Origin of the sequence: Curtobacterium flaccumfaciens UCD-AKU, assembly GCF_000349565.1 — a bacterium.
Taxonomy (GTDB): Bacteria; Actinomycetota; Actinomycetes; order Actinomycetales; family Microbacteriaceae; genus Curtobacterium; species Curtobacterium poinsettiae.
The window spans coordinates 1-57,671 of the sequence record NZ_KB714620.1 but is presented as its reverse complement, the minus strand read 5'-3'; the positions used below and the strand labels follow the sequence as shown (position 1 = coordinate 57,671).

Annotated in this window: 53 protein-coding genes (1 of these 53 running past the window's edge); 4 read left to right on the top strand and 49 right to left on the bottom strand. The window is 71.5% G+C overall.

Translation table 11 applies throughout. The annotated features are described in order from the left end of the window. The 16 genes from gltB to H489_RS28545 form a co-directional block, all read right to left on the bottom strand. Positions 1 to 1,060, bottom strand: partial view of a glutamate synthase large subunit gene (gltB, locus tag H489_RS28620; protein ID WP_017887205.1) — the beginning only. 3,545 nt of this gene lie to the left of the window's left edge; the window shows 1,060 of its 4,605 coding nt (coding positions 1-1,060); its start codon is at positions 1,058 to 1,060; its stop codon lies off the left edge, out of view. A gap of 160 nt (positions 1,061 to 1,220) precedes the next feature. Next, entirely contained in the window at positions 1,221 to 2,207 is a 987-nt protein-coding gene (gene lgt / locus H489_RS28615; protein WP_017887204.1) for a prolipoprotein diacylglyceryl transferase, read from the bottom strand. 96 nt (positions 2,208 to 2,303) lie between these two features. After that, positions 2,304 to 3,098 carry a tryptophan synthase subunit alpha gene (trpA, locus tag H489_RS28610; protein ID WP_017887203.1) on the bottom strand — a complete coding sequence of 265 codons (795 nt, stop codon included), beginning with the start codon at positions 3,096 to 3,098 and terminating at the stop codon, positions 2,304 to 2,306. Next, positions 3,095 to 4,309 (bottom strand): tryptophan synthase subunit beta, encoded by a 1,215-nt coding sequence (trpB, locus tag H489_RS28605; RefSeq protein ID WP_017887202.1) that lies wholly within the window; start codon positions 4,307 to 4,309, stop codon positions 3,095 to 3,097. Before trpB ends, trpA begins: the two co-directional genes overlap by 4 nt. 127 nt (positions 4,310 to 4,436) lie before the next feature. Then, positions 4,437 to 5,222, bottom strand: coding sequence for an indole-3-glycerol phosphate synthase TrpC (gene trpC / locus H489_RS28600; protein WP_031259757.1), 786 nt, complete (start codon positions 5,220 to 5,222; stop codon positions 4,437 to 4,439). Positions 5,223 to 5,241: 19 nt separating this feature from the next. After that, positions 5,242 to 5,481 carry an HGxxPAAW family protein gene (locus H489_RS28595; protein WP_017887200.1) on the bottom strand — a complete coding sequence of 80 codons (240 nt, stop codon included), beginning with the start codon at positions 5,479 to 5,481 and terminating at the stop codon, positions 5,242 to 5,244. Continuing rightward, positions 5,478 to 6,176, bottom strand: coding sequence for a Trp biosynthesis-associated membrane protein (locus H489_RS28590; RefSeq protein ID WP_017887199.1), 699 nt, complete (start codon positions 6,174 to 6,176; stop codon positions 5,478 to 5,480). Before H489_RS28590 ends, H489_RS28595 begins: the two co-directional genes overlap by 4 nt. Then, on the bottom strand, positions 6,173 to 7,717 hold the full coding sequence (locus H489_RS28585; RefSeq protein WP_017887198.1) for an anthranilate synthase component I: 1,545 nt from the start codon (positions 7,715 to 7,717) through the stop codon (positions 6,173 to 6,175). The genes H489_RS28590 and H489_RS28585 overlap by 4 nt, the downstream gene beginning before the upstream one ends. Then, positions 7,714 to 8,112 (bottom strand): phosphoribosyl-AMP cyclohydrolase, encoded by a 399-nt coding sequence (gene hisI / locus H489_RS28580; RefSeq protein WP_017887197.1) that lies wholly within the window; start codon positions 8,110 to 8,112, stop codon positions 7,714 to 7,716. Before hisI ends, H489_RS28585 begins: the two co-directional genes overlap by 4 nt. A gap of 25 nt (positions 8,113 to 8,137) precedes the next feature. Beyond that, positions 8,138 to 8,908 (bottom strand): imidazole glycerol phosphate synthase subunit HisF, encoded by a 771-nt coding sequence (hisF, locus tag H489_RS28575; protein WP_017887196.1) that lies wholly within the window; start codon positions 8,906 to 8,908, stop codon positions 8,138 to 8,140. Continuing rightward, positions 8,905 to 9,744, bottom strand: a complete 840-nt coding sequence (hisG, locus tag H489_RS28570) for an ATP phosphoribosyltransferase (RefSeq protein WP_017887195.1) — start codon at positions 9,742 to 9,744, stop codon at positions 8,905 to 8,907. Before hisG ends, hisF begins: the two co-directional genes overlap by 4 nt. 69 nt (positions 9,745 to 9,813) lie before the next feature. Beyond that, positions 9,814 to 10,077 (bottom strand): phosphoribosyl-ATP diphosphatase, encoded by a 264-nt coding sequence (locus tag H489_RS28565; RefSeq protein WP_031259753.1) that lies wholly within the window; start codon positions 10,075 to 10,077, stop codon positions 9,814 to 9,816. Positions 10,078 to 10,178: 101 nt separating this feature from the next. Further along, positions 10,179 to 10,838 carry a ribulose-phosphate 3-epimerase gene (gene rpe / locus H489_RS28560; RefSeq protein WP_017887193.1) on the bottom strand — a complete coding sequence of 220 codons (660 nt, stop codon included), beginning with the start codon at positions 10,836 to 10,838 and terminating at the stop codon, positions 10,179 to 10,181. Between the two features lie 35 nt (positions 10,839 to 10,873). Then, the gene (locus H489_RS28555) at positions 10,874 to 12,379 is read right to left on the bottom strand and encodes an RsmB/NOP family class I SAM-dependent RNA methyltransferase (protein ID WP_017887192.1); all 1,506 of its coding nucleotides are present in this window, start codon (positions 12,377 to 12,379) and stop codon (positions 10,874 to 10,876) included. Between the two features lie 59 nt (positions 12,380 to 12,438). Beyond that, positions 12,439 to 13,374, bottom strand: a complete 936-nt coding sequence (gene fmt, locus H489_RS28550; protein ID WP_017887191.1) for a methionyl-tRNA formyltransferase — start codon at positions 13,372 to 13,374, stop codon at positions 12,439 to 12,441. 67 nt (positions 13,375 to 13,441) lie between these two features. Further along, positions 13,442 to 16,396 carry a DEAD/DEAH box helicase family protein gene (locus H489_RS28545; protein ID WP_017887190.1) on the bottom strand — a complete coding sequence of 985 codons (2,955 nt, stop codon included), beginning with the start codon at positions 16,394 to 16,396 and terminating at the stop codon, positions 13,442 to 13,444. A gap of 111 nt (positions 16,397 to 16,507) precedes the next feature. Here H489_RS28545 and H489_RS28540 point away from each other — a divergent pair, with 111 nt between their 5' ends. Next, positions 16,508 to 16,963, top strand: coding sequence for a DUF4383 domain-containing protein (locus tag H489_RS28540; protein WP_017887189.1), 456 nt, complete (start codon positions 16,508 to 16,510; stop codon positions 16,961 to 16,963). Between the two features lie 124 nt (positions 16,964 to 17,087). On the opposite strand, the gene H489_RS28535 is transcribed toward H489_RS28540, so the two are convergent. The 23 genes from H489_RS28535 to H489_RS28440 all read right to left on the bottom strand — a co-directional run bounded on the left by H489_RS28535 (position 17,088) and on the right by H489_RS28440 (position 43,968). Beyond that, complete coding sequence (locus H489_RS28535; protein WP_017887188.1) at positions 17,088 to 19,070, bottom strand: hypothetical protein; 1,983 nt, start codon at positions 19,068 to 19,070, stop codon at positions 17,088 to 17,090. A gap of 8 nt (positions 19,071 to 19,078) precedes the next feature. After that, complete coding sequence (gene metK, locus H489_RS28530; protein ID WP_017887187.1) at positions 19,079 to 20,290, bottom strand: methionine adenosyltransferase; 1,212 nt, start codon at positions 20,288 to 20,290, stop codon at positions 19,079 to 19,081. 5 nt (positions 20,291 to 20,295) lie between these two features. After that, positions 20,296 to 20,559 carry a DNA-directed RNA polymerase subunit omega gene (gene rpoZ, locus H489_RS28525; RefSeq protein WP_017887186.1) on the bottom strand — a complete coding sequence of 88 codons (264 nt, stop codon included), beginning with the start codon at positions 20,557 to 20,559 and terminating at the stop codon, positions 20,296 to 20,298. Positions 20,560 to 20,586: 27 nt separating this feature from the next. Then, the gene (gmk, locus tag H489_RS28520) at positions 20,587 to 21,510 is read right to left on the bottom strand and encodes a guanylate kinase (RefSeq protein ID WP_017887185.1); all 924 of its coding nucleotides are present in this window, start codon (positions 21,508 to 21,510) and stop codon (positions 20,587 to 20,589) included. Then, a complete protein-coding gene (pyrF, locus tag H489_RS28515; RefSeq protein ID WP_152427251.1) occupies positions 21,507 to 22,391 on the bottom strand; it encodes an orotidine-5'-phosphate decarboxylase in 885 nt (294 codons plus the stop codon). Before pyrF ends, gmk begins: the two co-directional genes overlap by 4 nt. An 11-nt stretch (positions 22,392 to 22,402) precedes the next feature. Next, on the bottom strand, positions 22,403 to 25,696 hold the full coding sequence (carB, locus tag H489_RS28510; protein WP_017887182.1) for a carbamoyl-phosphate synthase large subunit: 3,294 nt from the start codon (positions 25,694 to 25,696) through the stop codon (positions 22,403 to 22,405). Continuing rightward, the gene (carA, locus tag H489_RS28505) at positions 25,696 to 26,895 is read right to left on the bottom strand and encodes a glutamine-hydrolyzing carbamoyl-phosphate synthase small subunit (protein ID WP_017887181.1); all 1,200 of its coding nucleotides are present in this window, start codon (positions 26,893 to 26,895) and stop codon (positions 25,696 to 25,698) included. The genes carB and carA overlap by 1 nt, the downstream gene beginning before the upstream one ends. Then, the gene (locus tag H489_RS28500) at positions 26,892 to 27,455 is read right to left on the bottom strand and encodes a hypothetical protein (protein ID WP_017887180.1); all 564 of its coding nucleotides are present in this window, start codon (positions 27,453 to 27,455) and stop codon (positions 26,892 to 26,894) included. Before H489_RS28500 ends, carA begins: the two co-directional genes overlap by 4 nt. Next, complete coding sequence (locus H489_RS28495; RefSeq protein WP_017887179.1) at positions 27,452 to 28,810, bottom strand: dihydroorotase; 1,359 nt, start codon at positions 28,808 to 28,810, stop codon at positions 27,452 to 27,454. Before H489_RS28495 ends, H489_RS28500 begins: the two co-directional genes overlap by 4 nt. After that, complete coding sequence (locus tag H489_RS37370; protein WP_017887178.1) at positions 28,807 to 30,021, bottom strand: aspartate carbamoyltransferase catalytic subunit; 1,215 nt, start codon at positions 30,019 to 30,021, stop codon at positions 28,807 to 28,809. The genes H489_RS28495 and H489_RS37370 overlap by 4 nt, the downstream gene beginning before the upstream one ends. Next, entirely contained in the window at positions 30,021 to 30,620 is a 600-nt protein-coding gene (gene pyrR, locus H489_RS28490; protein ID WP_017887177.1) for a bifunctional pyr operon transcriptional regulator/uracil phosphoribosyltransferase PyrR, read from the bottom strand. Before pyrR ends, H489_RS37370 begins: the two co-directional genes overlap by 1 nt. A 24-nt stretch (positions 30,621 to 30,644) precedes the next feature. Next, positions 30,645 to 31,097, bottom strand: a complete 453-nt coding sequence (nusB, locus tag H489_RS28485; RefSeq protein ID WP_017887176.1) for a transcription antitermination factor NusB — start codon at positions 31,095 to 31,097, stop codon at positions 30,645 to 30,647. An 11-nt stretch (positions 31,098 to 31,108) separates the two neighbouring features. Beyond that, positions 31,109 to 31,672, bottom strand: coding sequence for an elongation factor P (gene efp, locus H489_RS28480; RefSeq protein WP_017887175.1), 564 nt, complete (start codon positions 31,670 to 31,672; stop codon positions 31,109 to 31,111). 110 nt (positions 31,673 to 31,782) lie between these two features. Further along, positions 31,783 to 33,474 (bottom strand): ABC1 kinase family protein, encoded by a 1,692-nt coding sequence (locus H489_RS28475; RefSeq protein WP_017887174.1) that lies wholly within the window; start codon positions 33,472 to 33,474, stop codon positions 31,783 to 31,785. A gap of 178 nt (positions 33,475 to 33,652) precedes the next feature. Beyond that, positions 33,653 to 34,750, bottom strand: coding sequence for a 3-dehydroquinate synthase (aroB, locus tag H489_RS28470; RefSeq protein WP_017887173.1), 1,098 nt, complete (start codon positions 34,748 to 34,750; stop codon positions 33,653 to 33,655). Then, entirely contained in the window at positions 34,747 to 35,328 is a 582-nt protein-coding gene (locus H489_RS28465; RefSeq protein ID WP_017887172.1) for a shikimate kinase, read from the bottom strand. The genes aroB and H489_RS28465 overlap by 4 nt, the downstream gene beginning before the upstream one ends. Beyond that, positions 35,325 to 36,545: a chorismate synthase gene (gene aroC / locus H489_RS28460; RefSeq protein WP_031259741.1), complete on the bottom strand. Its 1,221-nt coding sequence runs from the start codon at positions 36,543 to 36,545 to the stop codon at positions 35,325 to 35,327. The genes H489_RS28465 and aroC overlap by 4 nt, the downstream gene beginning before the upstream one ends. 42 nt (positions 36,546 to 36,587) lie before the next feature. After that, the gene (gene mltG, locus H489_RS37710; RefSeq protein ID WP_167578306.1) at positions 36,588 to 38,054 is read right to left on the bottom strand and encodes an endolytic transglycosylase MltG; all 1,467 of its coding nucleotides are present in this window, start codon (positions 38,052 to 38,054) and stop codon (positions 36,588 to 36,590) included. A gap of 206 nt (positions 38,055 to 38,260) precedes the next feature. Continuing rightward, positions 38,261 to 38,704, bottom strand: a complete 444-nt coding sequence (gene ruvX, locus H489_RS0119030; RefSeq protein WP_031259739.1) for a Holliday junction resolvase RuvX — start codon at positions 38,702 to 38,704, stop codon at positions 38,261 to 38,263. 8 nt (positions 38,705 to 38,712) lie between these two features. Further along, entirely contained in the window at positions 38,713 to 41,370 is a 2,658-nt protein-coding gene (gene alaS, locus H489_RS28455) for an alanine--tRNA ligase (protein ID WP_017887168.1), read from the bottom strand. 60 nt (positions 41,371 to 41,430) lie between these two features. Next, the gene (locus H489_RS28450) at positions 41,431 to 41,613 is read right to left on the bottom strand and encodes a hypothetical protein (RefSeq protein WP_017887167.1); all 183 of its coding nucleotides are present in this window, start codon (positions 41,611 to 41,613) and stop codon (positions 41,431 to 41,433) included. Between the two features lie 123 nt (positions 41,614 to 41,736). After that, positions 41,737 to 42,366 carry a 30S ribosomal protein S4 gene (gene rpsD / locus H489_RS28445; RefSeq protein WP_017887166.1) on the bottom strand — a complete coding sequence of 210 codons (630 nt, stop codon included), beginning with the start codon at positions 42,364 to 42,366 and terminating at the stop codon, positions 41,737 to 41,739. Between the two features lie 249 nt (positions 42,367 to 42,615). Further along, a complete protein-coding gene (locus H489_RS28440) occupies positions 42,616 to 43,968 on the bottom strand; it encodes a replication-associated recombination protein A (protein WP_017887165.1) in 1,353 nt (450 codons plus the stop codon). 129 nt (positions 43,969 to 44,097) lie between these two features. Between H489_RS28440 and H489_RS28435 the strand changes: the two genes are divergently transcribed. Both H489_RS28435 and H489_RS28430 read left to right on the top strand, forming a co-directional pair. Further along, positions 44,098 to 44,910 (top strand): peptidylprolyl isomerase, encoded by an 813-nt coding sequence (locus H489_RS28435; protein ID WP_017887164.1) that lies wholly within the window; start codon positions 44,098 to 44,100, stop codon positions 44,908 to 44,910. A gap of 113 nt (positions 44,911 to 45,023) precedes the next feature. Then, the gene (locus H489_RS28430) at positions 45,024 to 46,256 is read left to right on the top strand and encodes a DUF349 domain-containing protein (protein ID WP_017887163.1); all 1,233 of its coding nucleotides are present in this window, start codon (positions 45,024 to 45,026) and stop codon (positions 46,254 to 46,256) included. Positions 46,257 to 46,408: 152 nt separating this feature from the next. Here H489_RS28430 and H489_RS28425 read toward each other — a convergent pair whose 3' ends face one another. Genes H489_RS28425 through H489_RS36860 form a run of 5 tightly spaced genes read right to left on the bottom strand, consistent with a single transcriptional unit; the run spans position 46,409 to position 49,671 of the window. Then, positions 46,409 to 47,371 carry a bifunctional riboflavin kinase/FAD synthetase gene (locus H489_RS28425; RefSeq protein ID WP_017887162.1) on the bottom strand — a complete coding sequence of 321 codons (963 nt, stop codon included), beginning with the start codon at positions 47,369 to 47,371 and terminating at the stop codon, positions 46,409 to 46,411. 8 nt (positions 47,372 to 47,379) lie between these two features. Next, a complete protein-coding gene (locus tag H489_RS28420; RefSeq protein ID WP_017887161.1) occupies positions 47,380 to 47,832 on the bottom strand; it encodes a hypothetical protein in 453 nt (150 codons plus the stop codon). A 45-nt stretch (positions 47,833 to 47,877) separates the two neighbouring features. Continuing rightward, the gene (locus H489_RS28415) at positions 47,878 to 48,243 is read right to left on the bottom strand and encodes a hypothetical protein (RefSeq protein WP_017887160.1); all 366 of its coding nucleotides are present in this window, start codon (positions 48,241 to 48,243) and stop codon (positions 47,878 to 47,880) included. Beyond that, a complete protein-coding gene (truB, locus tag H489_RS28410) occupies positions 48,240 to 49,202 on the bottom strand; it encodes a tRNA pseudouridine(55) synthase TruB (RefSeq protein ID WP_017887159.1) in 963 nt (320 codons plus the stop codon). Before truB ends, H489_RS28415 begins: the two co-directional genes overlap by 4 nt. 22 nt (positions 49,203 to 49,224) lie before the next feature. After that, on the bottom strand, positions 49,225 to 49,671 hold the full coding sequence (locus H489_RS36860) for a hypothetical protein (protein ID WP_017887158.1): 447 nt from the start codon (positions 49,669 to 49,671) through the stop codon (positions 49,225 to 49,227). Between the two features lie 52 nt (positions 49,672 to 49,723). On the opposite strand from H489_RS36860, the gene H489_RS28405 reads away from it, so the two are divergent. Beyond that, positions 49,724 to 50,650, top strand: coding sequence for an A/G-specific adenine glycosylase (locus H489_RS28405; protein ID WP_413813395.1), 927 nt, complete (start codon positions 49,724 to 49,726; stop codon positions 50,648 to 50,650). Here the strand turns inward: H489_RS28405 and rbfA are convergent. The 5 genes from rbfA to H489_RS28385 all read right to left on the bottom strand — a co-directional run bounded on the left by rbfA (position 50,647) and on the right by H489_RS28385 (position 57,544). Then, complete coding sequence (gene rbfA / locus H489_RS28400; RefSeq protein WP_017887156.1) at positions 50,647 to 51,117, bottom strand: 30S ribosome-binding factor RbfA; 471 nt, start codon at positions 51,115 to 51,117, stop codon at positions 50,647 to 50,649. The two genes, H489_RS28405 and rbfA, sit on opposite strands and share 4 nt — an antisense overlap. 114 nt (positions 51,118 to 51,231) lie before the next feature. Continuing rightward, on the bottom strand, positions 51,232 to 54,084 hold the full coding sequence (infB, locus tag H489_RS28395) for a translation initiation factor IF-2 (RefSeq protein ID WP_017887155.1): 2,853 nt from the start codon (positions 54,082 to 54,084) through the stop codon (positions 51,232 to 51,234). 74 nt (positions 54,085 to 54,158) lie between these two features. Next, positions 54,159 to 54,470 (bottom strand): YlxR family protein, encoded by a 312-nt coding sequence (locus H489_RS0119020; protein WP_031259737.1) that lies wholly within the window; start codon positions 54,468 to 54,470, stop codon positions 54,159 to 54,161. A gap of 68 nt (positions 54,471 to 54,538) precedes the next feature. Next, positions 54,539 to 55,534, bottom strand: a complete 996-nt coding sequence (nusA, locus tag H489_RS28390; protein WP_031259736.1) for a transcription termination factor NusA — start codon at positions 55,532 to 55,534, stop codon at positions 54,539 to 54,541. A gap of 258 nt (positions 55,535 to 55,792) precedes the next feature. Beyond that, complete coding sequence (locus H489_RS28385; RefSeq protein WP_031259735.1) at positions 55,793 to 57,544, bottom strand: proline--tRNA ligase; 1,752 nt, start codon at positions 57,542 to 57,544, stop codon at positions 55,793 to 55,795. Positions 57,545 to 57,671: the final 127 nt, after the last annotated feature.

Here is a 57,671-nt window from a genome sequence, read left to right as displayed (position 1 = left end):
ACTCGTAGAACGCCCGGAGGTCCTGGTCCATCCCGACCTGGTTCTCCCACGCCTCGGGCACCATCATCGACACCGCGTGCGGCAGCGTCCGACCGGTCAGGGTCAGCAGCTCGAGGACCTCGTCGAACGAGGCCGAGTCACTCGCCCCCGGGCTGACGATGGGGAGCAGCGGGGCCATGTCGCCCAGCAGTTCGCTCTCGAGCTGCGACTGGCGCGCCCGCATCCAGTTGCGGTTGCCGCGCACCGTGTTGATCTCACCGTTGTGGGCGATGGTCCGGAACGGCTGGGCGAGTGGCCACGACGGGAACGTGTTGGTGGAGTAGCGCGAGTGCACGATCGCGAGCTTCGACGTGAAGCGCTCGTCGCTCAGGTCCGGGTAGAACGGCTCGAGCTGGAGCGTCGTGACCATGCCCTTGTAGACCATGGTGCGGCTCGACAGCGACATGAAGTACAGGTCGTTGTCGTGCTCGGCGCGCTTCCGGAGCCGGAACGCCTGCCGGTCGAGGGCGATGCCGCTCCACGATGCCCCGTGCACGTCGTGCCGGATCGAGGCGACGAACAGCTGCTCGAACGCCGGCATCGCGGCGCGGGCGAGCGTGCCGAGGACCTCCGGACGCACCGGGACCTCGCGCCACCCCAGGACCTTCAGGCCCTCTTCGCGGGCGAGTCGTTCGACGGCGCCCTTCACCGCGTGCCGGGCGTCGTCGTCCAGCGGCAGGTAGGCGGTCCCGACGGCGTACTCCCCCGCTGCCGGCAGCTCGAACGGTACGACGTCCCGCAGGAACTCGTCCGGCACCTGGCACAGGATGCCGGCGCCGTCACCGGTGCCCGCGTCGGATCCCACGGCACCGCGGTGCTCGAGGTTCCGGAGCGCACCGAGCGCCGCGTCGACGATGTCGTGCCCCGGCGTGCCGCGCAGGGTCGCGACCATCGCCAGTCCGCAGGCGTCCTTCTCGTTCGCCGGGTCGTACATGCCCGTGGCGTCCGGGATCGCGGAGAAGCGGCGGTGCGGCGGCACGAGGCTCGTCGGTGCCGAGGGCTGGGTTGGCTGGAGCGCCATGGGGAACCGTCCTCACGAGGAAGTGGAACAGGGACAGCGGTGGCCCGGTGGTGCGTTCCGCCCGAGCGGGCGGGACTGGTGCCCGTGCCCGCCGTCAGTGGACGTTGCCCTGGCGGCCGGCGAGGTTGCTGGGCCCCGCTTGTGGCGGAGACCGTCTGGTTCAGCGGGTGGTCGTGACCGGTTCGTCACTCGTGACGCCGTCTGCTGCGTCGTCGTCGTGCTCCGAGAAGGTGTCTTCGGAGTCTACATCGGAGGTCGGACGGGGCCCGCGACCCGGCAGGTACGGGCTCGGCTCCTTGCCGGTGTGCCGTCGGCTCTGCACCACGAAGATCAGGATGCCGATGACGACCGCGGCGAGGGCCATCCAAACGTTCGTGCGGACACCGAAGAAGGTCTCGCTCGTGTCGACGCGGATGGACTCGAGCACCGAGCGGCCCGCGCCGTACCAGATCAGGTACAGGCCGAGGACCTTGCCCCACTGCAGCGTGAACTTGCGTGCCAGGAACAGGATGACGACCACGCCGAGGACGTTCCAGATGATCTCGTACAGGAACGTCGGGTGGAACAGCGTGCCCTCGGGCAGGCCCTTCGGGAACGCGGCGTTGCTGGAGTCGATCTCGAGCCCCCAGGGCAGGCTCGTCGGCATGCCGAAGAGCTCCTGGTTGAAGTAGTTGCCCAGGCGTCCGAAGGCCTGTGCGAGCAGGACGCCCGGCACGACGGCGTCGATGAACGACGTGAACCGGAGACCGACCTGGCGGCACCCGATCCAGGCGCCGACCGACCCGAGGATCAGCGCGCCGAAGATGGCCAGCCCGCCCTCCCAGATGTACAGGAACGACAGCGGGTCGATGCCGGGGCCGAAGTAGTCGGACACGTGGGTGAACACGTGGAAGAGCCGTCCGCCGATGATGCCGGCGGGCACGGCCCAGATGGCGATGTCGATGATGATCCATCGCTCGACGCCGCGGGCGTTGAGCCGACGGTTCGCGAGGACGACCGCGGCGACGATCCCGACCAGGATGCAGATCGCGTACGCGTGGATGCGGAAGTCGAGGGGCAGCGACCAGCCGAACGCGTCGCGGAGCCAGGCGGTCAGGTCGAAGTACTGCCAGGCGGTGCTCGGGCTCGGGATGCTCAGGAGGGGCATGGAGGTGCTGTCGCCTTTCGGAACTGACGGGGCGCGGTCGACGTGGCGTCGGCCTCGCTCACTGTAGCGCGGGTCGCGGGCCCGACAGGAACTGGACTAGCGGCGGCGGGCGCCGGTGGCGAGGTCGGCGGCCCGGTCGGCCACACCCTGCACACCGAGGTCGGCCAGGGCCCGGACGAACGCGGACCCGACGATCGCACCGTCGGCGTACTCGAGCACCTCGCCGACCTGCTCCGCCGTCGAGATCCCGAGGCCGACACAGGTTCGCTCGACCCCGGCGTCACGCAGGCGCGACACCACGGTGCGTGCGGCGACGTCGACCCCGACCCGGGCGCCGGTCACACCCATCGTCGAGACGGCGTAGACGAAGCCACGACTGGACTCCACCGCCTGACGCATGCGCTCGTCCGACGAGGACGGCGCGGCGAGGAAGACCCGGTCGAGGCCGGTGCGCTCGGACGCCTCGGTCCACGCGGTGGCCTCGTCGGGGATGAGGTCGGGCGTGATGAGACCGGCGGCCCCCGCTGCGACGAGGTCGTCGGCGAAGCGGTCCACGCCGTAGCGCAGCACCGGGTTCCAGTAGGTCATGACGAGCACCGGCACGTCGGCCCGCTCGGTGATCTGCTGCACGGCGTCGAAGACCTGTGCGACCCGGAAGCCGTTCGCCAGGCTCTCCTCGGCTGCGCGCTGGATGACGGGGCCGTCCATGACCGGGTCGGAGTACGGCAGGCCGAACTCGATGACGTCCACGCCGTTCTCGGCGAGGGCGACGGCTGCGTCGACGCTGGTCTGCAGGTTCGGGTACCCGGCGGGCAGGTACCCGACGACGGCTCCGGCGCGCTCGGCGTTGGCGGCGTCGATCGTCTGGGCGACGGTCTTGTTCGTGGTCACAGCTGCACCGCGTTCTCGTCGAGGATGCCGAAGTAGCGACTGGCGGACGCGACGTCCTTGTCACCGCGGCCGGACAGGTTCACGAGCACGACGCCCTCGGGCCCGAGCTCCTTGCCGAGCTTGATGGCACCGGCCAGGGCGTGCGACGACTCGATCGCCGGGATGATGCCCTCGGTCTGGCTCATCAGGCGGAACGCCTCCATGGCCTCGGTGTCGGTGATCGGCTGGTACTTCGCGCGGCCGATCGACGCCAGGTACGCGTGCTCCGGGCCGACGCTCGGGTAGTCGAGCCCGGCGGAGATGCTGTGGCTCTCGATGGTCTGGCCGTCCTCGTCCTGCATCAGGTAGGACTTCGCTCCCTGCAGCACGCCTTCGCGACCGAGCGTGATGCTCGCCGCGTGCCGACCGGTCTCGACGCCGTCACCACCGGCCTCGAAGCCGTGCAGCGCGACGGACTCGTCGTCGAGGAACGCCTCGAAGATGCCCATCGCGTTCGAGCCGCCGCCGACGCACGCCGCGACGGCGTCCGGCAGCCGACCGATGCGGTCGAGGACCTGCTGGCGCGCTTCCTCGCCGATGACCTTGTGGAACTCGCGCACCATCTCGGGGAACGGGTGCGGACCGGCGACGGTGCCGAGCAGGTAGTGCGTCGACTCGACGTTGGCGACCCAGTCGCGCAGGGCGTCGTTGATGGCGTCCTTGAGGGTGCGCGAACCGGTCTCGACCGGGATCACCTCGGCGCCGAGCAGGCGCATCCGCGCGACGTTGAGCGCCTGGCGCTCGGTGTCGACGGCGCCCATGTAGACGACGCACTCCATGCCGAACAGGGCTGCGGCGGTCGCGGTGGCGACACCGTGCTGCCCGGCCCCGGTCTCGGCGATCAGGCGGGTCTTGCCGAGGCGGCGGGCGACGAGGGCCTGGCCGAGGACGTTGTTGATCTTGTGCGAGCCGGTGTGGTTCAGGTCCTCGCGCTTCAGGATGATCCGGGCGCCACCGGCGTGCTTCGCGAACCGCGGCACCTCGGTGATGATCGACGGACGCCCGGTGTAGTCACGGTGCAGCGCGTCGAGTTCCGCACGGAACGCCGGGTCCGCCCAGGCCTGACGGAAGGCGGCCTCGAGCTCGTCGAGCGCGAGGACGAGGGACTCGGGGACGAAGCGTCCGCCGAAGTCGCCGAAGTAGGGGCCGTGCAGGTCGCGGAGTGAGGTCACGATGTGTCTCCCGGGACGAGTCCGACGCGGCCGGTCGGCCGCGTCGGACGGGTGGAACGTGCGGCCGCGGTCGGCGGCCTCGATGCGTGGGCGGACCGGGCCGCGGTTCGGCGGCCTGGTGAGCCGGTCAGGCCTGGTCGGCGGCGTCGATGAACGACGCGAGGGTCGCGGCGGGGTCGCTCCCCGTCACGAGCGCCTCGCCGACCAGCACGACGTCGGCGCCCGCTGCACGGTAGTGGGCGACGTCGGCGGGACCGGAGACCGCGGACTCGGCGACGCGCACGACCCCGTCGGGGATGCGGTCGGCGAGCGACCCGAACAGGTCGCGGTCGAGCGAGAAGTCGGTGAGGTCGCGGGCGTTCACGCCGAGGATGCGGGCACCGGCGTCCAGGCCACGCGTGACCTCGTCACCGGAGTGCGCCTCGACCAGGACGCGCATGCCGAGTTCTTCGGCGAGCGTGTGCAGCTCGACCAGGCGGGCCTGCTCGAGCGCCGCCACGATGAGCAGCACGACGTCGGCACCCGACGCCCGGGCCTCGATGACCTGGTACGGGTCGGCGATGAAGTCCTTGCGGAGCACGGGGACCCCGACACGGGCCTTCACGGCTTCGAGGTCGGCGAGGCTGCCGAGGAACTTGCGCCCTTCGGTCAGGACGCTGATCGTCGACGCGCCACCACGTTCGTAGTCGGCGGCGAGGCCTGCGGGGTCGGCGATCGCGGCCATCGCCCCGCGGGACGGGCTGGCGCGCTTCACCTCGGCGATGATCTTCACCCGGTCGCCCGGGCTCAGGAACGCGAGGGCGTCGAGGGGCGACGCCACCCGGTCGAGGTCGCGTTCGACGTCAGCGTACGGGCGATCGACACGACGGGCTGCGGCGTCTTCGAGGGCGCCGGCGACGAGGGTCTCGAGCACGTTCGGCATCGGCAGACCCCTACTCGCCGTGGTGCTTGGGGACGAACTTCGGACCGTCGACGCCGTAGCCGGCCTTCTTCATCACGCCACCGACGATGAGGCCGATGAGGACGACGCCAGCGGAGGCCCAGACGCCCCACGGCTGGTCGAACCAGAAGAACAGCGTGCCTGCCGCGAATCCGATCAGCATGATCACGACGGCGGTCCAGGCGGCCGGCGAGTGGCCTTCGCCGAGTTCTGCGGGCTCAGTGTTGCTCACGGTGCTCCTCGTTCTGCTCCGGCGTCGTCGGTCGAGCGACGCCCTGTCGATCCTACCGTGTCGTCACTCGGCGCCCCCGCGCCCGCGCCGTCCACGGTGGTGGGGTCCACGCCCGCGCTCAGGTCGTCCCAGTCGACGACCGCATCGCGCTCGACGGGTGCCGCGGCCCGCGCCGCGGCGGCGGCTCCGGCGGTCGCGGCTCCGTACTTCCGGCTCGGTCCGGGCCAGGCGCGCTGGACCACGATGACGACGACGCCCAGCAGCACGGCGAGCACGCCGCCCGCGATGCCGACTGCGGGCCACGGGCTCACGCTGACGCTCGACACGACGCTCCGGACGGCGCCGAGGTCGCTCACCCCGGCGACCTCGCCCACGGCGCCGCGTGCAGCGGCGATCGGGTCGGCGGCCGCGGTGATGCCGCTGACGACCACGCCGAGGCCGAGCAGGATCTCCACGGCGGCGAGCACGATGCGCAGCACCCGTCCGGCGATGGTCATCGCGAGGAACAGCGCGAGGCTCGCGATCGCCAGCGCGGTGAACTGCGGCACGACCGCTGCGCCGTCGGCGGCGACCGTCGACGTGACTGCCGCTCCCGCGTGCAGGCGGACGGTGAACCAGGTCTGGGTCCACGCGAGCATGATGATGCCGGCGACCAGGAGTCCGGCGACGACGACGATCGGGCGCGACCGCTTCACGAACGGACCTCGCGCATCCGGTTCGCCGTCGCGACGGCACGCAACGGGGCCGCGGCCTTGTTGACCGCCTCGACGTGCTCGGTCTCCGGGTCGGAGTCGGCCACGAGGCCGGCCCCGGCCTGCACGCGGGCGACGCCGTCCTTGATCAGGGCGGTGCGGATCGCGATCGCCAGGTCGGCGTCCCCGGCGAAGTCGAAGTAGCCCACGACACCGGCGTACGCACCACGCTTGGCGGGCTCGAGCTCGTCGATGATCTGGAGCGCTCGGGGCTTCGGCGCGCCCGAGAGCGTGCCTGCCGGGAACGTCGCCCGGAACACGTCGATCGCCGAGGCCTCGGGACGGATGCGGCCCTCGACGCTCGACACCAGGTGCATGATGTGGCTGAACCGCTCGACCGTCATGAACTCGGTGACGGCGACCGTGCCCGGCTCGCACACCTTCTGCAGGTCGTTGCGGGACAGGTCGACGAGCATCAGGTGCTCCGCGCGCTCCTTCGGGTCGCCGAGCAGGTCCTCGCCGAGGCGGACGTCCTCTTCGGGCGTGGCACCACGCGGGCGGGACCCGGCGATCGGGTGGGTGACGGCGTGGTCGCCCTGCACCTTCACCAGCGCCTCGGGCGAGGCGCCGACGATCCAGAACCGCTCGTCGGCGGTGTCCGCCAGCGCCAGGAAGTACATGTACGGGCTCGGGTTCAGGGTCCTGAGCACGCGGTAGACGTCGAGCGGGTCGGCCGTCACCTCGTGGTCGAACCGCTGCGAGATGACGACCTGGAACACGTCGCCGTCGCGGATGAAGTCCTTCGACCGCTCGACGGCGGCCATGTAGTCGGCCGGACTCGTCCGGTGCGTCGGGGTCGGCTCCGCGATCTCGAACGCCTCGGCGACGGTCGCGACGCTCGGCTGCACCAGGTCGCCCTGCATGCGGTCGAGGCGCTGCTGCGCGTCCGCCCACAGGGCATCGGCGTCGTCCGTGCCGTCGTTCAGCACGCTCGCGACGAGCAGCACGAGCCCGGTGCGGTGGTCGAGGGCGGCGAGCTCGGAGACGAACGACAGCGCCTGTCCGGGGACGTCGAAGTCGGACGGCGGCACGTTCGGCAGGTGTTCGAGCTGCCGGACGGCCTCCCACCCGATGAAGCCCACGGTGCCGCCGACGAGCGGCGGCGAGCCGGGCACACGGGGCGTGGCCCAGCGCTCGTGCAGCCGCGCGAGGACGTCCAGTGGGGCACCGTCGAGGGACCCGACGGCCCGCTCGGCGTCGATGCCGGTGTCGATCCACGCCGCGCGGTCGCCGTCCTGCGTCAGGACGCCGAAGCTCCGCACCCCGACGAACGACCAGCGCGACCACAGGCCGCCCTGGCCGGCGGACTCGAGCAGGAACGACCCGGGGCGGCCGTCGGCGAGCTTGCGGTACACGCCGACCGGCGTCTCGCTGTCGCCGTACAGGGCGCGGACGACCGGGATGACACGGTGGTCGTCGACCAGACCGTCGAACTCCGGCCGGGAGGTCGTGTGCGGGTTCTCGGAGATCGTCGCGGCGGTCATCGGGTCGCCTCCACGGCTGCGTCGGCCGGGGCGGACATGGTCACGGGCGCGAGCGGGTCGACGTCGAAGCACCGGTGCGCACCGGTGTGGCACGCCGCCCCGACCTGGTGCACCGTCACGAGGAGCGTGTCGTCGTCGCAGTCCAGCGCGGCCCCGCGGACGTACTGCGCGTGTCCCGACGTGTCGCCCTTCCGCCAGTACTCGTTCCGCGACCGCGACCAGAAGGTCACACGGCCCTCGGTGAGGGTGCGGCGGAGGGCTTCCCGGTCCATGTAGCCGAGCATGAGGACGTCCTTCGACGATTCCTCCTGCACGATGGCGGGGAGCAGGCCGTCCGCACCGAAGTGTGCGCGGTCGAGGACCGCCTCGGTGTCGGTACTGGTGCTGTCGGTCATGAGACTCCTAGCCTACGGCGGCGGATCAGCGGACGGCGTGACCGGTCGCGCGGAGCGCGGCCTTGACGTCCCCCACGGTCATCTCGCCACGGTGGAAGACGCTGGCGGCGAGGACCGCGTCCGCACCCGCGTCGACGGCCGGGGCGAAGTGCTCGACGCGACCCGCGCCTCCCGAGGCGATCACCGGGACGGACGAGACCGCGCGCACCGCGGCCACGAGTTCGAGGTCGAACCCGTTCTTCGTGCCGTCGGCGTCGATCGAGTTGACGAGCAGCTCCCCCGCACCGCGTTCGACGGCTTCGCGTGCCCAGGCGATCGCGTCGAGGTCGGACTCGGTCCGCCCCCCGTGGGTGGTGACCACGAAGCCCGAGGGCATCCGGTCCGACCGCTTGACGTCGAGCGAGAGCACGACGGCCTGCGCGCCGAACCGGTCGGCGATCTCGCCGACGAGTTCGTGGCGGGCGATGGCCGCGCTGTTCACGCCGATCTTGTCCGCACCGCACTGCTGCAGCCGCGACACGTCGTCGACGCTGCGCACCCCACCACCGACGGTGAGCGGGATGAAGACCTGTTCGGCCGTCCGGGTCACGGTGTCGTACATCGTCGCCCGGTTCTCGACCGTGGCGCCGACGTCGAGGAAGGTCAGCTCGTCGGCACCCTGCTCGTAGTACCGCGCCGCGAGCTCGACGGGGTCACCGGCGTCCTGCAGGTCGAGGAAGTTGACACCCTTGACGACTCGGCCGCCCTTGACGTCGAGGCACGGGATGACCCGCACCGACACGCCGCCGGTGGTCACAGGCGTGCGGCGTGGATCGGGCTGACGAGGATCGCCCGGGCGCCGAGGTCGTAGAGCGCGTCCATGATGAGGTTCGCGTCGTCGCGCGGGATCATCACGCGGACCGCCGCCCACTCTCGGTCGTGCAGCGGCGACACCGTGGGCGACTCGATGCCGGACGCCACCGCCGTCGCCTGCTCGAGCAGTGCCGTGGGGACGTCGTAGTCGAGCATCACGTAGCCGCGGGCGACGAGCACGCCCTGCAGCCGCCGACGCAGCACGTCGATGCCGGCGATGGTCTCGTCGGTGGAGACGAGCACCGCGGTCGACTCGAGGATCACCGGGCCGAAGATCTCGAGGCCCGCCTGTCGGAGCGTGCTGCCCGTCGACACGACGTCGGCAACGGCGTCGGCGACCCCGAGCCGCACGGCGCTCTCGACGGCGCCGTCGAGCTTCACGAGCGTCGAGGTGACCCCGTGCTCGGCGAGGAACGCTCCGACGAGGCCGGGGTAGCTCGTGGCCACGCGGACGCCGTCGAGGTCCTGCAGCGAGGCGAACCGTCCGGGCGTGCCGGCGAACCGGAAGGTGGAGTCGGCGAAGCCGAGCGCGTCGACCTCGTGCGCCTCGGAGCCGGAGTCGAGCAGCAGGTCACGGCCGGTGATGCCGACGTCGAGTGCGCCGGACCCCACGTACGTGGCGATGTCCCGCGGGCGGAGGAAGAAGAACTCGACGCCGTTGCGCTCGTCGAGCAGGTGCAGCGCCTTCGGGTCACGGCGACCGGCGTACCCGGCCTCACGCAGCATGTCGGACGCGGTCTCGGACAGGGAGCCCTTGTTGGGCACGGCGATGCGGAGCATCAGGGGTCTGCTTTCTGGTCGGGGTCGTGGCGGATCGAGGTCGGTGCGCGGGCTGTGCCCGGGCGCGTCCTACAGATGTCGCCAGACGTCCGCCGGGGTGAGCCCCTTGGCGACCATGAGGACCTGGAGGTGGTAGACCAGCTGCGAGATCTCCTCCGAGGTGCGCTCGTCGCCCTCGTACTCGGCCGCCATCCAGACCTCGGCGGCTTCCTCGACGATCTTCTTGCCGATCTGGTGCACGCCGGCGTCGAGTTCGGCGACGGTGCCGGAGCCCTCGGGGCGCGTGCGCGCCTTCTCGGTGAGCTCCTGGAACAGGTCGTCGAACGTCTTCACGGGGTCCAGGCTACCGGTCTCCGCTGACGCGGCCGACGCACCGTCCGGACGGGAGGCGGTGGTCGCCTCGGCGACGCCGGCACCGTCCGGCGCTCCCACGGTCACGAGCGTGCCCGAGCGGCGGCCTCGCGCAGGTCGGTGATGCGCGCGGCGGGCTCGCCGCCGAAGACCGCCGACCCCGCGACGAGCGTGTCGGCACCGCTCCGCACGGCCTCGGGCACGGTGTCCACCGAGATGCCCCCGTCCACCTCGAGCCAGACGTCGAGCCCCGAGGCGTCGACCGCCGCGCGCGCGTCAGCGAGCTTCGGCATCACGGACGGCATGAACGACTGGCCGCCGAACCCGGGCTCGACCGTCATCAGCAGGATCATGTCGTAGGCGTCGAGGTGGTGCAGCACCTGGGTGATCGGGGTGCCGGGCTTCACGGCGACGGCCGCGCGGGCACCGTTCGACCGGATCGCCGCTGCGGTCGCCACCGGGTCCTCGGCTGCCTCGAAGTGGAACGTGACGCTCGACGCACCGGTCTCGGCGTACTTCGGCGCGTTGCGGTCGGCGTCAGTGACCATGAGGTGCACGTCCAGCGGCACCGGCGACACCTGCTGCAGGCGCTCGACGATCGGCAGCCCGAGCGTCAGGTTCGGCACGAAGTGGTTGTCCATCACGTCGACGTGCACCAGGTCGGCGGTCTCGATGCGGTGGAGTTCACGCTCGAGGTTCGCGAAGTCGGCGGACAGGATGCTCGGCGAGATGCGGATCGTCACCGGGCAAGCCTACCGGCGTGCCGCGCGTCGGGGCCTCAGTCGACGCGGCGGAACAGCGCGATGAACATCGCGTCGGTGCCGATCCGGTGCGGCCACAGCTGCGCTGTGGCGCCGTCCGCGATCTCCGGGTCACGAGCGGCGACACCCCGGACGACCGTGGCGGTGTCGAGCTGCTCGAGCCGGTCACCGTGCCGCCCCATCAGCGCGTCGACCTGCCCGCGCGTCTCGGCCAGGTGCGGCGAGCACGTCACGTACGCCAGGGTCCCGCCCGGAGCGAGCACGCGGACGGCGGCGTCGAGCAGTTCGGTCTGCAGCGCCGCGAGCTCCTCGACGTCCTCGGGGAGCTTCCGCCAGCGGGCCTCCGGCCGGCGACGCAGCGCGCCGAGCCCGGTGCACGGGGCGTCGAGCAGGATGCGGTCGAAGGTCATCCCGGTGCCGTCGCGGCCGTACCGACGGGCGTCGCCCTCGACGACCCGCACGTGGTCGCCGAACACGCCGAGGGCGTTCCGCACGAGTCCGGCCCGGGCGGGCACGAGCTCGTTGGCGACCAGGGTCGCCCCGCCCTGCTGCGCCTCGGCGGCGAGCAGCGCGGCCTTGCCGCCGGGACCGGCGCACATGTCGAGCCACCGCTCCCCCGCACGCACGGCCGACGAGCGGCTCAGCGCCAGCGCGGCGAGCTGCGACCCCTCGTCCTGCACGCGCAGGCGCCCGGCGGCGACGCCCGGCACGCGTGCCGGGTCGCCGGAGATGCCGCGGATCCCGACGGGCGACACCGGCGCGGCGTCCGCCTGCACGACGGGTTCGGTGGACCGGACGGGAGGCACGGTGCCGGTCGCGCCGTCGGCCTCCGGTTCGTCGACGGCGGGCACCAGGGCCGCGGGCACGTCGTCCGCACCGGTCGCGTCAGCGAACGCGGCGTCGGTGTCGTCGTCCGGCGCGGTGCGCGCGGTCGCGGTGGCGATGTCCTCGTCGGTGGCGAATCCGGGCAGGGCTGCGAGCTGCACCCGGGGTGCTGCGTTGTCGACAGCGAGCAGGGCGGCGAGCTCGTCGCGGGAGCGCTCGGCGGCCAGGGCGTCGCGGAGCGCGGAGACGACCCAGACCGGGTGCGACCACCGGGTGGCGAGCAGGGCGTCCCCGGCGCGGCCCTCGGTGATCAGGGCGTCCCACTCGTCGTCGGTGCGGGCGGCGATCTTCCGCATCACGGCGTTGACGAACCCGGTGGCGCGGCGGGCACCGACCTCGCGGGCGAGCTCCACCGTGGCGTCGACGGCGGCGTGCGTCGGCGTGCGCATGGCGAGCAGCTGGTGGGCGCCCAGGCGCATCACGTCGAGGACGTCCGCCTCGATGTTCTCGGCCCGGCGACCGGAGGCCAGCGCGATGATGACGTCGTAGCGGCCGAGCATCCGGATCGACCCGTAGGTGAGCTCGGTCGCGAACCCGGCGTCGCGGGCGGTGAGTCCGGCACGACGGATGCGCGTCGGCAGCAGCAGGTTCGCGTAGGCGTCGTCGACCTGCACGGCGCGGAGCACGTCGAACGCCACGCGGCGGGCACTGGCCGGGCGGGGGCCACGGCGGGCAGCCTGGGGCTTCGTCTGGGGGCTCATGCGAGGACCTTCCCGTCCAGTTCGCCGAGGCCACGGGCCCAGGCGGCGGCGTCCATCGCCTTCTTGCCCGCCGGCTGCACCTCGAGCAGCACGAGCGGGGTGTCGGCGGTCCCGACCAGCAGCCGACCGCCGTGGAGCGCGAGCGCACCGGGCGCGAGCGACGGGGCGGGGTCCTCGGCGCCTCCTGGCTGGAGCGTGCTGCGGAGCAGCTTCACGCGGGTCTCGCCCAGGTGGGCGTACGCGCCGGGCTCGGGCGTGACGCCGCGCAGCCGGGCGTGCACGACCGCTGCCGGAGCGGCGAAGTCGACACGGCCGTCGTCGATCGTGAGCTTCGGGGCGAGGGTGGGCTCGCCGGACTGCTCGGTCGCGACAGCGGTGCCGACGGCGATGCCGTCCACGACGTCCGCCACGACGTCGGCACCGACCTCGGCCATCGCGGCGAGGACCTCACCCGAGGTCGCCTCGGGGTCGATCTCGAAGGGCCGCGCGGCGTAGACCGGGCCGGCGTCCAGCGCCTCGACCAGCTGGAAGACCGTGGCGGCGGTCCGGGTGTCGCCGGCCATCACCGCACGCTGCACGGGAGCAGCACCGCGGTACGCCGGCAGGTCGGAGAAGTGCAGGTTGATCCACCCGTGTCGCGGGGCGTCGAGGGCCGGGCGGCGGAGCAGTGCGCCGTAGGCGACGATCACGCCGAGGTCGACGTCGAGGTCCGCGATCTGGGCGGTGACGGCATCGTCGACGCGCGAGGCCTCGATGACCGGCAGTCCGAGCTCCGCGGCGACGACGGCCACCGGAGTCGGGGTGAGGACCCGCTTGCGGCCCTGCGGGGTGGCCGGCCGGGTGAGCACCGCGACGATCTCGTGGTCGGACGCCGCCAGACGGCGGAGGGTGGGGACGGCCGCAGCGGGGCTGCCGGCGACGACGAGACGCATGGGTCCATCGTCCCACGCGCGTCGCCCGCGGCCGGCACGAGCACCGGCCGACGTCACCAGCCCGTCGTCAGGACCACTGGTCACGCAGGGACGGCGGCGTCTTCGTCGCTCCGGAGTCACGTCGAGCGCGGAGCAGCAGCACGAGCGACGATGGCGAGTCGATCTCGTGGAGCCGACACGGACCGACCGAACGGTCCCAGTCGGCGGCGAACGCCTCGGCGTCCTCCCGCCGTCGTCCGATCCCCGTCGGGACCGCCAGGAACCGGTTGCCGCGGGTGGTCGTCCGTGCGATCCACAGCGCGAGCGCCAGCAGCGGTGCCCGGCGCAGCCGCGCTGCCTCGCCGCGCCCGGTCTCGAGCAGGAACCGCGGCGTGCGGACCGGACCGAACGCCTCGGCGAGTGCGCTCGTCACCGTGCGGCGGTCCTCCACGGTCCCGCCGAGGGCCTCCATGGTGAACGCCACCGGCAGCCTGCCGACCATCGTCGGGGTGACGCGGATGTCGCCGTCACCGTAGGCGGGGATGCGTCCGGCGCGGTGCAGGCCGTCGATGACGACGCGGACGGCGCTCCGGTAGCCGTGCGCGGTGTCGAACCGCTGTCGCAGCGCCGTGCCGAGCTGGCGGGCGACCGGCCAGGCGACCGCGGTCGCGGCGACCACGGTGAGGACCGCACCGACGACGCCGAGGACGACGCCGGCGCGCCAGAGTTCGACGACGACACGGAACGACTGTGCGACGACCGCGAGCACCAGCGCGAGCACGACGGTCATCACGGCGGCTGCGGTGGGGCCGGTGGTCCACGGCGCGGCATCGGGTTCGTGGAGGACGGCCGCCGTGCTCTCGCGGTCGGCGTACGGCTCGCCGATGCGCCAGGCCGCGTGGGTCTGCTCACGGGACGGCAGCGCCGCCGCGATGTCGTCGTCGAGCGCTCGGACGCTCCGCCGCTTGTCCTTGGCGACGATCGCGGCGAGCCGCAGGGCGTGTGCGTCGGAGAGTGCGGTCCCGGTGCCGCGGACGACCTGGGTGTCGTCCTCGCGGAGGAGTCCCCAGAGCTGATCGTGCTTCCGGTGCATGCGGCTGACGTCCGGCGCTGCGAGGAGCGGGACGTCAGCGGGCACGACGGCGGTGACGGTCCAGTTGTGGGCGACCTTGCGGGGCCAGGCGGGGTCGAGGCGCAGGGTGCGGCCGCGGAGCTGCTGGGTGGCCGAGGACGTCGCGACGGCCGTGAGGTCGATCATGGTGTTCACCGCCGGGCAGTCCCAGCCCTCGCCGAGGAGTCCGCGGGTGCCGACGACGAGACGGGTGGTCGCGTCGGTGAGCAGTGCCGAGACGGCGGCGATGACCGCGGCCGAGCCGGTGCCGGCGGTCTCCACCGCGAGCACCCCCGGTGTGCCGTCCACCGGACTGGCGGGCAGTTCGGTGCCGAGGTGGCGTCGGAGCGCGGGCAGCAGGACGTCGGCGTCGCAGGCGGCGATGCGGAGGTGCTTCGCGGTGACGAGGACGGGGTGCAGGCCGGTGAGGGTCGGGTCCGCGGCGATCGTCGCGAAGGTGCGGAGCGCGCCGGCGTCGCGCCCACCCGAGCCACGGGCGTTGCCGTGCGTGGCGTGGTCCGTGACGACGACGGTGCGCAGGCGGCCCGCGCCCTCCTGCTCGAGTTCGAGCCGGAGGATCTCCCCCACCGCGGTGTCCTTGGCCGCGGACGAGGCGAGGACGGTGTCGACGGGGTCGCGGCCACGCCGGACCCCGCGGTCCGTCAGGGTGAAGCCGAAGTCGACGATGGACCGTTTGATCCGCTGCCACTGTTCCGCTCGGTCGGGATCGGGCAGGAGCCGGTCGAGGGCGTAGCGGGCGAGCAGCCGGAGTCGCTGCTCGGCGTCGGGTGTGCTCCGGGCGGCGTGGTGGACGAAGGCCAGGACCGGGTGGTCCGGACGGACCTCCGCGAGCATGCGCGCGGCGGACTCGGCGACGGCGAAGTCGGTGTCGAACGCACGGGCCAGCCGCGTCTCGGGCGATGCCGTGGCCGAGCGGTCACCGTCGGACTGGTCGACGGGTGGCTGCAGGGTGTGCACCAGCCAGTCCGCGCCGTCGGGGTCGTCGAACGTCGTCGCCACCAGGCTCGCGAGCCGGTCCTCGTGCTCGCGGAGGAACGCGATCTCGTCCTGCGTGGGTTCGACGAACCAGACGTGGTCTCGGTAGGGCGCGAGGTTGCCCTCCTTCACCACGGCCGGTGTCGGGACCTCGTGGTCGACGTCGCCGAGCAGCGCGGTGTAGTTGTCGTGCGCGTCCCGGTCGTCGGTGGACGGCAGGGTGGCGGTGAGCCCGATGAGCAGGGGTTCACGGCCGGCCTGCCGGATGCGTGCGGCGAGGTACGCGACCACGAGGGCCCAGTGGTCGAGCAGGTGGTGGCACTCGTCGAGCACGATGGTGCCGACGCCGTGCGCGACGAGCCGGTCGACCAGGGCCCGGGCGTTCGGGTGCAGCGCGGTCGCGAGGAGCGCCGGGTCCTCGCGGGCGAGTCGACGGCGGATGGCCCGTGAGCGCCGCGCGATCCCCTTCCGGTACGCCGTCGGGTTGGAGCCATCGAGGTCGACGAGCCACGCTGCCGCAGCCTGCTCGTCGCGGCCGCCCTCGACGAGTTCGCGGCGCCAGTCCGCAGCCGCGAGCTCGGTGAGCGGGTTGCCGGTCTCGAGGACCGAGAGCATCTGGTAGGTCAGCGCGGTCAGGTCACCGGGGTGCTCGGGGTCCTCGGACACGCGGACGGCCGGAGCACCGTCGAGCGCGGCAGCCGAGACGGCCCACTGGGAGCGGATCGTCGCGGTCGGCGCGAGGACGAGCGCGCGGGCTCCGGCGCGGCCGGCCAGCAGGAGCCCGAGCAGGGTCTTGCCGGAGCCCGGCGGCGCGACCACGTGCACCGGGTCCCCTGGCACCACGGGCACCCGGTCGAGCACGTCCTGCTGGTAGCGCCGCAGCGTCCCCTGGTAGCGCCAGCCCGTGAGCGGACCGCCCCGTTCCCCCGTCGTCACGCCTCGAGTCTCCCACGGGCCGTGCGCGGCGGGATGCGTTCCGTGGACCGTCCGTGAACCGACTGCGCGGTGGCTGCGTACGGTCTGAGCCACATCAGGAAAGGAACCACCATGAGCGACGTCACCACCGCCACCAACCGCTACGCCGGTTCGTCCGTCCAGAAGGCCGCCCTCGTGGTCGGCATCGTGTTCCTGCTCGTCGGGATCGCCGGGTTCGTCCCCGGCATCACGACCGGTGACCTGGCCGGCGCCGGACACGAGTCGATGGGCATGCTGCTCGGCATCTTCCAGGTGTCGGTGCTGCACAACATCGTCCACCTGCTGTTCGGCGTCGTCGGACTGCTCGCCGCCAACCGGGCCACCGGCTCGCGGATGTACCTCGTGCTCGGCGGGGTCGTCTACTTCGTCCTGTGGGTCTACGGCCTGTTCACCGCCGGGCACAGCTCGGGTGCGAACTTCGTCCCGCTGAACAACGCCGACAACTGGCTGCACCTCGTGCTCGCCATCGGCATGGTCGCCCTCGGCGTCGTGCTGCCGCGCGAGCGTCGCCGGCCCGCCAACGCCTGACCGGCGCACACCCGACTGTCGCAGCAACGCGGCAGACCCCGAACGACACCGCCGACGTCCCACGACGTCGGCGGTGTCGTTCTGCGTCGGGGCCACCCAGTCGTGCCCACCCGGTCGGCCGGGCTCAGACCTCGGAGAACGGTTCGGCGTCGTCGAGCCGCACCCGCAGCGTCGGAGCGGCCCGTCGGCGGTTGCCGCCCTTGAGCACCCGCCGGGTCGACGAACGCCGGATGACCTCGGCCTTGAGCGTCGCCGCGACCTCGGCACCGTGGGCGTACGGGAACCGCACGATCGCCCGGACCGTGCCCGGCAGGGCGTCGTCCTCGACGGGGACCGGGCCGAGCACCGGACCGACGACGGCATCGCCCAGGGCCTCGACCGCAGCGGTGACGGCCTCGTCGGTGCCGGTCATCGTCGCCACCCGGACGGCCGGCGGGAAGTGGAGTTCACGGCGGTCGGTGAGTTCGTCGTGCGCGGGTCCGTCGAGCCGCCACAGGGCCATCGCAGACGCCAGACGCCCACCGATCCCGACCAGGTACACGTCGGCGCCGGGGGCCGACTTCGCCGCCGCGTTCGTCCAGAAGCGCAGCACGTCCTCCTGCACGCGCAGCCCTTCGCGGGCGAGCATCTTCTCGCCGTCGAGCAGCAGCACGCAGGCGTAACCGCCGGGCACCGAGGGTTCCGCCCCGCGGGTGGCGACGACGACCGACGGCTTGGCGGGGACCTCGTCGAGCGGACGGGATCCGTCCGCGACGATGATCCGGGTGCCGGGGAACGCCCGCCCGAGCTCCTCCGCGGTGCGCTGTGCGCCCTGGCCGACCGGCTTGACGGTGCCGTTGCCGCACGTCGGGCAGCGGAACCCGACGGCCAGGGCACCGCAGAACCGGCACTGGGGGGTGGCGCCCCGGTGGGGGCTGCCGAGCGGGCCGCCGCAGACCCGGCAGTGCGCCCGTTCGCCGCACTCGGCGCAGACCAGGCCGGTGCCGAAGCCCGGGCTGGCGACCTGCACCAGGACGGCTCCGTGCTGGCTCGCCTCGCGCGCGGCGCGCCAGGCCGAACTCGGGATGCGCGCCTGGGCGGCGAAGCCCTCGGCCCCGGTCTGCTGCACCGTGGGGATGACCTTCGGGGTCTTCACGCGGTACGGGACGACGTCCTGCAGCCAGTGCAGCTCGACCAGGCGTTGCACGTCGGTGCTGCGCGCGTGCGAGACGAACAGCAGCGCGGCACCGGACTGGGCCGCCCGCACCAGGGCGACGTCGCGCGTGTGCACGTAGGGGGCCCGCTGCTCGATGAACGAGGCGTCGCCGTCGTCCCACATCGCGATCAGCCCGAGCTCCGTCGCCGGCGCGTACATCGCCGTGCGGTTCCCGATCGCGACCACCGGGTGCGTGCGGGCCTGCAGCAGGGCCTTCGCACGCTGCCCGTTCGTCTGCTTCGCGTCGAACCGCACCACCCGTTCCGGCGGCAGCACGGCGAGCAGGGCGCGCTCGAGGTCGATGACGTCGCGGAAGTCCGGCACGGCGACCACCGCGGACTGCTCGGCCGCCAGCGTGTGCGCCGCGGCCTGGGCGAGCGTCGCAGCCCATCCCGGCACCCAGACCGGTGCGTCCGCGTCACCCACCGCCACGGGCTGGGGGACGGCGGCGACCGCAGCACGTCCGTGCTCCGTCACCACGGCCTCCAGGACGCCGTCGGCGTAGCCGGTGACGGGCGGAGCGGTCACCGGCGGGGGCGACCACGCGGTGTCACGGGCGAGCCAGGCCTTCTCGGCGCGCACCTGCCGCGGTGGGACGGCGAGGCGCAGGACGTCGGAGGCGACGCCCGCCGCCCGGTCCGCGACGGCGCGCGCGAGGGTCCAGATCTCCGGCGCCAGGACGGGCACCGGGGACAGCACGGCCTCGATCTGGCTGAGCTCACCGGGGTACTCACCCTCGGTGACGATCTCGACCACGTACCCGTCGGACATCCGCGCCCCGGTGCGCAGCGGCACCTTGACGCGGACCCCCGCGACGCAGTCGTCCTCGAGCTCGGCCGGCACCCGGTAGTCGAACAGACGGTCCAACTGCGGGAGCGGCGAGTCGAGGACGACGCGCGCGACGGTGGTCACGCGGTGCTTCAGACGGTCGCGGCGACGAGTCCTGCGGCAGCGCGGAGTTCCTCGACACGGTCGAGCTGCTCCCACGTGAACCCGGGGAGCTCGCGGCCGAAGTGGCCGTAGGTCGCGGTCTGCGCGTAGATCGGTCGGAGCAGGTCGAGGTCGCGGATGATCGCGGCCGGACGCAGGTCGAACACCTGGCGGATGGCGGCTTCGATCGTGGCGTCGTCGACGTGTCCGGTGCCGAAGGTCTCGACGTAGAGCCCGACGGGCTTCGCGCGGCCGATCGCGTACGCGACCTGCACCTCGAGCCGGTCGGCGAGCCCCGCGGCGACCGCGTTCTTGGCGACCCAGCGCAGCGCGTAGGCGGCCGAACGGTCGACCTTCGACGGGTCCTTGCCGCTGAACGCGCCGCCACCGTGACGGGAGGCCCCGCCGTACGTGTCGACGATCACCTTGCGGCCGGTGAGTCCGGCGTCGCCCTGGGGTCCACCGATCTCGAAGCGACCGGTCGGGTTGACGATGACGTCGACGTGCGAGGAGTCGAGGTCGACGAGGTCGAGGACCGGACGGATCACGTGCTCGGTGATCGCGGCGGTGAGCTCGTCGAGCGTGACGCTCGGCGAGTGCTGCGTGGAGAGCACGACGGTCTCGACGGTCTTCGGCACGACGCCGTCGTACCCGACGGTGACCTGGGTCTTGCCGTCGGGACGCAGGAACGACAGCTCACCCGACTTGCGGACCGCGGCCAGGCGCTCGGCGAGACGGTGCGCCAGCCAGATCGCGACCGGCATGTACTCGGGGGTCTCGTTCGTCGCGAAGCCGAACATGATGCCCTGGTCGCCGGCGCCCTGACGGTCGAGCGGATCGACCGCACCGGTGCGGGAGTCGAGCGACTCGTCCACACCCTGCGCGATGTCGGGCGACTGCGCACCGATCGAGACCTCGACACCGCAGGTGGCACCGTCGAACGAGACGTCCGACGAGTTGTAGCCGATGCCGGTGATGACGTCACGGACGAGCTTCGGGATCTCGACGTAGCCGGAGGTCGTGACCTCGCCGGCGACGTGCACGAGCCCGGTGGTCACCATCGTCTCGACGGCGACGCGCGCGTTCGGGTCGACCGTGAGCAGCGCGTCGAGGATGCTGTCCGAGATCTGGTCGCAGATCTTGTCGGGGTGCCCCTCGGTCACCGACTCGGACGTGAAGAGGCGGAGAGCAGCTGCAGTCACCGGGATCAGTCGGTGGGCTGCTGCTGCTTGGTGACGGTGAGCTTGTCCTCGTTGATCTCGTGGAGCGCGACGGACAGCGGCTTGTCGTCGATCGTCGAGTCGACGAGCGGGCCGACGTTGTCGAACAGCGAGCCCTCGTGCAGGTCGGCGTAGTAGTCGTTGATCTGGCGGGCGCGCTTCGACGCGAAGATGACGAGCGCGTACTTCGACTCGACCTTGCTGAGCAGGTCGTCGATGGGCGGGTCGATGATGCCCTGGGGGTTGGCCATGGTGTCTCCTCGAAGTCAGTGCACCCGTCAGGGCGCAGAGAACAAGTCTACGACCTCACGTGCCGCGGTGCCGACATCGGAGTTCACGATCCGCACGTCGAACTCGTCCTGGGCGGCCAGCTCGACCTTCGCGGTCTCGAGACGACGCGCCTGTTCATCCGCGGATTCGGTGCCACGGCCGATGAGCCGGCGCACCAGTTCCTCCCACGTCGGGGGCAGCAGGAACACCAGCACGGCCTCGGGCATGGCGTCGCGGACCTGTCGTGCGCCCTGCAGGTCGATCTCGAGCATGACCTTCTCGCCGGCGTCGAGCGCACGGTCGATCGGCGGCCGCGGGGTGCCGTAGCGGTACGAGTTGTGGACGGTCGCCCACTCGAGCAGCTCGCGGTCGCGGATCATCCGGTCGAACTCGGCGTCGTCCACGAAGTAGTAGTGCACACCGTCGACCTCGCCGGGGCGCGGCTTCCGGGTGGTGGCGGAGACGCTGAGGTTGACGTCCGGGTACTGCTGTCGGATGTGCGCGCTCACCGTGCCCTTGCCGACCGCGGTGGGTCCGGCGAGCACGACGAGCTTCGAGGCACCACGCTTGCGACCGCGCGCGGCGAGCCAGTCCGCCAGCGCGGTCCGCTGCCGGGTGCCGAGGCCACCGAGGCGCTTCGACGGTGCGATCCGCAGGGTCCCCATGATCGCCTCGGCTCGTGCGGGGCCGATGCCCGGCAGGCTGACGAGCAGGTCGCGGACCCGCAGCGAACGCTCGGCCGAGGTCGTCTCGACCAGCGAGTCGTCCCACGCGGCACGGGCGACGTCGAGTGCGGAGCGCTCCCCCGACGCGATCGCCGCCTTCACCGCAGCCCGGGCGCGTCGTGCGGCGACGGCGGCCTTCGCCGCGGCGACGCGGTCCACCTCTGGCGGGGTGCGGTGCGCGGGCAGGCCCTCGGGCGCGTCGGTCACGCTGCCGCCGCCAGTGCCGTGCGGATGCGGTCGGCGCGGTCGGCGACGAGGGCCGCGACCCCGTCCGGACCGTCGGTCAGCAGGCCGCGCGACTCGCTCACGAGCACCTGCTCGGCACGGGCGCCGTACAGCGCCCGGAGGTCCTCGATGCGGGCCCCCTGGGCGCCGAAGCCCGGGGCGAGGACCGGCGCGGAGCCGATCGCGTCCGCGTCGATGCCGAAGTCGTCGAGGTGAAGGGTCGCGCCGAGCACGAGCCCGACGTCGCCCAGGGCCTGATCGCCCACGGACCGGTTGTCGTCTGCCACGTCCAAGACGATACCGGCCGCGACCGTCCGGCCGGTACGCGGTCCCTCGGCCAGCACCGCGGTCTGCAGCACCCGGGCCTCGGGGTTGCTCGTCGCCGCGAGCACGAAGACCCCCGCACCGTTCCGGCGCGCCACGTCGATCGTGCCCCGGAGCGAGCCGTACCCGAGGTACGGCGACACCGTCATCGCGTCGGCCGCGAACGGCCCGTCGCGGTCCAGCCACGCCAGCGCGTAGTCGTCACCGGTCGTCCCGATGTCGCCCCGCTTCACGTCGGCGACGACCAGGAGGCCCGCATCGCGTGCCCGACGGATCGTCGCGTCGAGCGCGCGGTAGCCCGCCACCCCCGCCGCCTCGAAGAAGGCGACCTGCGGCTTCACGATCGCCGCGCGGCCGGTGGCCGCGTCGACCAGGGCCGCGCCGAATGCGGCAAGGCCCTGCTCGTCGCGGCCGAGCCCCCACGCCGCCAGGGTGGCGGCGTGGGGGTCGATGCCGACGCAGAGCGGTGAACGCTCGCGCACGGCGGACGCGAGTCGGTCACCGAAGGAGGCCGGGCCTCCTGACCGGTTCGTGCCCACGCTGGCAGCCGTCACCAGGTCGCGCGCTCGAGCGCGTAGTCCTGCAGGCTGCGGACGTTGAGCGGCGAACCGATCGTCTCGATCGCCGCGACGGCCGCACCGATCTGCGCGATCGTCGTGAACAGCGGCTTGTCCGCCGCGACCGTGGCCGCACGGATCTCGTACCCGTCCGCACGACCGGCAGCACCGGACGGCGTGTTGATGACGATGTCGACCTCGCCGGTGGCCAGCAGGTCGACGACGCTCTCGCCACCCTGGCTGTACTTGCCGACGATGCCGACCTCGATGCCGTTGCGCCGGAGGATCTCCGCCGTGCCCTCGGTCGCGATGATCGTGAAGCCGAGCTGCTGCAGTCGGTGCACCGGCAGCACGATCGCGCGCTTGTCGGTGTCGGCGACGCTCACGAAGACCGTGCCGCTGGTCGGCAGGCCGCCGTACGCGGCGTCCTGCGACTTGAGGAAGGCCCGCGGGAAGTCGCGGTCGATGCCCATGACCTCGCCGGTGGAGCGCATCTCGGGGCTGAGCACCGAGTCGACGACCTGGCCCTCGCGGGTGCGGAAGCGACGGAAGGGCAGCACGGCTTCCTTGACGGCGACCGGCGACTGCGCGGGCACGAACGCACCGTCACGCTCGGGCAGCATGCCCTCGGCGACGAGCTCGGCGACCGTGGTGCCGGTCATGATGCGGGACGCGGCCTTGGCCAGCGGGATGCCGAGCGCCTTCGAGACGAAGGGCACCGTGCGGCTGGCGCGCGGGTTCGCCTCGAGGACGTAGAGCACGCCGGCGCCGATGGCGAACTGGACGTTGAGCAGGCCCTGCACGCCGATGCCGCGGGCGATCTTCTCGGTCGCGTCGACGACGCCCTGGATCTCCGCGCGGCCGAGGCCGACCGGGGGCAGGGTGCAGGCCGAGTCGCCGGAGTGGATGCCGGCCTCTTCGAGGTGCTCCATGATGCCGCCGATGTAGAGCCGCTCGCCGTCGAAGAGCGCGTCGACGTCGATCTCCACGGCGTCGTCCAGGAACCGGTCGACCAGCAGCGGGAGCTCCGGGCCGATGATCGCCTGGTCGGCCATCCGGTCGAAGTAGTCCGCGAGCGACGGGGAGTCGTACAGGATCTCCATGCCGCGGCCGCCGAGCACGAACGACGGGCGGACGAGGACCGGGTAGCCGATCTCCTCGGCGACCGTGGTGGCGCTCGTCAGGTCGTGGGCCGTGCCGTTCCGCGGTGCGAGCAGCCCGGCGGCGTCGAGGATGGCGGAGAACTGCCCGCGTTCCTCGGCCGAGTCGATCGCGGTGGGGCTGGTGCCGAGGATCGGGATCCCGGCGGCCTCGAGCGGCTTCGCCAGGCCCAGGGCGGTCTGACCACCGAGCTGCACGACGACGCCGACGAGTTCGCCGGACGCCGCCTCGGCCTCGATGACCTCGAGGACGTCCTCGGCCGTGAGCGGCTCGAAGTACAGGCGGTCCGAGGTGTCGTAGTCGGTCGACACGGTCTCGGGGTTGCAGTTGATCATGATCGTCTCGAACCCGGCGGCGCTCAGCGCGAAGGACGCGTGCACGCACGAGTAGTCGAACTCGACGCCCTGCCCGATGCGGTTCGGGCCGGAGCCGAGGATGACGACCTTCTTGCGGTCGCTCGGCGTGATCTCGGTCTCGGTGTCGTACGACGAGTAGTGGTACGGCGTCAGGGCGGGGAACTCGCCGGCACAGGTGTCGACGGTCTTGAAGACCGGTCGGATGCCCTGGGCGTGCCGCTCGTCACGGACCTGCTGCTCGGAGACCGGTGCCGCGTCCGTGCTGCGCAGGCTCGCGATCTGGGTGTCGCTGAAGCCGTGCTCCTTCGCCCAGCGCATCGTGTCCGCGTCGAGGGTCTCGGCGGCACGGACCTCGTCGGCGACCTCGTTGATGAGCACGATCTGGTCGATGAACCAGGGGTCGATCTTGGTGGCCTCGAAGACCTCGTCCGCGGTGGCACCCGCGACCAGGGCCTGCTGGACCGTGACGATGCGGCCGTCGGTCGGGATCGACGACTTCGCCAGCAGGGCGTCCTTGTCGAGCTCGGCAGCCGGGGTGTCCCAGTGGAAGCTCGACCCGCGCTTCTCGAGCGAGCGCAGCGACTTCTGCAGCGCAGTGGCGTAGTTCCGGCCGATGGCCATCGCCTCGCCGACGCTCTTCATCGTCGTGGTCAAGGTGGCGTCGGCGGCCGGGAACTTCTCGAACGCGAACCGCGGGGTCTTCACGACCACGTAGTCGAGCGTCGGCTCGAAGCTCGCCGGGGTGACCTTCGTGATGTCGTTCTCGATCTCGTCGAGCCGGTAGCCGATCGCGAGCTTCGCGGCGATCTTGGCGATCGGGAAGCCCGTGGCCTTCGACGCCAGGGCCGACGAGCGGGACACGCGGGGGTTCATCTCGATGACGATGACGCGGCCGTTGGACGGGTCGACAGCGAACTGGATGTTGCAGCCACCGGTGTCGACGCCGACGCGACGGATGATGTCGATGCCGATGTTCCGCATGTTCTGGTACTCGCGGTCGGTCAGGGTCAGCGCGGGGGCGACCGTGATCGAGTCACCGGTGTGGACGCCGACCGGGTCGACGTTCTCGATGGAGCAGATGACGACGGTGTTGTCGTAGTTGTCGCGCATCAGCTCGAGCTCGTACTCCTTCCAGCCGAGGATGGACTCCTCGAGCAGGACCTCGGTCGTCGGGCTGGACTGCAGCCCGTCGCCGACGAAGCGGACGAGTTCGGCCTCGTTGTAGGCGAAGCCCGAACCGAGGCCGCCCATGGTGAAGGACGGGCGGACGACGAGCGGGTAGCCGAGGTCCTTCGCGAACTCCTTGGCCTCTTCCAAGGTGTGCGCGATGTGGCTGCGGGCGACGTCGGCGCCGGACTCGAGCACGAGCTCCTTGAAGAGCTGGCGGTCCTCGCCGCGCTGGATCGCCTCGACCTTGGCGCCGATGAGCTCGACGCCGTGCTTGGCGAGGATCCCCGCCTCGTCGAGCGCGATGGCCGCGTTCAGGGCCGTCTGACCACCGAGGGTCGGCAGGACGGCGTCCGGCTTCTCGATGCGGATGATCTCCTCGAGCGACGCGTTCGTGATCGGCTCGATGTAGGTCGCGTCGGCGAAGTCGGGGTCGGTCATGATCGTCGCCGGGTTCGGGTTGACCAGGATGACCCGGACGCCCTCGGCCCGGAGGACACGGCACGCCTGGGTGCCGGAGTAGTCGAACTCGGCGGCCTGACCGATGACGATCGGGCCGGAACCGATGACGAGGACGGAGTTGATGTCTGCGCGCTTGGGCATCAGTTCGCTTCCTTGGTGATGTCTGCTGCGGGGGTCGTGGCGTCGGCTGTGGCCGCGTCGAGCGGCTCACCGTCGCGACGCTCGCGCACCATGTCCGCGAACCGGTCGAAGAGGTACATGCTGTCGTGCGGCCCGGCGGCGGCCTCGGGGTGGTACTGCACGCTGAACGCCGGCACGTCGAGCGCTCGGAGACCCTCGACCACGTCGTCGTTCAGCGAGTAGTGCGAGACCTCGACCCGACCGAACCCGGCCGGCGAATCGATGACCTCGCCCAGGGGCGCGTCGACCGCGAAGCCGTGGTTCTGGCTCGTGATCTCGACCTTGCCCGTGGTCGTGTCGAGCACCGGCTGGTTGATGCCGCGGTGGCCGAAGGGCAGCTTGTAGGTGCCGAAGCCCAGGGCACGGCCGAGCAGCTGGTTGCCGAAGCAGATGCCGAAGAACGGCCGGCCGGTGCGCAGGCTGCCCTGCAGCAGTTCGACCTGCGCGTCCGAGGCGGCGGGGTCACCGGGGCCGTTCGAGTAGAACAGGGCATCCGGTGCGAGGGCTTCCAGCTCCTGGGCGGAGATGTCCTGCGGCACGACGTGCACCTCGAAGCCGCGGGCGGCGAGGTACCGGGTGGTCGACGCCTTCACACCGAGGTCGAGGACGGCCAGGGTGCCGATCTGCTCACCCTCGGCCGGCACCACGTACGTCTCCGGGGTGGACACCAGCGACGAGAAGCTCGCGCCCGCCATGGTGGCCTGCGACCGAACGGCGTCCAGCTGCTCCGACTCCGGCAGTGCCGCGTCGGCGCCGCTGAAGACGCCGCCCTTCATGGCGCCGGCGTCGCGGATGCGGCGGGTGAGGGCGCGGGTGTCGATCCCTGCGATGCCGACGATCCCGTCGCGCACCAGGTGGTCGTCGAGCGTGGCGTTCGCGCGGTGGTTCGACACCACGCGGCTGGGGTCGCGCACCACGTACCCGGCGACCCAGATGCGACGGGACTCGGGGTCCTCGTCGTTCACCCCCGTGTTGCCGATGTGCGGCGCGGTCTGCACCACGATCTGCCCGGCGTAGGAGGGGTCGGTCAGCGTCTCCTGGTAGCCGGTCATGCCGGTCGCGAAGACCACCTCGCCGAGCGTGCGCCCACGGGCGCCGTAGGCCCAGCCGTCGTACCGGGTGCCGTCTTCGAGGACCAGGACGGCCCGTTCGCGTGTCATGCTTTCTTCCCTTCGCCCGCGGTTCGCGGAGCATCGGCCGCAGTCGCCTGCGGCCCGGTCTCGGTCAGTCCCTGCAGGGCGTGCAGCGCGGCTGCGTCGTCCTCCGGGAACCGGAAGTAGGTGTCCAGGTCCGTCGCACCTGCGGCGCCGGTCGCCGTCCATCGCAGACGGACCAGTCCCCCGGGTTCGACCACGCGGTCGATCGCCCACGTGGAGCGGTCGGCGCCGCGGACCGCGTCACGCGCGATCCAGCGGTCGTCGGTACCGGCGAGGCGCATCACCACGCCGGTCGCGTGGACCGTCACCCCGCCGCGGCCGCGGAACCCGAGGCCGCCTGCGGTGATGCGTTCCAACGGCTGGTCGGCGCGGGTCGTCGCGACGGTGAACCCGTCCCACGACCCGACCGCCGGTGCCAGGTCGGCCGGCACCCGGACGGGAGGCACGGCTTCCGCCTGCTTCCTGGTCCGCGTCCGCCAGGTGCGCGCCATCGCGACGAACAGGGAGGCGACCCCGAGCAGGATCACCGCGCCGAGGAGCCAGCGCTGCGTGTCGCCGCTCATGCGCGCGCCCCTGTCCGGAGCGCCGCGGCGTGCGCCGCGATCGTGTCCGCGTCGACGACCCGGCCGTCGAGCACCGTCGCGTACCCCTGGTGGAAGGTCGCGACGACCCGGCCCGGCAGGGTCATGCCGAGGTACGGCGAGTTCTGCGACTGGCCGGCGAGGTCGGTGACCGCGAACTCACGGCTGGCCGACGGGTCGTAGAGCGTGATCTCGGCGGGCGCGCCCTCGGCGATGCGCTGCCCGTGCCCCTCGACCTGACCGATCCGCGCCGGCGCCTCGGACAGCACCCGGGCGACGTCGGCCCAGTCGAGCCGGCCGTCGTCGACCACGGCGGACTGCACCACGCTCAGCGCCGACTCGAGACCGACCATGCCGTTCGCGGCGGCGGGCCACTCGCAGCACTTCGCCTCGGCGGTGTGCGGCGCGTGGTCGGTCGCGACGATGTCGATGGTGCCGTCGGCCAGGGCCGCGCGGAGCGCCTCGACGTCCTCGCGGGCGCGGAGCGGCGGGTTCACCTTGTAGCGGGCGTCGTACCCGGGGGCGCCGTCGTGCCCGGCGATGAGGTCCTCGGTGAGCACCAGGTGGTGCGGCGTGACCTCGGCCGTGACGTCGATGCCACGGGACTTCGCCCAGCGGATCACCTCGACGCTGCCGGCCGTCGAGACGTGGCAGACGTGCAGCCGCGCCCCGACGTGGTCGGCGAGCAGGACGTCGCGGGCGATGATCGCCTCTTCCGCGACGGCGGGCCACCCGGCGAGGCCGAGCTCGGAGGACAGCCGGCCCTCGTTCATCTGCGCGCCGATGGTCAGGCGCGGCTCCTGGGCGTGCTGCGCGAGCACCCCGCCGAACCCCTTGATGTACTCGAGTGCCCGGCGCATGAGCAGCGGGTCGGCCACGCAGGAGCCGTCGTCCGAGAACACCCGGACCTTCGCCCGCGAGGTCGCCATCGCACCGATCTCGGACAGGTGCGTGCCCTGCAGCCCCTGCGACACGGCGCCGATCGGGCGGACCGTGACGTACCCGGCGTCGTCACCGAGCGCCTGGACCTGCTCGACGACGCCCGCGGTGTCGGCGACGGGGCTCGAGTTCGCCATCGCGTTCACGGCGGTGAAGCCGCCGGCGGCCGCGGCACGCGAGCCGGTGAGGACCGTCTCGGACTCCTCGTGGCCGGGCTCGCGCAGGTGCGTGTGGAGGTCCACGAGACCGGGCAGGGCGATGAGCCCGTCCGCGTCCACGGTGGTGGCGCCGACCGCGTCGAGACCGGACCCGATCGCGGTGATGCGCCGGCCCTCCAGACGGATGTCGGCACGCGAGCCGTCGACCAGCTGCGCGCCACGGATCAGGTGAGCGGTCATGCGGCGGACTCCTTCGCGTCGGTGCCGTTGCCGGCGCTGCCCGTCAGGGCGAGGTAGAGGACGGCCATCCGGACCGAGACGCCGTTCTCGACCTGCTCGACGACGGTCGAGCGGGGGTCGTCGGCGGCGACGCCGGCGATCTCGAGCCCGCGGTTCATCGGACCGGGGTGCATGATCAGCGTGCGCTCGGACAGCCGTCCGAAGCGCGCCGCCGTCAGGCCCCAGTGCCGCGTGTACTCGCGCGGGTTCGGGAAGAAGGCGTCGTTCATGCGTTCCTGCTGGATGCGGAGCGTCATGACGACGTCCGGGTCCTCGGCCAGGGCGGTGTCGAGGTCGTGGTGCACCGCGGCCCCGAACGGTGTCGTCGTGGCGGGCAGCAGGGTCGGTGGCGCGGCGAAGGTCACGCTCGCGCCGAGGGTGCGGAGCAGCCAGGCGTTCGAGCGGGCGACACGGCTCAGGCCCCAGTGCCGCGTGTACTCGCGCGGGTTCGGGAAGAAGGCGTCGTTCATGCGTTCCTGCTGGATGCGGAGCGTCATGACGACGTCCGGGTCCTCGGCCAGGGCGGTGTCGAGGTCGTGGTGCACCGCGGCCCCGAACGGTGTCGTCGTGGCGGGCAGCAGGGTCGGTGGCGCGGCGAAGGTCACGCTCGCGCCGAGGGTGCGGAGCAGCCAGGCGTTCGAGCGGGCGACACGGCTGTGCAGCACGTCGCCGATGATCAGGACCCGCACGCCGTCGAGGCCCTGGCCGCGCGAACCGGTGCCGTGCAGGCGGCGGCGCATCGTGAAGGCGTCGAGCAGCGCCTGGGTCGGGTGCTCGTGGGTGCCGTCGCCGGCGTTGACCACCGGCACGTCGATCCAGTCGGCGTCGGCGAGCACCCGCGGGGCGCCGGACGCGCCGTGGCGCATGACGATGCCGTCGATGCCCATCGCGCCGAGGGTCTGCACGGTGTCCTTCAGGGATTCGCCCTTCGAGACGCTCGAGCCCTTCGCGGCGAAGTTCAGGACGTCGGCGGACAGGCGCTTCGCGGCGGCCTCGAACGAGATGCGCGTGCGCGTGGAGTCCTCGAAGAACAGGTTCACCACGGTCTTGCCACGCAGGGCCGGGAGCTTCCGGACCTCGCGCGTGTTGACCTCGGCCATCTCCTCGGCGACGTCGAGGATGTGGACGGCCTGCTCGCGGGACAGGTCGGCGGTGGAGAGCAGGTGCCGCATCACGCCACCCCCTGCTCGATGAACACGGTGTCGTCGCCGTCGGTCTCGGCCAGGTGCAGGGTGACCCGCTCGTCGGACGCCGTGGGCAGGTTCTTGCCGACGTGGTCCGCGCGGATCGGCAGTTCGCGGTGGCCGCGGTCGACGAGCACGGCGAGCCGGACGGCACGCGGCCGACCGATGCCCTGCAGCGCGTCGAGCGCGGCGCGGACGGTACGGCCGGAGTACAGCACGTCGTCGACGAGCACGACGACCTTGCCGTCGATGCCGCCGGCGGGGATGACCGTCCGGTGCGGGGCTCGACCGATGCCGTGGCCGAGGTCGTCGCGGTGCATGGTGACGTCGAGCGTGCCGACACGCTCCGTCCCGATGCCACCGGCGGCCGAGGACCACTCCGGCTCGATGCCGGCCAGGATCCGGCCGAGGCGTTCCGCCAGGACGGCGCCGCGGGTCGGGATGCCGAGGAGCACGAGGTCCGAGCCCCCGTGGTTGGCTTCGAGGATCTCGTGCGCGATGCGTGTCAGGGCACGCGTGATGTCGGGCTGTTGCAGGACCGTTCTGGTTCCCACGTCGACCCCCTTCCCCGCCTCACTGGACGGCATTAAAGGATGCTGACGTGGTCAACCCTACCGGGACTCCTGGTCTCCTGCGACCGTCCGACCAGACGGTGCACGACCGCCGGCGACGGCCCCGAGCACGCCGTTGACGAAGCCGGCAGAGTCCTCGGTGGACAGCGACTGCGCGAGCTCGACCGCCTCGGCGATCGCGACGGCGTCGGGGACCTCGGGGTTGAACCGGAGCTCCCAGACGGCCATCCGCAGGATGCAGCGGTCGAGGACCGGCATCCGGGCGATCGACCAGCCCTGGGCGTGGTCGACGATCACGGCGTCGATCTCGTGACGGGCGTCGTCGACACCCGTGACGATCTGGCGGGCGTAGTCCCAGCTGGAGGCACGCTCCGGCTGGTCCAGGTGCCGGACCGTCTCGGTGGCGAGCACGTCCGCGATCGGCAGCTCGCGCACCTCGGCGACGTACAGCATGTCGAGGGCGCGCTTGCGGGCCTTCGAACGAGCACTCATACGGTCAGCGCCTAGGAGTTGACGCGGCCGAGGAAGCTGCCGTCGCGCGTGTCGATCTTCACCAGGGTGCCGCTTTCCAGGTACAGCGGGACCTGGATGCGGTGACCGGTCGCGATGATGGTCGCGTCCTTGGTGCCACCGGACGAACGGTCACCCTGCAGGCCGGGCTCGGTCTCGACCTCGGTGACGATCGACGTCGGGAGCTCGACGTACAGCGGGTTGCCCTCGTTCATGGCGATGGTGACCATCGCGGACTCGAGCAGGTAGTTCTTGGCGTCGCCGACCACGGTCGCGGAGACCGGGATCTGGTCGTACGTGTCGGTGTCCATGAACACGTAGGAGTCGCCGTCCTCGTAGAGGAACTGGTAGTCACGACGGTCGACGACGGCGGTGTCGATCTTCGCGCCGGCGTTGAACGTGCGGTCGACGACCTTGCCGGAGACGACGTTCTTCAGCTTGGTGCGGACGAACGCGCCGCCCTTGCCCGGCTTGACGTGCTGGAACTCGACGACCGACCACAGCTGGCCGTCGATGATGAGAACGGCGCCGTTCTTGATGTCTGTGGTACTGGCCATGAGTCGTCGGTGTCCCGTTCGGTCGTGTTGTGAAGTGTCCTCGGGCCGCGGACGGCCCCGGACGAGTGTAGCGGACGCCCGCCCGGCGGCCGGAGCGGTGCCCGTCGCGCTCAGCGCCGTCGTCGGGCGAGCCAGGCGTCGATCGCCGCCCAGGCGAGCAGCACCACCGCCGCTCCCCCGAGCAACGCACCCGCGACCCCGGTGGACAGGGTCGCCGTCGGCCGCGCCGGCAACGACAGGTACACGATCGCCAGGACCCCCGCCCCGGCCCCGAGCAGCACGAGCAGGATGCGCCGGATCATGCCGGACACGAGCTGCCGGTCGCGGCTGTCCGCGAAGAGCCGGATGTTCACCGTGAACCGGCCGGTCTCGATCGCCTCGCCGATGCGGTCCACCCGGCGGGGCAGCCGACGGGCCGCGGACACGACCCCGAGCAGCTCCTTCGCCGCCAGGTCGCGGAGCTTGCCCGGCCGGAGTTGGTCGGTGATCTGCTCCCGGGCGAGTCCGCGGGACTCCTCGAGCAGGTCGAAGGACGGTGCGAGCGTGCGGAGTGTGCCCTCGAAGATCGCCAGGGCACGCGCCGCAGCGACGAAGTCCGGCGGCGGCTTCAACCGGTACCGCCCGAAGACCTCGACCGCGTCGTCCACGGTGTCGACGCCGATGCGTGCCCCCGGACCGAGCTCGTCCGCGACGAAGCGGGCGATGTCCCGACGGAAGTCGGGCTCGTCGTGCGCATCGCGCACGGGCGCCATCCGCAGGACCGCATCGGCGATCCGCGACGTGTCGTCCTGCAGGTAGGCGGCCAACAGGTCCTGGACCGTGTCCCGGAGACCCGGGTCGAGCCTCCCGACCGATCCGAAGTCGATCAACGCGGGCCGCCCGTCGGGCAGCACCAGGACGTTCCCCGGGTGCAGGTCCGCGTGGTACAGGCCGTCGAAGACGACCTGGCGCAGGAAGGCGCGGAGGATCGCGCGCATCGGCGCGTCGAGGTCGCGCTCGGAGCGCTCGGCGCGGATCGCGCTGAGCGTGTCGCCCTCCAGGAACTCCATCACCAGCACACGCCGGCCGGACAGGTCCGGGTAGGGGTCCGGGAACCGGACCTCGTCCGGACGCGCGCTGCGGGCCTGGGCCGCACGCAGCGCAGTGAGGTTCCGCAGCTCGGACACGAAGTCCACCTGACGGATCAGGTCGTCCGCGTACTGGCCGGCGATGTCCTGCACGCCGACCTGTCGCGCCTCGGTCGACCACCTGGCCATGAACCGGACGACCCGCAGGGCGATGTCGACGTCGCGGCGCACGGCGGCGTCGATGCCCGGCCGCTGCACCTTCACGGCGACCGCGGTGCCGTCGGGCAGCCGGGCGCGGTGCACCTGCGCGATCGACGCCGCCGCCACCGGCACCGGGTCGAACGTGGCGAAGACCTGGTCGACCGGCGCACCGAGCTCCTGCTCGAGCAGCGCACGGACCTCGTCCGCCGGCGCCGCCGTGACGTTCCGCTGCAGGTGCGCGAGTCCCTCGGTCCACTCCTCGGGCAGCAGGTCGTCGCGCGTGGAGAGCAGCTGGCCCATCTTCACGAATCCACCACCGGCTTCCTCGAGCGCCCGGCGCAGGTGCTCGGCCTGGTCGCGACGCAGGTCCGAGGTCGCCGGGTCGTGCGAGAAGTCGAGGCGGCGGAAGGGGACCAGGTGGTGTCGGCGGGCGATCGAGAGGAGTTCGGTGAAACGCCGGCCCCGGGAGCGCAGCGTGCCGGTGTCGGCGTCGCGCGGGCCGGAGAGGTCGCTCAGTCGGGGTGGGGTGGGCACGCCCGTCAGTCTGCTCCCCGCTGCTGGGTCCGCCGCGTGCGGGTGGTGCCGTCCGTCGCGTCGCCCCATCCTCCTCCACAGCCTGGAGGCCCGGCGCGGCTTCCACAGGTCCGCGCGGGCCCGGCGCGGGGCTCGGTCTCTGCAGTGGATTCGTCGGGTCCTGCGCTGACCGAGCAGGCTAGACGCCGACCTCCTGGTAGGCGGTGAAGAGCAGGTGGTCCTCGGGGCCCTCGAGCACGACGGGCTTGCCGACGCCGTCGAGGATGATGAACCGCAGCATGCCGGCACGGGCCTTCTTGTCGCGACGCATGGTGGCGAGCAGCCCCTGCCACCGTCCGACGCCGTACGAGGTCGGCAGCTCGAGCGACTCCAGGATCGTCCGGTGGCGGTCGACCGTGGCGTCGTCCAGGTGTCCGGTCAGCCGGGCGAGTTCGGCGGCGAACACCATGCCGACCGACACCGCCGCACCGTGGCGCCACTGGTACCGCTCGGCGTGCTCGATCGCGTGCCCCAGGGTGTGCCCGTAGTTCAGGATCTCGCGTCGGCCCTGCTCGGTGAAGTCGTCCGACACGACCTCGGCCTTGAGCGCGATGGCGAGCTCGACGACCCGGCGGAACTCCGGCGTCGTCGGGTCGGTCACCCGGGCGACGTCGGCCTCGACGATGTCCAGGATCTCGGGCACGGCGATGAACCCGGCCTTCACGATCTCGGCGAACCCGGTCAGGATCTCGTTGCGCGGCAGGGTGCGGGCGAGGTCGAGGTCCACGACGACGGCGCGGGGGGCGGAGAAGGCGCCGACCAGGTTCTTGCCCTCGTTCGTGTTGATGCCCGTCTTGCCGCCGACGCTGGCGTCCACCATGCCGAGCACGCTCGTCGGGACGGACACGTACGCGACACCGCGCAGCCAGGTCGCGGCGACGAAGCCGGCGAGGTCGGTGACGGCACCGCCGCCCAGGCCGATGACCGCGTCGGTGCGGGTGAAGTCGGCCTGCCCCATGATCTGCCAGCAGAACGCCGCGACCTCGACACGCTTGGCGCCTTCGGCGTCGGGGACCTCGGCGATCAGGGCCTCGAGGCCTGCTTCGACCAGGAGTGCTCGGAGCTCGTTCGCCCGGGCGCCGAGCGTCGGCGAGTGCACGATCAGGACCTTCGCGACACGCGGGCCCAGGATCCCGGGCAGGGTGCCGAGCAGGTCCGTGCCGACGGCCACCGTGTAGCCGTCGTCACCGCCCACCCGGATCTCGGTGGTCCCGGCGGGCAGGGTCGGCTCGGTCACGGTGCTCCTTCGGTGCTGGTGGTGCTGGTGGTCGTGCTGCCGGGCGCGGCGTGAGTGCCAGCGTCGCTGCGCACCCACGTGACGACGTCGTCGACCACACGGGACATCGGCCGTCGGGACGTGTCGACCACGACGTGCGCGAGTTCGGCGTAGGTGGCCGCTCGCTCGTCCATGATCGTCTGCCAGGCGTCGATCCCACCGTTCGCCAGCAACGGCCGGTCGGACCCGGCGATGCGCTCGGCGACGGCCTCGGGCGAGACGGTGAGCAGGACGATGCGCGCTCCGGTCAGGGCCCGCCGGGTGTCCGCGTGGGTGACGGCTCCCCCGCCGACGGCGACGACGCCGCCCGTGGACAGCGCTGCCCGGACGGCTTCGGCCTCGAGCGCACGGAACGCCGGCTCACCCCGGTCGGCGAAGATGCCGGGGATCGGTCCGTGCTCGCGGACGATGGCCCGGTCGGTGTCCGTGAACGGCACACCGAGGGCCTTCGCCACCCGCTTGCCGACGCTCGACTTGCCGGCACCCATCGGGCCGATGACGACCACGGGCGCGTCGGCGCGTCGGACGTCGGTGCTCACAGGTCGGTCGAGGTCGCCGAGGGCTCGGTCCGGCGCGTGCGCAGGGTCTCCGGGATCGCGGCCAGGTAGGCGTCGAGGTTGCGCTTGGTCTCGACGACGTTGTCGCCGCCGAACTTCTCGAGCACCGCGTCGGCGAGCACCAGGGCCACCATCGCCTCGGCGACGACCCCCGCAGCCGGCACAGCGCAGACGTCCGAGCGCTGGTGGTGCGCCGCGGCGTCCTCACCGGAGACGACGTCCACCGTGTGCAGGGCGTGCGGGATCGTGGCGATCGGCTTCATGCCGGCCCGGACGCGCAGCACGGTGCCCGTGGACATCCCGCCCTCGGTCCCACCGGCACGGTCGCTCGTGCGGTAGATCTCGCCGTCCTCGCGGTACAGCTCGTCGTGGGCCGCGGAGCCACGGCGACCGGCGGTCGCGAAGCCGTCGCCGACCTCGACACCCTTGATGGCCTGGATGCCCATGATCGCCGCGGCGAGGCGGGCGTCGAGCCGGCGGTCCCAGTGGACGTGTGAGCCGAGGCCGGGCGGAACACCGTAGAACAGCACCTCGACGACACCGCCGAGGGTGTCGCCGTCCTTCTTGGCGGCCTCGACCTCGGTGACCATGCGCGCGGAGGTCTCGGCGTCGAAGCAGCGCAGCTGGTCCTCGTCGAGGCGGTCCACGTCGTCGGGCAGCGGCAGGTCGGTGCCGTCCGGCACCCGGACCGTCCCGACCTGCAGCGTGTGCGCCACCGAACGGATGCCGAGTTCGGCCAGGAAGGACTTCGCGACGGCGCCGAGCGCCACGCGTGCCGCGGTCTCACGGGCACTCGCACGCTCCAGGACCGGGCGGGCCTCGTCGAAGCCGTACTTCTGCATGCCGACCAGGTCGGCGTGACCCGGACGCGGTCGGGTGAGCGGGGCGCTCCGGCCGCGGGACATCTCGGTGGACTCGATCGGCTCGGGGTTCATGACCTCGACCCACTTCGGCCACTCGGTGTTGCCGATGCGGATCGCGATGGGGCTGCCGAGCGAGTAACCGTGTCGGACGCCACCGGACACGTGCAGCTCGTCCTGCTCGAACTTCATCCGCGAGCCGCGGCCGTAGCCGAGCTTGCGGCGTGCGAGGTCGGCACGGATGGACTCGAACGACACCGGGACACCCGCGGGCAGGCCCTCGAGCATGGCGATCAGTTCGGGTCCGTGGGACTCACCAGCGGTCAACCAACGAAGCATGCGGCAATCCTCCCACAGCGTTCGTCCGTGCGACGTCGGCGCCTACTGGTAGTCGGGGTGCGCCCGCAGCCAGGCCTGGAACTGTTCGACCGCGACCAGGTGCTGGTCGTAGGTGTCCGAGAAGACCGTCTTGCCCGACTCCAGGTCGACCGTCACGAAGTACAGCCACTTGCCCGCGGCCGGAGCCGTGACCGCCTTGATCGCGACGTCACCCGGGTTCGAGATCGGTGCGGGCGGCAGCCCCTCGTGCACGTAGGTGTTGTACTCGTTCGAGGCGTCCGCGCGCTCCTCGTCGGTCGTGGTCACGGTGTGCGTGTTGCCCGTGCCGTACGCGACCGTGGCGTCGGACTGGAGCTTCATGCCCTGGTCGAGCCGGTTCTGGAACACCCGCGCGACCTTCGGGTAGTCGGCCGCGAGCCCGGCTTCCTTCTGCACCAGCGACGCGAAGACGATGGTGCGCTCCTGGTCGGCCTCCTTGACGCCGGCGGCGGCGAGGTGCTCCTTCATCGTGTCGACCATCGACTTGAAGTACTGTTCGGCGGACCAGCCCGGGTTGATCGGGTAGGTCGCGGGGAAGAGCCAGCCCTCGAGCGTCGTGACGCCTGCCGGCAGGTCGTACGCCGACAGGTCCTTCGCGGCCGCGTCGACCTGCTTCTTCGTCAGGCCGGCCTTCGAGACCATGCCGGCCTCGATGTCGGCCAGCGCGGTGCCCTCGGGGATGATGATCGACGCCTGGACCCGGTTGTCCTTGTCCTGCAGGGCGGCCAGCGCGGACTTCGAGCTCATCTGCTTCTTCAGCGCGTACGAACCGGGCTGGAACTGCACGTCCGGCGAGGCGAGCAGGAGCTTGTAGAACACCTTCGAGTCCTTGACGACGCCGCTGCGCTGCAACGTCGCGGCGACGTTCTCGCCGATGTCCCCCTGCTTGATGGTGATGGTCACCTTCGAGGTGCCGTCACCGGTGTAGTCGTCGGGCTCCTGCGCACCGCTGATCGCGCCGATCAGCTGCTGGATCTTCGGGGCGGCGAACGTGTAGGCCCCGACACCCGCGGCCAGCACCACCGCGACGATCACGAGCCCGGCGACGAGCGGTCCGCGTCGACGCTTCGGTCGCGGGTCGCGCGGCTGCCTGGAGGAGCGTCCTCTGCCGCCTCGTCCCCCGCGTCCGCCGCCTCCCGCGGCGCCACCGCCGCCGGTCGCGTCGCCGTGGTCCGTCCCGTCGGCACCGGACCCGCCGCCCGCGGCGGTCGCCGCGGACTCGGTCGGCAGTTCGCCGGTCAGGAGTGCTGCGACCTCGGGGTGCAGCTCGTCGGGGCTGGTGGCGATCGGTGCGTCGGCGGGAGACGCCGGGCGTTCGTCGCGCGTGGTCGCCGGAGCATCGTCAGCCGGCTCGGGGGCCTGCGGCTCGTCGGTGGGCTCCGGGGCGGGTGAGCCGGCGACGCGGGCTCGTTCGGCCTCGAGTGCGCGGGCTTCGCGTCGGGACATCGGAGGCGCGGGCGGTGGGGTCACCCGACCAGCGTCGTCGCGGTCATCGGTGCCTGTCGTGCGGTCGGAAGTCGCCTTCCGCCGCTCGGCGTCGTTGCCGGGCGCGATGATCGCGTTCCAGTCCAGATCGTCTGCCAACGTCCTCGGTCTCTCGGTCGGGAACTCCACCTGGGCACCGTCGTCCGCGGACTGACGACGGGAGCACCCTTGCGCGGTACCGGGCAGCCCTGTCAGGGAAGCGTGGTGCCCGGAGGGGCACCTGCACTGCGCTCGTGGTCGAGCGCGTGTTGCAGAATGATAACAGCGGCTGCTTGGTCGATCACGGCCCGGGACTTCTTCGTGTTCTTGCCGGCCTGGTGCAGCCCGCGCTGGGCGGTCACCGTCGACAGTCGTTCGTCCACCAGGCGCACCGGACGACGCGCTGCGATCCGGGCGGCGAACACGCGGGCGTCCTCGGTCGAGGCGGTGTCCGCGCCCGACATCGACAGGGGCAGACCGACCACGACCTCGACGACGTCGTACTCGTCCGCGAGCTCGAGGATGCGCCGGAGGTCCTTCGAGTCGTCGCGACGGACGGTCTCGACCGGCGTCGCCAGCAGGCCGTCACGGTCGCACACCGCGACCCCGATCCGGGCGCGCCCGACGTCGACGCCGAGCCGCCGCCCGGACCGGATGCCCACGGTCAGCCCGCGAGCCGTGCGGTCACGGCACGGAGCGCCGCGGGGAGCGCGGCCGCGTCGGTCCCGCCGCCCTGCGCCAGGTCCGGCTTGCCACCGCCACCGCCGCCGAGCACGCCGGCGGCCTCCTTCGCCAGGGGGCCCGCCTGCACGCCCGCAGCACGAGCGGCGTCGTTGGTCGCGACGATCACGATCGGCTTGCCACCGACGACCGCCCCGAGCACGACGACGGCAGCACCGTCACCGAGCTGGCCCCGCACACCGGTGGCGAGCGAGCGCAGGTCGTCGCCGGACTGCAGTCCGTCGACCGTCTCGGCGACCACGGTGGTGGCACCGACGGTCGTGGCGTTGCGGGCGATGGCGGGCACGCGCTGCTGCAGGTTCGCCGACTCGTACTCGGCGAGCTTCTTCTGGGCGCTCCGCAGGTCCTCCATCAGGTTCTGCACGCGGGCCGGCAGGTCGGCACGGGGTGCCTTGAGCGCGCTGGAGAGCTGCGACACGATCGTGCGCTCGACGGCGAGGTCGCGGAACCCCTCGAGCCCGACCAGCGCTTCGACGCGGCGGTTCGTCGAACCGACGCTCGACTCCCCCACCAGGTTGACGAGTCCGATCTGTGCACTCGAGGCCACGTGGGTGCCACCGCAGAGCTCGCGGGACCACGGGCCGCCGATGTCGACCATGCGGACCTCGGCGCCGTACTTCTCACCGAACAGGGCCTGCGCGCCGAGGGCCTTCGCCTCGTCGATGGGCAGGATGCGCGTGGACACCTCGAGGTCGGTGCGGATCGCGGTGTTCACGACCTCCTCGATCTCGGAGCGGGTCTCGAGCGACACGGGCTGCGACCACGAGAAGTCGAGGCGCATGTAGCCGGACTTGTTGTACGAACCGGCCTGCAGCGCCTCCGGCCCCAGGATGTCGCGGAGCGCCGCGTTCACCAGGTGCGTCGCGGAGTGTGCCTGGGTCGCGCCACGGCGGTACTCGGCATCGACGACGGTGCTCGCGGCGTCGCCGACCCCGACCTCGCCGGAGCGGACCTGCACTGTGTGGCTCCAGAGCCCGGAGACCGGTCGCTGGACGTCGAGGACCTCGAGGTCGAACCCGTTGCCGACGATCGAGCCCTGGTCGGCGTCCTGGCCGCCGGACTCGGCGTACAGCGAGGTCTCGCCGAGGATGACCTCGGCGATGTCGCCCACCACCGCGCGGTCGACGCTGACGCCGTCCACGATGATGCCGAGCACGCGCGTCTCGGTCTCGAGTGCGTCGTAGCCCAGGAAGGTCGTCTCGCCCTTCGCCCGGAACGCGCTGTAGACGCTCAGGTCGGCGATCGCGGTCTTCTTGCTCTTCGCGTCGGCCTTCGCCCGGGCGCGCTGCTCGGACATCAGGGTCTCGAACGCCGTGCGGTCGACGTGCACGCCGGCTTCCTCGGCCATCTCCATCGTCAGGTCGATGGGGAACCCGAAGGTGTCGTGCAGCAGGAACGCCGTGTCGCCGCCGATCGACGGGGCACCGTCCTGCTTCGCGCGCTCGACCGCGACGTCGAGGATGGTCGTGCCCTGCGCCAGGGTGCGGAGGAAGGTCTCCTCTTCCGCGTAGGCGATGCGGGAGATCCGGTCGTAGTCGGACGCCACCTCGGGGTAGGCGTCGCGCATCGCGTCGCGGGACGCCGGGAAGAGCTCGGGGAACGTGGCGGCCTCGACGCCGAGCAGGCGCATGGCGCGCACGGTCCGGCGGAGCAGGCGACGGAGGATGTACCCGCGGCCCTCGTTCGACGGGCTCACGCCGTCGGCGATGAGCATCAGCGAGGAACGGACGTGGTCGGCGATGACGCGCATGCGCACGTCGTCCTCGTGCACGGCACCGTAGCGACGGCCGGAGATCTCGGCCGCGCGGTCGAGCACCGGGCGCACCTGGTCGATCTCGTACATGTTGTCGACGCCCTGCTTGATGAAGGCGACGCGCTCGAGCCCCATGCCGGTGTCGATGTTCTTGTTCGGCAGTTCGCCCGTGATCTCGAAGTCGTACTTCGACCGCACGTCGGCGATCTGGTACTGCATGAAGACGAGGTTCCAGATCTCGACGTAGCGGTCGTCGTCGGTGGCCGGGCCGCCGTCGATGCCGTGGTCGGGGCCGCGGTCGAAGAAGATCTCGGAGCAGGGACCCGCGGGTCCGGGCTGCCCGGTCGACCAGTAGTTCGTGTCCTTGCCCAGACGCTGGATCCGCTCGTCGGGCAGCGACGAGTGCTGCTTCCAGAAGGCGATCGCCTCGTCGTCCTCTTCGTAGACGGTGACCCAGAGGTCGTCGGGCGAGAAGCCGAGCCCCCCGTCGGTCTCCGACTTGGTGAGGAACTCCCAGGCGAACTGGATCGCCTGCTCCTTGAAGTAGTCGCCGAACGAGAAGTTCCCGTTCATCTGGAAGAACGTGCCGTGGCGAGGGGTCTTGCCGACCTCTTCGATGTCGTTCGTCCGGATGCACTTCTGCACGCTCGTCGCCCGCGGGAACGGCGCCGGGATGAGCCCGGTCAGGTACGGGATGAACGGCACCATGCCGGCGACCGTGAAGAGGAGCGACGGGTCGTCGGAGACGAGGGATGCGGACGGGACGACGGTGTGGCCGCGGTCACCGAAGTACTGGAGCCAACGGCGGCGGATCTCTGCGGTCTGCATGGTGCTTCCTGGGTTCAGGTCGTGGGTGGAGGAGAGTCGTGACAGCTCGAAGCGGAGCGCTCAGACGTCCGTGCGGAGCTCGGCGTCGCGCGATCGGTAGCCGTCCGCGACGGCACCCGTGAAGGCCTTCGTCTTGGCGTTCACCTCGGCGAAGAGCCGGGCGCCACCGGAGGTCTGGGCGACCCGGTGTGCGACGGCGAAGCCGATGACGATGCCGACGGCGACGAAGAACAGCTGCTTCACGGTGCCTCTCCCTCTGTGCACCCGGGCGGTGCATGCCCGGACAAGCTTAGCCGCCGGCGCCGGAACGCCGAACGGCGGGTCGCCCTCGAGAGGACGACCCGCCGTTCGGGTGTGTTCAGTGGATCAGCGAGCTGCGTAGTACTCGACGACGAGCTGCACTTCACAGGTCACGGGGACCTCGGCGCGCTTCGGGCGACGCACGAGGCGGGCCTGGAGCTTCTCGATCTCGACCTCGAGGTAGCCCGGGACCTTCGGGAGGACTTCCTGGTGGCCACCGGCAGCGGCGACCTGGAAGGGCTCCATCGACTCGGACTTCGCCTTGACGTGGATCAGCTGGCCCTCCTTGACGCGGAAGGAGGGGCGGTCGACGAGCTTGCCGTCGACCAGGATGTGACGGTGCACGATCAGCTGACGGGCCTGCGCGGTGGTGCGGGCGAACCCGGCACGGACCACGAGGGCGTCGAGGCGCTGCTCGAGGAGCTCGACCAGGTTCTCACCGGTCAGGCCCTTCGTCTTGCGGGCCTCTTCGAAGACGATGCGGAGCTGCTTCTCGCGGATGCCGTACTGGGCGCGCAGACGCTGCTTCTCACGGAGGCGGACGGCGTAGTCGCTGTCCGCACGACGGCGCGTACGGCCGTGCTCACCGGGCCCGTAGGGGCGCTTCTCGAGGTAACGGGCCGCCTTCGGCGTCAGCGGGATGCCGAGCGCGCGCGACAGGCGGGTCTTGCTGCGGGTACGTGACTTGGTAGACACAGGGTCCTTTTCTCTGTTCGAACTGAATACTCGCCGGGCACTCCAACAGCACGCTCAGTGGTGCAGCACGTGCTCGGTCCCGACGACGGGATCCAGAGGGATGAGCCTGTGGGATCGGACGGCTACAGTCCGAACCTCTGCCCCCGTACCACCGGAGTGGCACTCTGTCCTCGACGCAGCCGTGCTCGAGGACCAGGACGTAGGCCCGTCAATGCTAGCAGCATCCAGCCCGGCGAAGAAGCACCGACACTAGTGCCCGCGTGTGATCTTCCGGAGTCGTTCGAGCCGCGGCCCGACCTCTCGCTCGTACCCGTTGGCCGTCGGGGTGTAGTACTCGGTGCCCTCGAGGGCGTCCGGCAGGTACTGCTGCTCGGCGACCCCGTGCTCGGCGTCGTGCGAGTAGACGTACCCCTTGCCGTGCCCGAGTCGCTTCGCCCCGGCGTAGTGCGCGTCGCGCAGGTGCATCGGCACGGTGCCCATCCGCCCCGCCTTGACGTCGGCCATCGCCTGGTTCACCCCGTTGTAGGCGGCGTTCGACTTCGGTGCCGTCGCCAGGTAGACGACCGCCTCGGCCAGGGGGATGCGGCCCTCGGGCATGCCGATGAGCTGGACGGCCTGCGCCGCGGCGACCGCGATGGACAGCGCCTGCGGGTCGGCCATGCCGATGTCCTCGGACGCGGAGATGATGATCCGCCGCGCGATGAACCGGGAGTCCTCGCCGGCCTCGATCATGCGGGCGAGGTAGTGCAGGGCTGCGTCGACGTCGCTCCCCCGTACCGACTTGATGAACGCGCTGATGACGTCGTAGTGCTCGTCGCCCTGTCGGTCGTAGCGGAGCAGGGCCCGGTCGACCGCGGCGGCGACGGTGTCGGCGTCGACGACGGGCACGGTGTCGTCGTCGTCGTCCTGCGCCGCGGTGGCTGATGCCGCAGCGGCCTCGAGCGCGGTGAGGGCGCGTCGGGCGTCACCGGAGGCGAGCCGGATGATCGCACTGCGGGCTTCGTCGCCCAGGACGACGGCGCCGCCGAGGCCCCGGGGGTCCTCGACCGCACGGTCGACGAGCATGCCGAGGTCGGGATCGGTGAGTGGTTTGAGCGTCAGGAGCAGGGAGCGGGAGAGCAGCGGCGAGATGACCGAGAACGACGGGTTCTCGGTGGTGGCTGCGATCAGGATCACCCACCCGTTCTCGACGCCGGGCAGCAGGGCGTCCTGCTGGGCCTTGCTGAACCGGTGGATCTCGTCGAGGAACAGCACCGTGGTCGACCCGTACAGGTCGCGGTGGGTCAGTGCCTTCTCCATGACCTCGCGCACGTCCTTCACGCCGGCGGTCACGGCGGAGAGCTCGACGAACTCGCGGCCGGACTGGCGTGCGATGGCCTGCGCCAGCGTGGTCTTCCCAGTGCCGGGCGGACCCCAGAGGATCACGGAGACCCCGCCGGGGTTGTCACGCGTGCCGGTGGCGAGCTGCACGAGGGGTGAGCCCCGCCCGAGCAGGTGCTGCTGGCCGGCGACCTCGTCGAGGCTGGTCGGTCGCATCCGGACGGCGAGCGGGACGGAACCCTGCGCGAGACCGGCGCGACCACCCGTGGTGGGCGCGTGCATGCCCGAACGATCCGCTGCCATCCTGCAATCGTAAGCCGCACCACCGACGCACGCCGCGCCTCCGAGCCGGTGGCGGTGACCGTTCGGCTACGCTCGTTGCACACTGCGACGAGAGGGCAGACCAGCACCGTGGCACCGAAGAACCCAGCGCGTGACAACCGTGAGGCGCGCGAGCGGCTCCGCCTCTACCAAGCCCGTCAGGGCCTGCACGAGCGGCAGCGCAGCCGCCGTGTGCGCGACAACCTGATCGGTGCAGGCGCCCTCGTCCTCGTCGCGGCCCTCGCCACCGGGTCGCAACTCGCCTTCGCCGGGTCGCGGGGGTCGGACGCCCCGACACCGAGCACCTCCGCGTCGTCCACGGCGACGCCGTCGGCCAGTGCGACGGCCGGCAACACCGGCGACGTGCCGAGCAAGTCGATCGCGAAGGGCGCGACCTGGACGGGCACGCTCACGCTCAACAAGAGCATCGACCTCGGCATCGAGCTCGACGGGGCGAAGGCACCGCAGGCCGCGAGTGCCGAGATCTCGTTGATCCGCGACCAGTTCTACAACGGCACCACGTGCCACCGACTCGCCGACAGCGCCGGTCTGAAGTTCCTGCAGTGCGGATCCGCGAACGGCGACGGTACCGGCGACGCGGGCTTCGAGTACGGCCCGCTCGAGAACGTGCCGAAGGACGGCGTCTACGAGAAGGGCACGATCGCGATCGCTCGGTCGGACTCCCCCTACTCGCAGTCGACGCAGTTCTTCATCGTCTACGGGGACACCACGCTCGACGGGTCCACAGGCGGCTACACGGTCGTCGGGAAGGTCACGAGCGGCCTGTCCGAGCTCGAGTCGGAGATCGCTGCGAAGGGCATCGCGTCCCCCGGCAGCGACGGCACCGGCGAGCCCAAGGTGGCGACGAAGATCACCGACGCGACCATCGCGGAGCAGAAGTAGTCCACAACCCGTCGCACCGGTCGGGCGGCGGAGCCCGTCCGTGCAATAGGCTGACGACCTGACCGTGCCGACGGTGACGTCGGCGATGCACGACCACGATCGAGGCGAGACCTGTGGGATCTGACGAAGCAACGACCTGGGGGCGGGTCGACGAGAACGGGACCGTGTACGTCCGGTACGAAGAGACCGAACGTGCTGTCGGTGAGTACCCGGACGCCACCCCTGAAGAAGCACTCGCCTACTTCGCGCGGAAGTACGCCGACCTCGAGGGGCAGGTGAAGATCGCCGAGCAGCGCGTCCAGCGCGGCGCGTCGGCGAACGACGTCGCCCGGACGGTCGAGCACCTGACGGCCCTGGTGGCCGACGCACGGGTGGTGGGCGACATCAAGTCGCTCGAGACCCGCGTGGGTGTCCTGGCCGAGCAGCTCGGCTCGCTCACCAAGGAGCAGGCAGAGCAGGCGCAGCAGGCCCTGCAGGACGCGCTGGCGCACCGCACCGCCCTGGTGGAGGAAGCCGAGGCACTCGCCGCGGTCGACCCGGCGCGCGCGCAGTGGAAGCAGATCACGGCGCAGCTCGACGACGTGTTCGCACGCTGGCAGCAGCACCAGCACGACGGGCCCCGGATCCCCAAGAACGAGGCGAACGACCTCTGGAAGCGGTTCCGCGCAGCGCGGTCCACCGTCGACCAGCACCGTCGTGCCTTCTACTCCGAGCTGGACGCACAGCACCGTGACGCCCGGACCCGCAAGCAGGAGCTCGTGGCGCAGGCCGAGGCCCTCGCACCCCGCGGCTCCGACGCGATCCCGGACTACCGTCAGCTCCTCGACGACTGGAAGAACGCCGGGCGGGCGGGCAAGCGGCACGACGACGCACTCTGGGCGCGCTTCAAGGCCGCCGGTGACGTGCTGTTCGAGCAGCGCCACGCCGAGAGCGCGGCCGAGAACGAAGAGTTCTCCGCCAACCTCGAAGCGAAGCAGGCCCTGCTGACCGAGGCCGAGCCGCTCCTGCAGGCGACCGACCGGGTCGCCGCGCGCAAGACCCTGACCGGGATCCAGCGCCGGTGGGACGAGATCGGCAAGGTCCCCCGCGCCGATGTCCGTCGTGTCGAGGACCGCCTGCGCGCGATCGAGGACCACGTCCGTGGGCTCGAGGACGCGCACTGGAAGGAATCGAACCCGGAGCGCAAGGCCCGTCAGAACGGTCTCGCGAGCCAGCTCGAGGACGCCATCGGCAAGCTCCAGTCCGAGCTCGCCGCGGCCCAGGCCACCGGTGACGCCCGGAAGATCAAGGACGCGCAGGAAGCCCTCGACGCCCGCAAGATCTGGCTCGACGCCCTGGGCGGCTGAGCCGCAGCACCACCCACGACGCCCCCGCGACCGGAACGGTCACGGGGGCGTCGTCGTGCGGGCCGAGCACAGCGTGCAGGCCGACTCAGCGTGCAGGCCGGATCAGCGTGCAGGCCGGATCAGCGTGATCGCGGGGACGGCGGACACGCGGCTCAGACCGGCGCGGGCAGCCCGAGGAGCAGTCGGATGTCCAGGTCGTCCTGGCGCATCTGCGCGGCGAGCTCGTCCATCGACGAGAACTTCACCATGCCGCGCACGTACGACACGAAGAGCACCGAGATCCGGTCGCCGTACAGGTCGATGTCGACGTCGAGCAGGTGTGCCTCGATCTGCTTGGCCGGCACGCCCTCGAACGTCGGGTTGTTGCCGACCGACACCGCAGCCGGGTAGACCGTGCCGTCGTGGAGCACCCGCGCAGCGTAGACACCGTCGGCGGGGACGAACCCCTCGCACGCCGGATCGAGGTTCGCGGTGGGGTACCCCATCGCGCGGCCGCGCTGGTTGCCGTGCACCACGACGCTGCGGACGGCGTGTTCACGCCCGAGGAGCCGTGCGGCCTCGGCGACGCGGCCCTGGCCGAGCAGCTCACGGATCCAGGTGGAGGACACCCGGCGCTCGTCGTCGGGTCGGACGTCGTCGATCAGGTCCACGTCGTCGATGAGCTCGACCGTGAACCCGTGCTGCTCCCCCAGGACACGCAGCAGGGAGACGTCACCGGCGCCCTTCGCGCCGAAGCGGAAGTCACTGCCGACGAACACCAGGCGGGCGTGCAGGGTGTCGACGAGGATCTCGGACACGAACGCCTCGGGCGACTTCGACTGGAGTTCCTGGTCGAAGCGGAGCAGCAGGGTCGCGTCGACCCCGGCGTCCTCGAGCAGTTCGCGGCGTTGCGCGGTGCTCGTCAGGGCCGGCGGGACGTGCGGTGGGTCGATCACGTTGAGTGGGTGCCGGTCGAACGTGACCACGGTCGCCACGAGGTCGTGCTCGCGCGCGGCACGCTCCAGGTGCGCGATGACGGCTCGGTGCCCGACGTGCACACCGTCGAACTTGCCGATGGTGACCGCACTCGGCCCGAACCCGTCCGCCACGTCGGCGGTGTCCTCGTAGAACTGCACGGCGGCCCCTACTCGCTCGCCGGGGCAGTGGACGAGGACGCAACCGGTGTCGGCTCGGCGACCGCGGTGCGGTGGTGCTTGCGGAGCCACCAGAGCCCGGCGATCGGGAGCACGAGCGGCGCGAAGGCGTAGCCCATGCCGTAGTACGACCAGATGGTGTCGTCGGGGAACAGCTGACGGTCGAACAGCGACAGGGTGCCGATGACGAGCACCCCGGTCATCTCGAACGCGATCGTGACGCAGGCGACCCGGTACCAGAACCGACCGGGCACGATGAGGGCGATCATCGCGACGATGTACACCACCGCGGCGACGGCGCTGAGCGTGTACGCGAACGGCGCGAACGAGAACTTCTCGATGATCTGCACGACGCTGCGTCCGGTCGCCGCCAGCGCGAGGATGCCGTACACGGCGATGAGGACGCGGCCGATGCCGGTCGCGAGTGAGGATCTGGTCGCCATTGCACCGATTCTACCGACGCGCGGCTGCGCGCATGACCTGCGACGTCAGTTCAACGCGAACCAGATCTGGTACATCCGGTAGACCATCACCGCGACGGTGAAGGCCCCGGCGCCGAGCACCACGGTGCTCCACTTCGTCCGGTCGATCAGCGCCCACACGACCGCGGCCGGTGGGACGAGGAGCACCGACACCGCGTACACCCCGAACTCGAGTGCGTTGCCGTCGGGCGGGCTGCCCGTCGCCGGCAGCACGATCGAGATGACACCCTGCACCAGGAGCAGCAGCTCGATCAGCACGAGTGCGCCGACGGTGTAGTCGTTCGGCTTCCAGCCGATGAACCCCACGACGACCGCGAAGAGCCCCACCACGACCGCGAGCACCAGTTGCACCCACATGAACCACTCGATCACGCGCGCGCTCCGGTCTGCGAGGAGGACGACGCACCGGGCGCCGGGAAGTTGGTGATGACCCGGAGCAGCCCGCGCCGGACGGACACCAGGCCCACGAGCCGGTCGTCGGAGGCGGTGACCGCTGCCACCGGCCCGTCCGAGTCGGGGTGCTCCGCGGCCACGCGCTTGCCGTCGGTGAGGTCCTTCGCCGACGCGGCATCGAGGGTGACGGAGGAGAACAGTCGACGGGCGATGTCCGCAGGACGTGCGAGCGCGGCGCGGACGTCGACGCTGTCGTCCTCGAGGTCGATCGCGTCCTGCACGTCGAACGGTCCGACCCGGGTCCGACGGAGCGCGACGAGGTGTGCGCCGGTGCCGAGCGTCGCGCCGACGTCACGGGCGAGCGCACGGACGTAGGTGCCCGAGGAGCAGGTGACGACGACGTCGAGGTCCACCACGGCGACGTCCGTGCCGTCCACGGTGACGGTCCGGTCGTTGCGGTTCGTGACGTCGAACTGCGAGACGGTCACCGTGCGGGACTTGAGTTCGACCGCCTCACCCTTCCGCGCCAGGTCGTAGGCGCGGCGCCCGTCGACCTTGATCGCGCTGACGGTGGAGGGGACCTGGTCGATCACGCCGCGCTCTTCGGCGACGGCAGCCTCGACGGCGGCCTCCGAGACGTCGGCAACGGCCACACCGGGAGCCGTGGTGGGCGTGCCGTCGGCGTCGTCGGAGTCCGTCGACACACCGAGCCGGATGGTCGCCGTGTACGTCTTGTCGAGCCCCACCAGGTGCGTGAGCAACCGGGTCGACGGCCCGATGCCGAGCAGGAGCAGCCCGGTGGCCATGGGGTCGAGGGTGCCCGCGTGGCCGACCTTCTTCAGGCCGAGTCGCCGGCGGGCGATGGAGACCACCCGGTGGCTGGAGATCCCCTGCGGTTTGTCGACGAGGAGGATGCCGTCCGGCGCGGTTTCGAGCACCAGGAGAGATTACCAGCGCCGGTCAGCAGGCGTCGTTCCACTCACGGCGGGGGTGCTCGGGATCGGTGACGTCGAGCACCGCGGAGGCCGCGATCTTGACGTCGGCCCGGCGCTCGAGCCGCCCGGCTTCCTGCTCCACCCACAGCGACCAGCGCCACAGGGTGCGGACCCCGGGGGCGAGGAGGCCCCGCCCGTGCACGATCAACACGCCGTCGCCGGCACCGGTCGTGCGGAAGGGCGTGACCAGATCAGCCCGGAGCGTGTCCTGGTCGGTCGACGGCGCAGCGGCCGCCATGGCGGAGACCCCGTGCTGCTCGAACCCGGAGACGAGCGCGGCGGCGACCCGTTCGAGGTCGGTGCCGTCCTGCCCGTCGATGCCGATGACGGTGCGGTTGGTGCCGACCTGCGCGATCGCCTCTGCAGCGATCGCGGCCATCGTGTCGGTCTCTTCGGGTGCCCAGCGTGCCATGCGTCCACCGTAGGCTGTCGTGGTGAACGCGAGTCGGGCCTCCAGACAGAATGTGGACAAATCGACCGCGCGACGCGGTGTGCAGGAGCCGGCCACGCCGGAACGGCCCGACATCGCGACCCCGCTGATCGCGTGGTTCCGGCAGCAGGCGCGGGACCTGCCGTGGCGCCGCCCCGGCTTCCCCGCGTGGGGGACGCTCGTCAGCGAGATCATGCTGCAGCAGACGCAGGTCGCGCGCGTGGTCCCCCGACTGGAGGCGTGGCTCACCCGGTGGCCGACGCCTCGCGACCTCGCGGACTCGCCACCGTCCGAGGCGGTGCGTGCCTGGGACCGGCTCGGCTACCCGCGACGCGCGCTCGCGCTGCACGCGGCGGCGACCGCCATCGCGACCGACCACGGCAACGTCGTGCCGCGCGACGTCGACGCCCTGCTCGCGCTGCCGGGCATCGGCGACTACACCGCTCGCGCCGTCGCGGTCTTCGCGTACGGCGACCGGCACCCGGTCGTCGACGTCAACGCGCGCCGCGTGCTCGCACGGGCGGTCCTCGGCCAGGGCGAACCCGGGCCGGCGAAGGCGAAGCAGGACCTCCCGCTGATGGAGTCCGTCCTGCCGGTGGACCGTGACGACGCCGCGGCCACGAACGCCGCCGTGATGGAGCTCGGCGCCCTGGTGTGCGTCTCACGCTCCCCCGCGTGCGACGCCTGCCCGATCGCGGACCGCTGCGCCTGGCGTGCTGCCGGCTACCCGGAGCACGACGGACCGCGGGCACCGCGCCAGGCGAAGTTCGCCGGCAGTGATCGGCAGGTCCGCGGTCTGATCATGGCCGAGCTGCGCGCCAGCGACGTGCCGGTCACCCGGACCGAGATCGAACCGGTGTGGCCGGACGCCGACCAGCGCGACCGGGCGCTCGCGTCGCTGCTGCGTGACGGTCTCGCCGTCGGCGACGACGCGAGCGGCTACCAGCTGCCCGGGGTCTAGGAACGGGCTTCGGCGGCGCCGTCGTCCTCGGAGTCGTCGTCCTCGTCGTCCTCGTCGCGCTTGTACGGGTCGGCGTCGCCGGCGTACGACGCGCCGACCGAGGCCGCACGGACCTGCTCGTCGCGCACCTGGGCCTGCACGAGCAGGTCCTCCATGTGCGCCGACGTCTCGGGCAGGGCGTCCGCGATGAACTCCAGCGACGGCGTGAGCCGGGCGGTGATGTTCTTGCCGACCTCGGACCGGAGCATGCCGGTCGCGGCCTTGAGCGCCGCTGCGGAGTCTGCGCGCTCCTCGTCGGTGCCGTAGACGGTGTAGAAGATCGACGCGTGCTGCAGGTCACCGGTCACACGGACGTCGGTGATCGTGACGAACCCGAGTCGCGGGTCCCGCAGACCCTTGTCGAGTCGACGTGCGACGACTTCCTTGATGCGGTCCGCCATCTTGCGTGCGCGCTGCGGATCGGCCATGTGGGTGCCTCCTGAGGCAGTGGCGGGACGCTTCCCGCCGGTGGTCCTGCGTGGGAAAGGGGTCGGGCCCCGGCCTCCCGCGTGGGGAGGCCGGGGCCCAGAGGAGTCACGCGATCAGTCGCGCGGCTTCTCGACGAGTTCGGTCGTCTCGACCTCGTCGCCGATCTGGATGTCGTTGAACTTGCCCAGACCGATACCGGCTTCGAAGTCCGTGCGGACCTCGGTCACGTCGTCCTTGAAGCGACGCAGCGACTCGATGGCCAGGCCATCGGCGACCACGACGCCCTCGCGGATGACGCGCGCCTTGGCGTTGCGCGTGATCGTGCCGGAGCGGACGATGACACCCGCGATGTTGCCGAACTTCGAGGAACGGAACACCTCGCGGATCTCGGCGACGCCCGACTGGACCTCTTCGTACTCGGGCTTGAGCATGCCCTTGAGGGACTGCTCGATGTCGTCGAGTGCGTTGTAGATGACCGAGTAGAAGCGCACATCGATGCCTTCGCGCGCCGCACGTTCACGGGCCTTGACGTCAGGACGGACGTTGAAGCCGATGACGATGGCGTTGTCGATCGTGGCGAGGTCGATGTCCGACTCCGTGATCGCACCGACACCGCGGTGCAGGATGCGGAGCTGGACGCTGTCGTCGACCTCGATGTCCAGGAGCGACTGCTCGAGTGCCTCGACGGCACCGGAGACGTCACCCTTGATGATGAGGTTGAGCGACTCGACCTTGCCCTCTTCGAGCGCACGGGTGAAGTCCTCGAGCGAGATGCGCTTGCGCGACTTCGCCAGCAGGGCGTTGCGCTCGGCCGCTTCACGCTTCTCAGCGATCTGACGGGCCGTGCGGTCTTCTTCCGTGACGAGGAAGGTGTCACCGGCGCGGGGCACCGAGGACAGACCCTGCACCTGGACCGGGCGGCTCGGCGTCGCAGCCTTGACCGCGACCCCGTTCTCGTCCGTCATCGCACGGACACGGCCGTACGCCGTGCCGGCCACGATGGCGTCACCGACGTGGAGCGTGCCGGACTGGATGAGCACCGTGGCGACTGCACCGCGACCCTTGTCGAGTCGGGCTTCGATCGCCACACCACGTGCGTCCTTGTCGGGGTTGGCACGCAGGTCGAGACCGGCGTCCGCGGTGAGCAGCACGGCGTCCAGGAGCTCCTGGATACCGATGTTCTGCCGCGCCGACACGTCGACGAACATGACGTCGCCGCCGTACTCCTCGGCCACCAGGTTGTACTCGGTGAGCTGCTGGCGGACCTTGGCGGGGTTCGCGCCTTCCTTGTCGATCTTGTTGACCGCGACGACGATCGGCACACCGGCCGACTGCGCGTGGTTCAACGCCTCGATGGTCTGGGGCATGATGCCGTCGTCCGCCGCGACCACGAGGATCGCGATGTCCGTCACCTGGGCACCACGAGCACGCATGGCCGTGAAGGCCTCGTGACCCGGGGTGTCGATGAAGGTGATCGGGCGGTCGATGCCCTCGTGCTGGGCGACGATCTGGTACGCACCGATGTGCTGGGTGATGCCGCCGGCCTCGCCCTCGACGACCTTCGAGTTGCGGATCGCGTCGAGGAGGCGGGTCTTGCCGTGGTCGACGTGACCCATGACGGTGACCACCGGCGGCCGCTGCTGCAGCACGTCGTCGTCTTCGTCCTCGAGTTCTGCTTCGAGGTCGATGTCGAAGCCCTCGAGGAGCTCCTTGTCCTCGTCCTCGGGCGAGACGATCTGGATCTTGTAGCCCAGCTCGTCGCCCAGGACCTCGAACGTGGCCTCGTCCAGCGACTCGGTCGCGGTCGCCATCTCACCGAGGTGGAACAGCACCGTCACGAGGTTGCCGGGCATGGCGTCGATCTTGTCCGCGAAGTCCGAGATGCTCGCACCACGACGGAGTCGGACGACCGTGTTGCCGTCGCCACGAGGGACCTGCACACCGCCGAGCGACGGGGCCTGACGCATCTCGTACTCGGCGCGCTTCGTCCGCTTCGACTTGCGGGCACGGCTCTTGCCGCCACCGCGACCGAACGCACCGGCGGTACCACCACCGGGGCCACGACCACGGCCACCGCCACCGGCGGGACGCGGGCCGCTGAAGGCCGGACGCGGGAAGCCGCCACCGGCACCGCCGCCGGCACCCGGACGGGCACCGGGGCCGCCACGGCCTCCACCCTGGCCCGGGCGCTGCCCGAAGCCGTTGGGACGGTTGCCCTGACCGGGACCACCAGGACGCGGAGCACCCGGACGGGGCGTGCCGGGACGCGGGGGCTGCGGACGCGGGATGCCACCGCCGCCGGCTGCGCCGGCGGCCGGGCGCTGGCCCATGCCCTGGTTGGAGGAGTACGGGTTGTTGCCGGGGCGCGGCGGGCGCGAGCCCATGCCCTGGTTCGACGAGTACGGGTTGTTGCCCGGACGTGCACCGGGCTTGGGGCCACCCGGCTTCGGACCGGCCGCCGCGGGAGCCTTCGGGCTGCTGCCCGGCTTCACCGCGTCGGACTTCGGTGCTTCGTCGGTCGAGTCGCCGGCCTGCGCGGTGGCCTGCTGCGCAGCGGCCTGCTTCTCGGCACGGGCCTTCTGCGCGGCCTCGGCCTCGGCCTGTCGCTGGGCGACGGACTTCGGTGCGGCCGGTGCCGGCACGTCGGCAGCGGGTGCTGCCGGGGCCTCGGGCTCCGGCGCGGGGGCCGGACGAGCCGGACCCGGACGGGGGCCGCCGGGCTTGGGTGCACTCGACTTCGGCGCGCTGGCCTTGGCGGGTGCGCTCGGCGCGGACGCCGAGTCGGCGGGCTTCGACGCGGGGACGCCGTCTGCCTGCAGGGCGGCACGGAGCTTCCGTGCCACGGGGGGCTCGATGCTCGAGCTGGCGCCCCGGACGAACTCGCCGAGCTCCTTGAGCTTTTCGAGTGCGGTCTTGCTGTCGACGCCGAGTTCGCTTGCGATCTCGTGTACGCGTGGTTTAGCCACTGTTCTCCTTCACGGGTCCCACCCCGTGAAGGGGCAGGACTCAATGGATGACGGGTCTCACTTCGAGCCGCTCATCAGTTGTCCATAAGCCGTTCAGCCTGTTCTGTCATGTCCGGGCGCTCGGCCGGTTCCTGTGGGAGACCGACGATGTGGTCGAGCACCGCGGACGTGTCGGGATCGCGATCCAACCGGAGCGCACGGCGGAAAGCCCTGCGCTTGACGGCCAGATCGTAGGCATCGACGGTCGGTGTGAGCCATGCTCCCCGGCCCGGCATGACTGCCTTCGGATCCGCCACGACACGGCCATCGCTCAGGGCGACGACTCGGAGGAGGGAGGATCGGGAAGCGCGACGGCGACTGCCGATGCACGTTCTGACGGGAACCACTCTACTCCTTGCCTCGGACGTGCGCGATCCGGCGCGCCCTCGAGGGGCACGCCGGGGGCGAAATCGTCCTAGTCCTCGCCGTCCAGGATGGAGTCCGGCTGGATGTCGATGCGTGCACCGGTGAGCTTCGCGGCGAGGCGGGCGTTCTGGCCTTCCTTGCCGATCGCGAGCGACAGCTGGTAGTCCGGCACGAGTGCGCGGACGGCCTTGGTCGAGGCGTCGAGCACGAACGCGCTCGTCACCTTGGCCGGCGACAGGGCGCTCGCGACGAACGACGCCAGGTCGGACGAGTAGTCGACGATGTCGATCTTCTCGGCACCGAGCTCGTTCGTGACGGACCGGACACGTGCGCCGAGCTCGCCGATGCAGGCACCCTTCGCGTTGACACCGGGCTCGTTGGCCTTGACGGCGATCTTCGTGCGGTGACCGGCCTCACGGGCGAGGGAGGTGATCTCGACGACGCCGGACGCGATCTCCGGGACCTCGAGCGCGAAGAGCTTCCGGACCAGGCCCGGGTGCGTGCGCGAGACGGTGATCTGCGGACCCTTGTTGCCGCGGGCGACACTCGTCACGTAGACGCGGATGCGGGAGCCGTGCGTGTAGGACTCCCCCGGCACCTGCTCCTCGGGCGGCAGGATCGCCTCGATCGTGCCGAGGTCGACGTGCACCATCTTCGGGTTCGGGCCCTGCTGGACCACGCCGGCGACGATGTCGCCTTCCTTGCCGCGGAACTCGCCGAGGATCTTGTCGTCGCCGATGTCGCGCAGGCGCTGGTTGATGACCTGCTTCGCCGCGAAGGCCGCGATGCGCCCGAAGTCGCTCGGCTGGTCGACGGCTTCACCGATGACGGTGCCCTCGTCGTCGAGCTCGGGGACGTAGACACTGACCTCGCCGGACTTGCGGTCGAGCTCCACACGCGACTGCGCGTGGGCCGGCTCGCCGTTCTCGTCGGCGTGCTTCTGGTAGGCGGTCAGGATGGCAGATTCGATGATCTGGACGAGCTCGTCGAACGGGATCTCCCGCTCGCGCTCCATGAGTCGCAGGACTGCGAGATCGATCTTCACCGAGGTGCCTCCGTATTCAGATGAGTCGCTCCTGCGGGGTGGAACTGCGCAGAAGTCGGCCACAAGCGTACCCCAGAACCAGACGGCGGACAGGAGGCCCGTGGCGGCTTCGCCACGGGCCTCCCGTCCGCCAGGTGGTCACGTCCAGGTCGTGACACGCCGTCGTCTCGCCGAGACGCCGCCAGATGCGCGAGACGCCGCCCGGTTGGGCGGCGTCTCGTCGGATCGGCGGTGTCCAGCGGACACGACGGCGTCGTGTCAGATCGCGCGGACCGCGTCGAGCAGTTCGGCCACCGGCACGTCGCGGCGGTCGCCCGTCGCACGGTCCCACAGCTCGACGACGCCGTCGGCGGCGCCGCGACCCGCGACGACGACGATCGGCATGCCGAGCAGTTCGGCGTCACGGAGCTTCACGCCGGGCGACACCTTCGGGCGGTCGTCGTAGAGCACGTCGAACCGTTCGCCCTCGAGCTCGGCGACGACCGAGGACGCCAGCTCGTAGGCGACCTGGTCGCGACCCGTGGCGACGATGTGCACGTCGAACGGTGCGACGTTCTTCGGCCAGACCAGGCCCTTCTCGTCGTTGTGGGACTCGGCCAGGATCGCGAGGATGCGGGTCACGCCGATGCCGTAGGAGCCCATCGTCACCGTGGCGAGCTTGCCGTTCTCGTCCTGCACCTTGAGGCCGAGCGCCTCGGCGTACTTGCGACCGAGCTGGAAGACGTGCCCGATCTCCATGCCGCGGGCGGTCTCGAGGGGGCCGGAGCCGTCCGGGGACGGGTCGCCGGCGCGGACGTCGGAGACCTCGACGACACCGTCGGCCACGAAGTCGCGGCCGGCGACGAGGCCGGAGACGTGCACGCCGCGCTCGTTGGCGCCGGTGATCCAGCTCGTGCCGTCGACCACGCGCGGGTCGACGAAGTAGCGGATGCCGGTGGCGCTGTCGGCGCCGAGGACCTGCGGGCCGATGTAGCCCTTCACCAGGCCACGGTGCTTCTTGAAGTCGTCGTCGCCGGCGGCCTCGACCTCGGCCGGGGCGAACGACACCTCGGCACGCTTCAGGTCGACGTCGCGGTCACCGGGCAGGCCGACGACCACGACCTCGCGCGTGCCGTCGAGGTGCGTGAGCGCGAGGACGACGTTCTTCAGCGTGTCGGCCGCGGTCCACGGTGCGCCGTCGCGCGGGGCGACCTGGTTGGCGTGGGCGACGAGGGTGTCGATCGTCGGGGTGTCCGACGCCGGCAGGAGCACGGGTTCGGGCTGGCCCTCGACCGGCAGGGACTCGGGGACCGGGGTGACGTACGCCTCGACGTTGGCCGCGTAACCGCCGGCGCTGCGGACGAAGGTGTCCTCGCCGACGCCGATCGGGTGCAGGAACTCTTCGGACTTGGAGCCGCCCATCGCGCCGGCATCGGCCTTGACGATGACGTAGTCGAGGCCCAGGCGGGCGAAGATCTTCTCGTACGCATCGCGCATGACCTGGTAGCTGCGCTCGAGCCCCTCGTCCGTGAGGTCGAACGAGTACGCGTCCTTCATCGTGAACTCGCGGCCGCGCAGGAGGCCGGCGCGGGGCCGGGCCTCGTCGCGGTACTTGTCCTGGATCTGGAACAGGGTGACCGGCAGGTCCTTGTAGGACGAGTACAGGTCCTTCACCAGGAGCGCGAACATCTCCTCGTGCGTGGGGGCGAGCAGGTAGTCGGACCCCTTGCGGTCCTGCAGGCGGAACATGCCGTCGCCGTACTCGGTCCAGCGGTTCGTCGCCTCGTACGGCTCACGCGGCAGGAGCGCGGGCAGCAGGACCTCCTGTGCACCGGCTGCGACCATCTCGTCGCGGATGATCGCCTCGATCTTGGCGCGCACCCGGAGGCCGAGCGGCAGCCAGGCGAAGATCCCCGGGGACTGGCGACGGACGTACCCGGCGCGGACGAGCAGCTTGTGGCTCGTCACCTCGGCGTCGGAGGGGTCGTCGCGGAGCGTACGGAGGAACAGATGCGAAAGCCGTGTGACCACGGGGCAAGCCTAGTGGCGGCGGGCCGGCGGCGCGGGTTCCCGGCGGTGTCCCCACCGCTGTGCGCGAGGATCGCCGCTCGGCACGGTGCGAGGTTCGCCGGCTCGTGCGGCAGCCGGGTTGATCGCC

Excerpts from the sequence above, each read along its gene's own strand:
- lgt (WP_017887204.1), bottom strand. The coding sequence starts at position 2,207 with ATGCCCCTCCTGAGCATCCCGAGCCCGAGCACCGCCTGGCAGTACTTC.
- H489_RS28585 (WP_017887198.1), bottom strand. The coding sequence starts at position 7,717 with ATGACCGCCGCGACGATCTCCGAGAACCCGCACACGACCTCCCGGCCG.
- hisI (WP_017887197.1), bottom strand. The coding sequence starts at position 8,112 with ATGACCGACAGCACCAGTACCGACACCGAGGCGGTCCTCGACCGCGCA.
- hisG (WP_017887195.1), bottom strand. The coding sequence starts at position 9,744 with ATGCTCCGCATCGCCGTGCCCAACAAGGGCTCCCTGTCCGAGACCGCG.
- fmt (WP_017887191.1), bottom strand. The coding sequence starts at position 13,374 with ATGCGTCTCGTCGTCGCCGGCAGCCCCGCTGCGGCCGTCCCCACCCTC.
- H489_RS28540 (WP_017887189.1), top strand. The coding sequence starts at position 16,508 with ATGAGCGACGTCACCACCGCCACCAACCGCTACGCCGGTTCGTCCGTC.
- rpoZ (WP_017887186.1), bottom strand. The coding sequence starts at position 20,559 with ATGGCCAACCCCCAGGGCATCATCGACCCGCCCATCGACGACCTGCTC.
- carB (WP_017887182.1), bottom strand. The coding sequence starts at position 25,696 with ATGCCCAAGCGCGCAGACATCAACTCCGTCCTCGTCATCGGTTCCGGC.
- carA (WP_017887181.1), bottom strand. The coding sequence starts at position 26,895 with ATGACACGCGAACGGGCCGTCCTGGTCCTCGAAGACGGCACCCGGTAC.
- H489_RS28500 (WP_017887180.1), bottom strand. The coding sequence starts at position 27,455 with ATGAGCGGCGACACGCAGCGCTGGCTCCTCGGCGCGGTGATCCTGCTC.
- H489_RS28495 (WP_017887179.1), bottom strand. The coding sequence starts at position 28,810 with ATGACCGCTCACCTGATCCGTGGCGCGCAGCTGGTCGACGGCTCGCGT.
- H489_RS37370 (WP_017887178.1), bottom strand. The coding sequence starts at position 30,021 with ATGCGGCACCTGCTCTCCACCGCCGACCTGTCCCGCGAGCAGGCCGTC.
- pyrR (WP_017887177.1), bottom strand. The coding sequence starts at position 30,620 with ATGCCGTCCAGTGAGGCGGGGAAGGGGGTCGACGTGGGAACCAGAACG.
- nusB (WP_017887176.1), bottom strand. The coding sequence starts at position 31,097 with ATGAGTGCTCGTTCGAAGGCCCGCAAGCGCGCCCTCGACATGCTGTAC.
- efp (WP_017887175.1), bottom strand. The coding sequence starts at position 31,672 with ATGGCCAGTACCACAGACATCAAGAACGGCGCCGTTCTCATCATCGAC.
- aroC (WP_031259741.1), bottom strand. The coding sequence starts at position 36,545 with ATGCTTCGTTGGTTGACCGCTGGTGAGTCCCACGGACCCGAACTGATC.
- alaS (WP_017887168.1), bottom strand. The coding sequence starts at position 41,370 with ATGCAGACCGCAGAGATCCGCCGCCGTTGGCTCCAGTACTTCGGTGAC.
- H489_RS28440 (WP_017887165.1), bottom strand. The coding sequence starts at position 43,968 with ATGCACGCGCCCACCACGGGTGGTCGCGCCGGTCTCGCGCAGGGTTCC.
- H489_RS28420 (WP_017887161.1), bottom strand. The coding sequence starts at position 47,832 with ATGGCGACCAGATCCTCACTCGCGACCGGCATCGGCCGCGTCCTCATC.
- H489_RS36860 (WP_017887158.1), bottom strand. The coding sequence starts at position 49,671 with ATGGCACGCTGGGCACCCGAAGAGACCGACACGATGGCCGCGATCGCT.
- rbfA (WP_017887156.1), bottom strand. The coding sequence starts at position 51,117 with ATGGCCGATCCGCAGCGCGCACGCAAGATGGCGGACCGCATCAAGGAA.